This window comes from Providencia sp. Marseille-Q8014, assembly GCF_965112055.1.
The window spans coordinates 4,037,001-4,094,671 of sequence record NZ_CBCOPT010000001.1 but is presented as its reverse complement, the minus strand read 5'-3'; the positions used below and the strand labels follow the sequence as shown (position 1 = coordinate 4,094,671).

Sequence of the window (57,671 nt, the reverse complement as noted above, 5' to 3'; positions counted from 1 at the left end):
GTCGACCTTATCGCGTTCTAATATATGGTCAATGGCAATGCCGATACCCAATATTTTTTCTGTGGTGAGTTGATGCTCAGATAATAACTGTTCAACTTTTATTAATAGGTTATCCAGCATCTTTTCCGCTGTTTCTAATTGCTCATTTTTTATTTTGAGCATGCCTAAAATATCTAATTTTAAGTTGAGTAATAGAATCGTTGAATAGAGATCACTCATCTCAATACCGACAACATAGCCATCATCAGAGTTAATGCTGTACAGTATTGGCTTACGTCCACCCGTTGACTCGCCAAGCTCTGACGTAGAAATCAATTGGCTTTTACTCAACTCATCAAGCAGTCTTGCACAAGTTGCAGGTTTCATACTCGCCAGTGATGATAACTCTTCCGCTCTAATCGGCCCATGATTCAAAATTAATCGATAAAGCATTTTCAGCTTACGAGTTTTGGAATTCTTAGAGGTGCGAAATTCATTCAATAATGTCAGTAACAAGTCATCACCCTTTTCTTATCAAGAGATACCGCGTCAAAGATTAGCAGATTTGCTCAGAAAGTACTGCTCTTTGGTCGATATCATAGCGAGAATCTTTTTCTTAAAATGAGATTAAGATCGCTGTACAGTTTTTAAATTGCTTTATCATCCCCCTTATTCATCCTTTTGGTACTATTTCGGAGATTTCCATGCATAACACCAATGATATTTTAGAAAGCTTACGCTTCATTGAGACTCACACCGACATTAAACCAACCGTTGGTATCATTTTAGGGTCAGGTCTAGGTCCATTCGCAGATACATTAGAAAACGCGGTTCATATCCCTTATAGCGAAATCCCCCATTTTGCAAAATCTGAGGCTGTTGGCCACGCGAATGAATTGGTGATCGGAACTATCGCGGGTAAAAATGTGGTCGCGATGAAAGGCCGTTTCCACTATTACGAAGGTTTTTCTCTCGACCAAGTGACCTTTCCTGTGCGATTGATGAAAGCACTCGGGGTAGAAAAACTGATCATTACTAACGCATGTGGTGCAGTGAATACCGACTTTAACCCTGGCGACCTGATGGTGATTACTGACCATATTAACCTCACCGCAAATAACCCATTGATTGGGCCAAATAACCCTGAATTAGGTGTCCGTTTCTTGGATGTCAGTGAAGTTTATAACAAAGAACTACGTCAAATAATTTTGGATGTTGCTAAAGAACAAGGGGTTTCCGTGCGTCAAGGCGTTTACGCGTGGTGGACTGGCCCAACGTATGAAACACCTGCTGAAATCCGCATGATTAGAACGTTAGGCGCTGATGCTGTTGGTATGTCAACGGTACCTGAAGCGCTGGTGGCCCATCATTCACAAATTAAAACGGTTGGTATTTCCTGCTTAACGAATATGGCTTGCGGTATTTTGGAACAGCCTCTGAGCCATGATGAAGTGATCGAAACGGCTGAAAAAGTGAAAGCCACCTTCTTGCAATTAGTCACTGGCGTGATTGCTCGCTTCTAACTTATTCTCAAAATAATATAAAGAATGTCATAGAAACAAGTAGGTAGGTATTCAATGAAATTAAAGGGGCTAGTTTTAGTTTCGCTTGGCGCTTGTAGCTATGGCATTTTATCAACATTGGTTGTATTGGCTTATCAGGCTGGATTCTCTTTAAATGATGTGATTGGTAGCCAAACTGTTTTAGGTGCGGCATTACTTTGGGTGTTTGTGTTAGCTGGATCAGCGATGAGAAAAAAAACGCTAAACTGGCCAACAGGAAAGCAAGCAACATTAATGTTATTGACGGGAACCACTACTGGGTTAACGGGACTACTCTATTACGCCTCATTACAGTATTTATCACCGGCATTGGGGGTTGTGCTATTTTTGCAGTTCACTTGGATGGGAGTCGCGATTAATTCTATTGTGACTCGCCGAATGCCTACCGTCATGACGATCTTATCAGTACTCTTTATCTTAGTTGGAACCTTACTAGCGACAGGGCTACTGAACAGTTCGAGTGTGCAATTCCACTGGTTAGGTATTGTATTTGGCTTATGTGCAGCGCTATCAAATGCAGTACGTGTTTATGTCAGTGGCGCGCTTGCTGTAAAAACTGAACCAATGATGCGTTCAGCCATTATGGTAACAGGAGGGGCTATTTTGACCTCGATTGTTGTGCCTCCAACCTTTTTATTAGACTTCACCACATTTAACTCCTTGTTTTTCTCTTACGGATTACCATTGGCCTTTTTTGGTTCTTTCTTTGGGATGTGGATGTTTGCTAAAGGCACTCCATTGATTGGAACGAGCTTAGCGACAATAGTCAGTTCAATGCAATTGCCTGTAACCATCATATTGTCTGTAACTGTATTACATCTACCTCTTGAGTTCATTCAGTTTGTCGGTGTCGCCATTATCTTATTTGGTGTCGCAATTGCTGAAGTGAAAATAAAAACAAATAAACAAACACGTTAAACAATTCGGGGTTACAGCTGAGTCGATAATTGCGCTGTGATGAGCGTAACTGAGTGAAATAACTATGCTATCACTTGAAGTATTGACGAATATAACTCCAAACGGAGATTGATATGAATATTAAAACCCGTCTAAAAACCATGTTATTCCTACAATATTTTGTCTGGGGAAGTTGGTTAGTCACGCTAGGTGCCTACATGATGAAAACACTGAATTTCTCTGGCGCTGAAGTTGGAATGGTTTATAGTTCGAAAGGGATTGCTGCTATTTTAATGCCGGGTATTATCGGAATTATTGCAGATAAATATATCCCTGCTAATCGGTTATATATGATTTGTCATATTATCTGTGCTGGTTCGTTATTCTACGCCGCCAGCGTAACAGACTCTACATTGATGTTCTGGGTAATGCTGATTAATGCGATGGCATTTATGCCAACGATTGCATTATCCAACTCAATTAGTTACTCCTCATTAAGCCAATTTCATCTAGATTCAGTGACAAATTTTCCGCCTATTCGAGTATTTGGCACGGTAGGTTTTATTATCGCTATGTGGAGTATTAGTCTATTAAAATTTGAATTAAGTAGCATGCAACTCTATATTGCGGGTAGCTGTTCATTGTTGTTGGCGCTATATTCTTTGACTTTGCCGCATATTGCCGTTAACAAAAAAGCTATTTCTACTAGTTGGGTTAGTAAGTTAGGTCTTGATGCATTAGTGTTATTCAAAAAACCGATAATGGCGGTTTTCTTTTTATTCGCAATGTTACTGGGGGCTGTTTTACAAATCACTAATACATTTGGTAGCCCATTCTTACACGACTTTGCTCGTGACCCATTGTACCAAGATAGTTTAATCGTTCAGTATCCTGCTATCTTATTATCCGTTTCACAAATGGCAGAAGTTGTGTTTATTTTAGCCATTCCATTCTTTTTAAAACGCTATGGCATCAAAACAGTCATGTTATTGAGCATGTTAGCTTGGACATTAAGATTTGGTTTTTTTGCTTTTGGCGATCCATCCGCAATTGGTTTAATGTTCCTGATTTTATCCATGATCGTATATGGATGTGCTTTTGATTTCTTTAATATTTCTGGCTCCATTTTCATTGAAAAAGAAGTTGATCATCGAATGAGAGCAAGCGCTCAGGGATTATTTATGACCATGGTGAATGGCGTTGGCGCTTATTTTGGTGCGATATTAAGTGGACTCGTGGTTGATTACTTTAGTGTGGATGGCGTTAAAGATTGGCAGACGATTTGGCTTGTTTTTTCATCGTATACCGTTGTGCTTGCTATTATTTTCTATTTCACTTTTCACTATCATCATGTGAGGGAAGGTGAAGTCAAAGCTGATTGAGATTAAATTTCATGGGATCTGGTGATGTGAGTATCACCAGATTTTTTGAAAAATTATCTATTAACATACTCATTATTAGCTAACGATTGCTTGAGCTGTAATTATACTCCTCGTATTGAATTGGTTTTGAATGGGTATCAGCTTAAGTGGAGAAGGCTTAAGGTGTAGATGCGATTTCAGTCGATTAAAGTCATCATGATAGCCCTCATACTCTGAGGGCTATTAATTTATTATTGTGCGGCTTGAGACCCCCAAAGTGCATCAGCAATAGGGATTGTTGTAAATGTTTTAATAATTTGATTATACGTTTCTTCAGGCTTAAGTGATGTAAATTGTTCGGGATAGATAAATTTTGCAAGATATTCCATACCGACAATATTATAAGGATGGTTATAGAAGTTATGGTAGACGCCATATAACCGATTATTTTTAACGGCACTAATTTGGCTAAAACCCGTTCTATTTTTTAGTCGTTCAAAACCACGTTGGTTTTCTTCTTTTGTCACGCCATAACCAAAGGGAGCAGCAATATTGTTTTTATTAACCCAACGAGAGCCGGTGACGATATAAACGTCAGGCGTTGTTGTAATGACTTGTTCTAAAGAGACAGTGCCAGAAGCACCCGGTAAAAATTGACTGCCAATATTATCGGCGCCAATTGCTTGCACTAAACCACCCCAACCGGCGTTATTATGGGTAAAACAGCAGCTATCGCTACCATTTGCTCCTGCCTTGGCTTCAATAAAAACACGCGGCTTATTCTGGATTTTTGCCGTTGCTTGTTGGATGTCTGATAAGCGAGCTTGATAAAAGTCAGTATATTCTTTGGCTTCTTTTTCTTTATTTAACACCAATCCAAGCATGTCGATGCTCGTGGTTGTATTTTCGATTGGGTGCAAAAAAGTATCGATATATAGAATAGGAATATTAGCATCTTTCAAACGGCTAACAACACCAGAGCCTTCTAATGCAGGTTTTGCACGTAACTGCGCAATCAGGAGGTCGGGTTTTTGAGCAATTACCACTTCAGTGTTAACTTCACCTTTGTCATTGAATCCCATATCGGGAATTTTCTGTAGATCGGATTGCCATTTTTTTGCCAGTAATTCTACCGTCTGAGGGTCCGTTTTTTGTAGATTATTATTCCATGCGACGAGGCGATTAAACGGATTCTCTCTATCAAGCAAAGCCAGCGTTAAAATATCTCGACCATCTTGCAATACAACTCGTTTCGGTTCTTGTTGTAACGTAATTTTTTGGCCATCGGTATCGGTCACTGTAACGGGATAGGTCGTTGCTAAGGCCGAGGATGAGCATAAGGTTACGAATGTTATTGATAGCAGGTGATTAATTATCTTCATATTTAGACCCTTTTTGATTGAGCCTTGATAATAACAATTATCATTATCAATTTTAAGTATTCTAAGCCAATCGCTGATAGTTTTTATTTACCTATCGGTGAGTTGCTGTTTTTAACAATAAATTCAATGCATTAAAAGTTTAATCATTTGAGTAAATCCTACAGAAAAAGAAAAGAGGGTATTTAATCTGCGAATATAACGGCGGTTAGAAGGGCAAAAATGGAGAGAGACAAAACTTAGGTTAAGTAGGGAAAGAAATCATGTTTAATCTTGATACACTCGAAAAAACTAAGTGTATCAAGTAGTAATCGCGTGTTTACTTATTTCTTGAGATCAAAACATAAGAGACAATTTTTGAAAAGTTAATTTTTAATAAGATTTTTTCACTATCGCTTAATGGATAATCACCTTGATCTCTAGACTTTTTAAATCGACTAATAATAAATTTATTAAGAATTTTTAATTTATCTTTTCTTTTATGTGACGGTAGCCAAGAGCCGCTGAAGTGGTGAATAGAATAGTTAATCTTATTATATTCAGGACTGCAAAAATAATAAGATGGATAAATGACTACCCCTTCTGCTAGATGGGATTCTTGGCTTCCATCGTAGGGGGGATTAAGGCCAAATTCACTAGAGAAATAGCGGCTAATTTTGAATGTATTGGGTTCTAAAACAAGTTCTCCATTGACTTCAAAATTCAGATTGTCATAATCAGAAAGTAGCCCTTTTATGACTGATGAGCCTTTTACAGAACCCATAGCAGCTGTAATAGGTAGATACTTACCATCATATTGTTCATACCCGCTAAAAAAACTAAGGTTCAAAAAACGGTCAAAACTTTGTGTTACTTCTACATCACTATCAAGATAGATCCCTCCGTAATTATAGAGAGCATAAAGCCTTATATAGTCAGAAGCAAAGGCCCATTTTTTATTTTTTATTGCTTCGGTAACATAGGTGTTATTTATTTCGTCTAGGCAGTCATTTCCCCATTCCATAATCTCATAATCAGGAAGGTGTTTTTTCCAAGTATCAATACAATCTAACACAAATTGAGGTTTAGGGTTATTACCAACCCAAACATAGTGTATTATTTTAGGTATCAAAATGAATTCCTATTAGTATTTTAGTGAACGGAAAAATTTTCTTATTTGCAAGAAAAATAAAGATATTTTACTTTCAATGAAACCTTTTTGTCGTCTGGTTTTTTTTTCTGTAATCCTATATTTCTCAATATTACTATTTTCAAGTGTTAGTATTGGATGCTCAATTATTTCAGTCAAAAAGTAACCATCTACAATTTTGAGCTTATAAAATAAATTCCATGAATCAGCAACATAATAAGCTTTGTCAAATAGAGTAATTAATTTTTCACACTCATCTCTATGAATTAAGTAACAACATGTTCTAAATAATTTACTTGGTTTGTAAGTGACTTTTCTAAAAACAACATTACCGATTTTAATTTTATTAAAAAAACTGAGAGAAAGGCGTTTTCTTGAATTTAAGCCTTCTTGACCACCTAGTAAGTAAATATTATTCTTTTTGAGTAAGGATGTTTTTTCATTATTTAACTGTTTAACGAGATCTGATAATTTATCGCTAATAATAGCATCATCTTCTAGAATAATTGCCCACTCATAATTGCTATTAACAATTTTTTTATATATTAATTGATGGCTGAGACTACATGCAACTTCATTAGCACATGAGGGCTTATTATATTGAAAGTTTAGTGAGTTAAGGTAGTCAGATGGCAAATCTTTGCCTTCGACAGCATCGATCATTACCCAAGACAACTTTTGTGCTGATAGCGAATCAGTAATTTTTTTTCGACGTTCAATATCTTTTTTTAATGAAACTATGAAAATAGGGATGTTACTTTCCATAACAGCGGATCCTGTATCGTTATGCAACCTTTTTGTATTATAAATAAAAAATGATAATTAGTCTTCAGATATTATTCCATTATTGTTAAAAATAATGCTCCTAGACTATTATTGAAACCCTATCAATGCATTGATTATATTGGTTTTTTCTTATGGTGAATGCATGGGGTGTTTTGCTCGTTTAGCTGGAAAATGCAATGCGACCATTATTAAAATAGCTATATTTAAAATAAAGCACACTTAAAATATTTTTTAGTTATTAATGAATTAAAGTAATATAAGGTTATACGTCGGTATGCTTTCTAATGATTTTTATTTTTGCTGTCCCTGTATTAAAATTCTTAATAGAAAGACAGATAAAGAGTGGTTGGAATTCATATATAAGATAAATATAAAGCCAGTAAAAATTTAGGTATAGAGAATGAACCGGCTTTATATTTTATAATGCGTTATTCAATATTTTGAATTTGTTCTCTCATTTGTTCTATCAACACTTTGAGCTCAACGGCTGAATTGGTCACTTCACTATTGATAGATTTTGATGCGAGAGTATTTGATTCACGATTAAACTCTTGCATCATAAAGTCTAGGCGTCGACCATTGGCTTCTTTTTTCTTGAGAATATTACGCGTTTCTTTCACGTGTGCTTCCAGCCGATCCAGTTCTTCGGCGACATCGACACGTTGAGCTAATAAAATGAGTTCTTGCTCTAAACGGTTGCTATCTACTTGAATATCAGCTTCTTCTAATTTGGTTTGTAGGCGCTCACGCTGCCATTGCAAAATTTCGGGCATATGCTGACGGACTTTTGCAACTTCAACCAGTACTGCATCCAGACGTTGTTCGATAAGAGCGTGTAACGCAGCGCCTTCAGCTTCTCGGCTTTGAATAAATGCATCTAATGTCTCATCAAGCCCTGCTAACAGCTGCTCGCTGATCGCATCTAAATCCTGCTCGCCCGCTGACATAACACCAGGCCAACGTAGAATTTCTAATGGATTAATTTCGCCTTCATGACTGTAATTTTTTACCCAGTTAGCCGCACTAATAATTTGACGAGCTAAATTTTCGTTAAGGATTAATTCTCCTCGATTTGCTCCATCTAATTCAAAACGTAGATTACATTCAACTTTGCCTCGAGTCAGGCGAGCACGAATTCGTTCACGAACCACTGGCTCAAGACTTCGTAATTGTTCTGGTAAGCGGATATAGGTTTCTAGATAGCGTTGGTTAACGGAACGCAGCTCCCAGGCCGCACTCCCCCATTCACCCTTGATATCACGGCGGGCAAAAGCGGTCATACTACGGATCATAATTCGTTCCTATCAAAATGAATATAAGAGGGATTATAACGCTATGAGTGATGTCATGATAGGCATTATCGTTTTAAGGACGTATAATGCGCGGCAATTTAGTTGAAAATGGAGATAACACCATGCGTCCAGAAGGCAGAATGGCAGACCAAATGCGTCCGATTAAAATATCACGCAACTATACTAAGCATGCGGAAGGCTCTGTTCTTATTGAGTTTGGCGACACTAAGGTGTTATGCAATGCAACTGTCGAAGAGGGAGTGCCTCGTTTTTTAAAAGGTCAAGGCCAAGGCTGGGTGACAGCAGAATATGGCATGCTACCTCGAGCAACAAATTCGCGTAATCAACGTGAAGCGGCAAAAGGTAAGCAGAGTGGGCGTACAATGGAAATCCAACGTCTAATCGCACGATCTTTACGCGCAGCGGTTGATTTGAAAAAGTTAGGCGAATATACCATTACGTTAGATTGTGATGTGATACAAGCAGATGGTGGTACTCGTACAGCAGCTATTTCAGGGGCTTGCGTTGCGTTAGTCGATGCACTTAATAAAATGGTTGAACAAGGTAAATTGACGGCGAGCCCTTTAAAATCGATGGTAGCCGCAGTCTCTGTAGGAATTGTGAATAATGAAGCTGTATGTGACCTTGAATATATTGAGGACTCTGCGGCTGAGACCGATATGAACGTCGTTATGATGGATGATGGTCGTATGATAGAGGTTCAGGGAACTGCCGAAGGCGAACCATTTAGCCATGAAGAGCTATTGTCGTTACTTGCATTAGCAAAAACGGGACTAGAATCTATTTTTGAAGCTCAACGAGAAGCGTTGAAATAAGAATATTTTTAATAGGCGGCTGAAATAGTCGCCTTTTTTATGTCTGGTGATTTTTTCGAGCTCACCTCACCAGTATGTGTATCATCGTATTAAATATATTGACATTAAATATTGAGGAGATTGACCCATGAAAGCCTATCAGCGCGAATTTATAGAGCTTGCCATGAAAAAACAGGTGCTTAAATTTGGTGAGTTTACGCTGAAATCAGGCCGTAAAAGCCCCTATTTCTTTAATGCTGGGCTGTTTAATACGGGGCGTGATCTGGCACTGGTTGGTCGATTCTACGCGCAAGCTCTCAAAGAAAGTGCAATCGAATGTGATGTTTTGTTTGGGCCTGCTTATAAGGGGATCCCAATAGCAACGACGACAGCAGTTGCACTTGCTGAACATCATAATATTGATATGCCATACTGCTTTAACCGTAAAGAAGCCAAGGATCATGGTGAAGGTGGCACATTAGTGGGCTCTCCACTACAGGGGCGTGTGGTGGTTGTCGATGATGTTATTACAGCGGGTACGGCAATTCGTGAATCGATGGAAATTATTAAACAGCAAAATGCGACACTTAATGGCGTCCTTCTCTGTCTTGATCGTCAAGAAAAAGGCAAAGGTGAGATCTCGGCGGTACAGGAAGTTGAACGCGATTATCACTGCAAAGTTTATTCAATTATTACGATGAGCGACTTGATTGCTTACCTCGCTGAACGAGAAGATATGCAACAACATCTCATCGCGATGCAAGCTTATCGTCAGCAGTATGGTATTTGAGGTTAATCAGCTGTTGTCTTCTTATTCAGGGTAATCACTTTTTAGATGAAAGTCAGATAAGAGGGATTTGGGCTAGTCATCCTACAATGATGAGGAGCTGCACAGATGAATGGCATTCATCATGTCCTGGATTTGAGCTTGTTTACCCTAAGGTAATCAAGAAACAGGTAAATAAAGAAAAAAGCCCTCGCCCAAAGAATGTGGGCGGGGTGAGTAGTTGTTTAATCTGTTATTGTAACTGAGCTAAAATTAAAGGCCAGCGTGATTCAAATTCTACTGTGGGTCGATAACGGAATTCTGAACGTACAAAACGCGACAACATTCCTTCACAAAATGCGAGCAGTTGGCTTGCAAGAAGGGATTCATCATGCAGAAAACCATGCCCATCTCGTATTTTTTTCTCTTTTAATACTTGGCGTAATTGTGACTCTATTCGTTCAAATAATTGGTTTATACGACCTTGCAGCCTATCTTGCTCAAACATCAGGGCGTGGCCGGTCATAATACGGGTCAGCCCCGGGTTTTTCTCTGAAAAGCCTAAAATAAGGGCTAAAATCAGTTTAATGCGAGTTAGCGTATCTTTCTCATCGCTTAGGATAAGATTGATGCGCGAAACTAAAGAGTCCTCGATAAACTCAATTAAGCTATCGAACATTTTCGTTTTACTCGGAAAATGACGATAAAGTGCAGCTTCAGATACTCCTACAGTTGCTGCAAGCTTTGCAGTTGTAATTCGTTGACTACCATCACTACTTTCTAACATCAGCGCCAGAGACTGCAAAATCTCTTCACGTCTGTTGCGTTTTTTTGTTATCGCTTTTTCTGCCATGTCTGATAAGACCCCTGCTAAAACAGCAAAACAAACTATCTAAAATTTTGCCCCGAGTAAATAGAAAATAAAGGGCAAAAAGTAGATAAAAGAGCACGATATCGATGAAGTTCGGCTGGCTTAAAAGGGCATATGCTTGTTGTATCGTTAGATGGTATATATTTGTGACCTTGCATGTGGCATGTAAAGTGACCATTTTCAGCCTTCGAGGGACGAGTTTCTTGCCCGCGAACTTTTTATCAATGGAACCTTACTTGCCCCTTGCGCGACTTAGCGTATTAGCTCCTCAGTAAAATCATAAAGAGGAGAGCTAGTAGGCTAAGCCATCAATTTATCTTAAAAAGCTGACAAAATAACAGCCTATATTTCACGAATTGCTATTGTTGTCAGTTTCGAGATATGGTCTGTTAGGACGTATACCTCGTTTAGATAAACATATCGCTACCAACAAAATACCCTTTAAAGCAACTAAACTGTCGTACTAAAATGATACCGTCTATTTTTCGCTAAACTCACTGATAAGTTTATTTGTTATTCCATCATGAAATATGGATTTGGTATTATCAGTAAAGCTAAGAATTAGGAGTAAGCAAATTTATTGACGTCCTGAATGTCCGAAGCCTCCAGCGCCTCGTTCTGTCGCATCAAAGTCATCGACAATATTAAATTCAGCTTGAACGACTGGAACGAAAACCATTTGGGCCATTCGTTCGCCCGGTTCAATGGTAAATGTCTGGTTGCCTCTGTTCCATACAGACACCATCAATTGCCCTTGATAGTCAGAGTCAATCAATCCAACTAAATTACCAAGTACAACACCATGTTTATGGCCAAGACCGGAACGCGGTAGGATGACTGCTGCTAGCTGCTCATCAGCGATATGAATCGCGAGGCCAGTAGGGATTAACTCTGTTTGACCCGGCGCTAAATCGATTGGTGCATCAAGGCAAGCACGCAGATCTAATCCCGCTGAGCCAGTCGTTGCATAAGTTGGTAAAGGAAACTCGTTACCAATACGGGGATCAAGAATTTTCAGATCAATTTTTTTCATAACGTTGAAGTATCTCGTCTAATAAACGGTGGCTTAATTCAAGTTTACTACTGTGTGGTAAACGGGTGTCGCCAAAAGCATCAAAAATATGCAGTGCATTGTTATCACTGTTAAAACCATTATCAGCGAGCGAAACATCATTCGCACAAATTAGGTCTAACTGTTTTTGTTGGCGTTTCTGACGTGCGTATTCTTCCACATTCTGGGTTTCGGCTGCAAATCCAACCACATAAGGGCGATGTTGTGCTAATTGGCCAACACTGGCAACAATATCAGGATTTTTGACTAATGTAATGGCAACTTCATCACCCTGTTTTTTAATTTTATTTTCAGCAATTGTTTTTGCACGGTAGTCAGCGACAGCCGCACAACCGATAAAGATATCTTGCTCAGTGATAGTTTGGTGCACTTTTTCGTACATATCGAGAGCACTGATAACATCAATTCGCGTGACTCCTGCCGGTGTCGCTAAAGTCACTGGGCCTGCAATTAAAGTCACTTGTGCACCACGTTGACTGGCTGCTTCAGCAATAGCGAACCCCATTTTTCCTGAGCTGTGATTACTAATAAAGCGGACTGGGTCTAAATCTTCACGGGTAGGCCCTGCCGTAATCATAATTTTTCGATTTTGTAAGTCAGTTCGAGAACGGAAGTGTTCACAGGTAAAACGTACAATCTCTAATGGATCGAGCATTCTTCCTGGGCCGATGTCACCGCAGGCTTGGCTGCCATCATCTGGCCCCCAAATCATACATTGACGTTGTTTCAGTTTGATTAAATTTTCTTGTGTCGCCGTTGCTCGATACATTTGTTGATTCATGGCAGGAACAACCGCAAGCGGCGCAGCCGAAGCTAAACAAATGGTGGTCAATAAATCATTCGCCATACCAGCACTTATTCGAGCAATTAAATCTGCTGTAGCTGGCGCTAATATGATGATATCGGCCCATTTAGCGAGCTCAATATGGCCCATTGCTGCTTCCGCCGCTGGGTCGAGTAAATCGTCAGAGACGGGATGACCAGAAACCGCCTGCAATGTTAAAGGTGTAATAAAGGCTTTTGCCCCATGAGTCATAACAACGCGGACTATAGCACCCTCATCACGTAAGCGACGAGTGAGCTCAGGAATTTTATATGCGGCAATACCACCACTTATGCCGAGGACTATTTTTTTACCTAATAGCTGTGCCATCGTTTTATCCATCTAATCATCGTGAAGAGCATATTATCATATCAGAAGTGTCAGCGAGAGTACTGTATATATCATCACCCTTTTATTTTTTGCGAAGCGTTACGCAAATCAACAATTGATGTGTTGTTGTCGTTACCGCCTATGTATAGAAAGAGAAGCAGCAAGGGGCATAAGGGGGTGATAATGGAGCATGAAGAGAGCTTAAAGCCAAGGGAGAAAATATTGGCGTATGGTGCCGCAACGCTGACGGATGCAGAGTTATTGGCTATTTTTTTACGAACGGGTAGCCAAGGCGAATCCGTTTTACAACTTGCGGAGCGTTTGTTGAAAGAGTTCGGCTCTTTATACTTACTCTTACAGTCTGACTACACAAAGCTAGCAAAATGCAAAGGTGTCGGTGTTTGTAAATTCTCTCAATTTCAGGCGATTAGTGAGATCGCACGGCGTTTTTTTACTGAACAATTTTTATATGAAGATGTGATCTCTGAACCTAACCATTTAAAAATACGATTACTTGAATTGTTTGCTGGGCAAGAAAGAGAAGTTTTTGTGGTACTCTTTTTAAACAATCAACATCAAATTATTAGTTATGAAGAACTCTTTAAAGGAACTATCAATCGGGTAGAGGTTCATCCCAGAGAAATTATTCGTTATGCCATGAAAATGAATGCAAGTGCGGTCATCTTGGCGCATAATCACCCATCAGGCAATGCAGAGCCTAGCGAAGCGGATAAACAAGTGACTTTTCGTATTAAAGATGCTTGTAGCTTAGTGGGAATTAAATTGCTTGACCATTTTGTTGTTGGACATAAAAATTGTGTTTCATTTCTTGAACGAGGGTGGTTGTAAAAGCATTTTTTTGACTAAAAAATGACAACTTTTGCCGCATTGGGCTTGAGTGAGAACGATTGAAAGCGTATACTACGCCACCTTTGAGGATCTTGGGTTTGGCGAGAAGAGCCTATCTCAGTAAATTTTTTACTAAGATGATAACATTCTTTTCAGTCAATAAAGTTTGCTGAGATGGGCTCCTAAGCCTGACGAGGCGGCCATACCCAGAACAAAAAAGCTCGAGCTGATTAGATTTTTGGAGAATAGACATGTCACGAGTCTGCCAAGTTACTGGCAAGCGTCCAATGAGCGGTAACAACCGTTCACACGCATTAAACGCGACCAAGCGTCGTTTTTTGCCAAACCTGCACTCTCATCGTTTCTGGGTTGAGTCTGAGAAACGTTTCGTAACGCTGCGTGTATCTGCTAAAGGCATGCGCATTATCGATAAAAAGGGTATTGATGCTGTTCTTGCTGAACTGCGTGCCCGCGGTGAGAAGTACTAAGGAGCTAAAAAATGGCTAAAGGTATTCGCGAGAAAATCAAGCTGGTTTCTTCTGAAGGTACTGGTCACTTCTATACCACGACGAAGAACAAGCGCACTATGCCTGAAAAACTGGAAATGAAAAAATTTGATCCAGTTGTTCGTAAGCATGTGATCTACAAAGAAGCGAAAATTAAATAATTTTTGTTTTCTTATTAAAAAACCCAGCTTTGGCTGGGTTTTTTATTTTCAAAATCAAAAAACTATACTTATACGCATTCAAGGCTATATCGATTATTCCTAAAGTAGTAACATGTTCGTTCTTGATTGAATTAATAGTGTTAGTTTTTGTCAAAGAACTATGTCATTTTGCGTATAGATATCATTAAGAGTGTCTGGTGAAAAAACAGTTTAAAAAAATTCTTGTTATCAAGATGCGGTTTCATGGGGATATGCTACTGACTACGCCTGTGATCAGTACATTAAAGCAAAACTATCCTGATGCCGAGATTGACGTGTTACTTTATCAAGATACGATCCCTATTTTGTCTGAAAATAGGGAAATCCATGCCTTGTATGGAATTAAAGGTAAGAAGGCTAATGGGCTCAGTAAAGCCTGTAACTTTGTCAATTTGTTATTAAAATTACGTCGTAATAAGTATGATTTGGTTGTAAATCTTGCAGACCAATGGATGATATCAGTGCTTGTGCGGGCTATCCCTGCTCAGGTAAAAATTTCACATAAATTTGCTCATCGAGAGTCGACGTTTTGGCATAATAGCTTTACTCATTTGACTGCACCTCACGGTGAACACGTTGTTATGAACAATCTTTCTGTTCTTGAACCGTTAAAAATCAATAACCTTAAAACAGATTTAACGATGTCATATGCAGAGCAAGATTGGAAAAAGATCGATCAGCAGCTATTGGAACTTGGTGTTCATAGCAGCTATGTCGTCATTCAGCCAACGGCACGGCAGATATTTAAGTGTTGGGATGATGAAAAATTTGCGGAAGTCATTGATGCGTTGCAATCCCGTGGTTACCAAGTGGTATTGACTTCTGGGCCAAGTCAAGATGACCTTGATTGTGTTGAAAATATTGCATCCCATTGCCACACTAGGCCCATCACTGAGTTGGCGGGTAAAACGACATTTCCTGAACTTGGTGCACTCATTGCCCACTCTGCGTTATTTATCGGTGTAGATTCTGCCCCAATGCACATTGCAGCAGCGGTCAAAACACCCATAGTTTGTTTGTTCGGTGCAACCAACCATGTATTCTGGCGTCCGTGGAGTGAAAACGTAGTGCAATTCTGGGCGGGTGACTATGAAGCTATGCCACCACGCGAGAAACTCGATAGAAATAAAAAATACCTTTCTATCATTCCTGCATCTGACGTTATCAAGGCAACAGAAAAAATGTTGCCGATGAATATTCGTTCAATAATGACAAGGTTCTAATATGATTTTGGCATTTTGTCTGTACAAGTATTTTCCGTTTGGTGGTTTACAACGTGATTTCTTACGTATTGCGTTAGCGTGTCAGGCAAGAGGGCATCATATCCGCGTTTATACTCAATCTTGGCATGGTGAGAAACCTGCTGGTTTTGAAATTATGATTGTACCAGTCACATCGAAAACCAATCATGGACGTAATGCACAATATTGTGAGTGGGTGCACGCTCATATCAAACAATATCCAGTAGACCGTATTATTGGTTTCAATAAAATGCCTGGCCTAGATGTATATTATGCGGCGGACGTTTGTTATGCAGAAAAAGTCGCTAATGAAAAAGGTTTTTTTTATAGGCTAACTCCCCGTTATAAGCATTATGCAACGTTTGAAAAGGCCGTATTTCAAGTAGGAAAACCTACCAAATTATTAATGCTGACTCCTCATCAAATTGCACATTTTAAAAAACATTATGCTACAGAAGCATCGCGTTTTTATATGCTACCGCCGGGTATTGCGCAAGATAGAAAATACGATAAGCAGATCCCCAATGCACGGCAAATTTATCGAGAAAAAAATCAGATACCTCCGTCAGCGTATTTGTTATTGCAGGTTGGTTCCGACTTTAAGCGTAAAGGAGTCGATAGAACCTTAAGAGCAATGGCTGCATTGCCTGAAGAGATTAAGAAAAATACGCGATTAATGGTTGTTGGGCAGGATAAACCTGAAAAATATCAGCGTCTAGCCAATACACTGGGCATAGGTCAACAAGTCTCCTTTTTTAGTGGGCGTAATGACGTTGCTGAGCTAATGGCAGCGGCAGATATTTTAATGCATCCAGCATACCAAGAAGCCGCGGGTATTGTGTTACTGGAGGCTATAACAGCAGGTTTACCTATTATTGTTACGGAAGTTTGTGGTTATGCCTCATTTATTGCTGATGCTCAATGCGGCATGGTGATCCGTGAACCATTTGAGCAAAAAACGTTAGATTCCGCGCTTTCAGAAACTCTGCAAAATAAACAACAATTAAAAAATTGGGCAGAAAAGGCGCGACATTTTGCAGATACAGAGGACTTATATAGTTTACCTGAAAAAGCGGCTGATATTATTTTAGGACATCTAGATGATTGAACTTAAAACACCTTTTAGTGAGCTATGGAAAAATAAAGATCCTTTTGTGGAAACTGAGCAGTTAGAAGGTGAGGTGTTTCGTCAGCTAGAAAGCCGCAAAACATTGCGCTTTGAGCTTGGTGGAGAGAGCTATTTTATCAAAATCCATTATGGTACAAGTTTAAAAGAGGTGTTAAAAAACCTGTTTTCATTAAGGTTACCAGTATTGGGTGCTGATAGGGAATGGAACGCGATACATCGGCTAACAAAAGCGGGTGTGGATACGATGGATGGTCGTGCATTTGGGCAAAAGGGGATGAACCCGCTACGTCGACATTCCTTTATTATTACGAAAGATTTAACGCCAACGATCAGTTTGGAAGATTACTGTGCCAATTGGTCAAGCCTAGCGCCTGATTTTACAGTCAAACAATTGATTATTCGCCGTGTTGCTCAAATGGTACGTAAAATGCACGCCGTTGGTATAAATCACCGCGACTGTTATATTTGCCATTTTTTACTACACTTGCCTTTTTCAGGTGAAGAGCAGGACTTGAAAATCTCGGTGATAGATTTACATCGAGCACAACTCAGAAAAAAGGTTCCAATACGTTGGCGTGATAAAGACCTTATTGGGTTATACTTTTCTTCATTAAATATCGGCCTAACAAGCAGAGATATTTTCCGTTTTATGAAGGTTTACTTTGATTTGCCTTTACGAGATATTTTAAAAGAAGAACAGGCTTTGATACTCAAAGCGGGAAGCAAAGCAAAAAAAATCCAAGAGCGTACAAAGCGCCGTGGTTTATAGATAAACAATTTGTTGGGGTCTTATATGGTCGTTGAATTTGATAAAATGATACAACAAGTTATCCCGCTCGGTGTGTCAGACTTAGATATTTCATCTTATTTTCATGTCGCCTATGGCATTGATCATCATTTTTTATATGGCTGTGGCGTATCTATTGCCTCGTTGTTGATGCACAATGAGCATACCAATTTTTCTTTTCATGTATTTATAGACGATTCAATTAGTGATGCGGATTTAGCTCTGTTTAGGGAGCTCAGTGACGACTATAATGTACAAATCACCCTCTATATAATTAATTCTAGTAGTATAAAAACACTTCCGACGACTAAGAATTGGACGCATGCCATCTATTTTCGATTTATTGTTGCCGAATACTTTATCAATAAAATAGATTATCTATTGTATTTAGATGCCGATGTTGTTTGTAATAATTCGATTGAAGGGCTGACTCAGTTAGACTTACAAAATAAAGTGGCTGCGGTTGTCACTGAAAGGGATGAAAATTGGTGGAAAAAACGGGCTCAAACGTTAGGTTTCCCCGAAGTATCCGCTGGCTATTTTAATAGTGGTGTGATGTATGTAAATTTAGCCGCTTGGAAAGAAAATCAGGTTACAAAAAAATCAATGTCATTGCTTATGGATACGAATATTAATCATAAGATTAGTTATCCTGACCAAGATGTATTAAATATATTATTAGCAGATAAAGTCATTTATTTGGATGCTGTTTATAATACACAATTTAGCTTAAATTATGAGTTAAAAGATCAATTTCACTATCCTGTTACTCAAAACACTATTTTTATTCACTATGTTGGACCAACGAAACCTTGGCACGAATGGGCTACTTATGAAACAGCCAAGCCTTTCTCTGATGCTCGATCAGCGTCACCTTGGAATAAAGTACCATTATTAAAGGCTAAAAGTAGCAACCATTTACGTTATTGTGCGAAGCATAATATCAATCAAGGCCACTATCTATTTGGATTTCTTCTCCATTTTAGGTACTTATTATCTAAGCTTAGTAAATAATTAACATTTACGTTTTAGTGAAAAGTAGCATAAAACAATATTTTATTATTGGAGATAAATGATGAATTTTAATATCCATGACATAGTGACTGAGAGATATGTTTTAAACGATAGTGATGAAGACTTAAATGAAAAATACCTTAATATCGTTTATGGCTCAGATGAAAACTACCAGTTTGGAGCAGGAGTTTCAGCAGTATCTTTGTTAATTAATAATCCTAGTACATCTTTTAGATTCCACTTTTTTTTGGATACGATAAATCCTAATTTTGTTGATAAATTAAAATGGATTGCTGAACAATTTTCAACACAAATAATTGTGTATAAACTGAATCACGATTTTTTAGAGAAATTACCTGCCTGTGACGTTTGGTCATCAGCAATGTATTTTAGGCTGATCGCGCTTGATTATTTAGCTTTTCATTATGATTATGCACTATATCTCGATGCAGATGTAGTATGTCATAGTGAACTAAATTTAGATGCCAATATTCTTAGCCAAGTTATTTGTGGTGTTGTTCTTGATAGTGAAATGGTGAGAAGCAAAAGTGGGTCAAGGTTGGGTGTACCTGAATTAAGTACACGGTACTTTAATTCAGGCGTGATGTTTATTAATTTAAAAAAATGGCAAGAATATGAAGTGACTAAACGTTGTTTAGCACTATTATCTGCACCGGATGCAAAGCAACGTTATAAATACCCTGACCAGGATGTGTTAAATTTGATTCTGGTGGATAACCAAGTTCAGCTTAATCAGCGTTTTAATACTATTTATACCTTAAAGAATGAGCTATATGATCGAAGCCATAAAAAATATCAACAGGTGATCACGGATAATACCACGTTGATACATTATACAGGGATCACTAAGCCATGGCATACTTGGGCAAACTACCCGTCTGCTAAGCCTTTTTATATCGCTCTTGAGCAGTCGCCATGGTGTAAAAATGATTTAAAATCAGCAAGTAAATTTGTTGAAAGAAAAAAAGAATATAAGCACTTATTGAAACAAAAAAAGATTGTTGCTGGCTGTCTGTGTGGAATCCAATACTTGTTGATGAAAGTTTTTCGAAATAAAAAATAGTAATATGCTAAATAAATGGTTTTTACTGTGAAGTTTATTAATCCTTCCTTAGTCACTGTCTGTCGTGAGAATGAAGGGTACCCTTATTACTCAAAAGTGAATGATAGGCATTGTTTATGCATAGTGTTCACAAATTTTGCCTCTGTGAAAGGGATAATAATTGATATGCTGGATAGGGAAGCATATTGAATGCGTTCGATTGAGTTAAGGTAGCATCATAATGTCTTGATTTTTATCGTATATCAATATTATTGTAGATGTTAACATTTCGATTTATATATTTTCAGAATATTATGAATAGATACTAGGTTATGATAGAATTTTTGTATGTTCTGTAGTTGTTTGATTTGGACTGAAAATAAAAACAGTCTTCCGGTTACAAAACAGGTATCGAATAATAATATTCAGTAAGGTCAACAAAATGTTAAGCCATGAAATGATCAAATCTCTAGTTGAAATAAGTGGTAGCAAAGCTAGTGATGGTGATAAAGCGTATTTTCATATTGCTTATGGGGTTGATGAAAAGTTCCTCTACGGTGTTGGTACATCAATCTCTTCGATACTCCTTAACAATAAAGAGACGCATTTTCATTTCCATATTTTAGTTGATAGCTTAGTTGACGAGAATCTTTTTCAGCAGTTAATTGCAAATAGTTACCATAAAATCACGGTTTATCTGATCGACATCCAAGAATTTAAACGCTTACCATTGCCATCACCAGCTTGGAGCCACGCCATCTACTTTAGATTAGTGATTATTGATTATCTGTCTCAATCAATCGATAAATTATTGTATTTAGATGCGGATATTATTTGTAAAGGTAATCTCGAATATCTAAAAACATTAGAATTTAATGAGCATGTTTACCTTTATGCAGTAAAAGATAAATTTTGCAGTGAAAAGAAACAGTTGCCTATGGATATGAGCAAATACTTTAACTCTGGGTTTTTATATATGTCGATTCAGGAAATGGTGAAAGCAGACATACCCAACAGAGTTATTGAATTAGTAAAAAATAATAATTTTACTCATCCAGATCAGGATGCATTGAATATTTTATTAAATGATAAACTGGTTAATATAAGTGAAAATTTCAACTTTATGTTTTCTTTAGATTGGTATATTACTAGCAAAAGAAGCACTAATAATATACCAAATGATGTTGTTTTTATTCACTTTGTTGGTTTAACTAAGCCATTTCATGAATGGGCTATTTTCTATAAAGAGTATCAGTTTTTTGATATTGCACGACAGAATTCGCCTTGGAAGAATATTCCCTTACTCAAAGCCGAAAATTACAAGCAATTATCTCGCAAAAAATCACATCTAAGAAAAAATAGAAAGTTTTTTCAATTTTTATTAGCAACAGTTGAATATATAAACAAGAAAATATTTCATTGATATCATGCTGACATTGTCAGCATGAATATGACTAATGGATGCGCTTTTGGTTAATTAAGATAGCAACGAAAATATTGTATAGGAAGAAAATATCTAAAAATATAAATTCAAAGAGGCAGTAGATTAAAAAATAGCCAATAGAGGAGGCAAAGATACCCACATTTAAAATATTTTTTTGCGATTTTATATTTCTCATTAAATCTTTTAAGTTAATAACATAAGCAATAATAAATAACAGCAACCCACCTAAACCTACATTATATAAGATGTTTAAGAAAAATGGGTCATCATTATTATGTACATATTCATTTTTGCGTTGTGAAAATTTTCCGCCACCACGAAATCTTTCTGCATTATTATCATTCAGATACTGGTTGTAAGAGACAGAACCATACCCAACACCAAATAGAATATTTTTAGTTTGATTCATAAAAATAGGGAAACGTGTCATCACAATTTTGTCTCTACCTGATGAAATGTTTTTTGCGTCTAGAGTTTGGTTTATCTTATTTTTTACTTGAGGAATGGTGGTATAAGCGATGGTTGTAACACTTAAAGAGGCAATGGCAAAAATAACAATGTATAAAGTAAATTTTTTAATACTTTGAGAAAACAAAAATAAAATAATTAATGTTTCAATAACTACAGCAAGTACGCCTCCACGACTACCAGTATAAAGTAAAAAACAAAATGCAAAAATGGATAAAATAAACATTGCTACTTTTAATAGATTATTTTTAAAAATAAATAAGGCAGCGAAGGTAAATGGAAAAAGCAATGTTGTATAGTGAGCAAAACCATACCTAAGCTGTAAAAATAGAGGTAAGTCACTATCTTTAAATTGTTTTAATATTGGAGATATAAAAAGAGTAAATGCCAAAGTAGCAATCAAGGCATAACTTATTGTTTTTATTGATTTTGATTCGTTATTTCTGAATGCGATTAAAAATAACGTAATGATAATGACATAGCGCCAGTCATTGAAAAATTCTTTCAGCGCTTCTAGTGTAAATTGAGAGTAAGTAAAAAATATCGCGCATAAAATACACCATAAGCTAAATAAAAAGAATACTTTTCGTCCTCTAACTAACTGAATAAGGTCATCTTTGATATTTATTTTATTTTTAATAATGGTATAGACAGTATAGAGAAAGAGTAAGACAGCAGAAATATTTAACACGCCTTGAGTATCATTTGTAAACATACCCAATATGACAAGGGAAACTAATAAAAAAGGAAATTGACTAATAATATAGTTTTTTATATTCACAAGTTTGCCTATCGATTGCTGTCAGATTTTTGTCGGTGATCAAAAGTGACGATATTGTGTTAGATAACGGATCTTTGATTGCTAATAGGCGAATTGTATTTATCATATACTTGAATGTCCAGTTGATCAGTGGGTTAACATGGTCAGTTCGTTTAAGGTATTTTGATTTTTATATTAATCATATCGCTGTTTAAGGATCTATTCATGCCAGAGCTACCCGAGGTTGAAACCAGCCGCAGAGGCATAGAGCCTCATCTCGTCGGTAATATTATCCAATATGCCGTAGTGCGTAATGGCCGTTTACGTTGGCCTGTTTCAGAACAGATCAAAAGTTTATCTGATGAGGTTATTTTAAGTGTTCAAAGGCGTGCGAAATATCTATTAATTGAACTACAACAAGGTTGGATAATCATTCATCTCGGTATGTCGGGCAGCTTACGCATTTTGTTAGAAGAGTTGCCTGAAGAAAAGCATGACCATATTGATTTAGTATTAAAGGATGGCAAGGTTTTGCGTTATACCGACCCGAGACGCTTCGGGGCTTGGTTATGGTGTGACGACCTTGCGACGAGCTCTGTCTTGGCACATTTAGGGCCTGAACCTCTTTCGGATGAGTTTAATGCTCAATATTTATTTGAGCAGGCAGCAAAACGAAAAATTGCTATCAAGCCTTGGCTGATGGATAACAAGGTGGTCGTCGGGGTGGGGAATATTTATGCGAATGAAGCGCTATTTGCGGCAGGTATTTCGCCAGAAAAAATCACGAATACATTAACGCTTGAGCAATCAGAGGGTTTGGTTACACAAATTAAGAAAGTATTGCGGCGTTCCATTGAACAAGGTGGAACAACGTTGAAAGACTTTTTACAGTCTGATGGTAAGCCTGGTTACTTTGCCCAAGAATTATTTGTTTATGGTAAAAAAGGGGAACCTTGTTTGATGTGCGGGACGCCGATTATGAGTATCAAACAAGGTCAACGCAGTACTTTTTATTGCCCTCAATGCCAAAAATAATTTAAATTTTATTGAGTTTTTTTAGCATCGCTTCTGCAACGAGTGGTGGTAGGAAAGAAGAGATATCACCATCATGAAGAGCAACATCTTTGATCAGTGATGATGAAACGAATGACAAGCTTTGTGAAGGAAGTAGAAATACCGTTTCTAATTCAGGCACAAAATGGCGGTTCATATTGGCGAGTTGCCATTCATATTCGAAATCAGCGACTGAGCGAACGCCACGGATCAAGATGTTGGCACCATGCTTTTGTGCGAAGTTAGCCATGAGCTCTGAGAAGCCAACGACTTCTACGTTATCTAAATGTGCGGTAACGTTTTGCGCAAGTTCCACGCGTTCTTCAAGGGTAAACATAGGGCTTTTGCGTTGGCTATTGGCGATGGCGAGTAACACATGGTCAAACATTGCTGCTGCACGAGAAACAATATCAATATGGCCTGATGTTATGGGGTCAAAGGTGCCAGGGTAAATCGCTTTGTGTTTCATAAATTGTTATCTCGTTGTTTATTAATACTTATTTATGTAAATTTAAATTAAGTAATATGTGCATATCATCAACATTATCGACTATTAAGGGGAGTTGCAACTCACGAATAGCCGCTTAAGTTAATTTCAAGTCTATTTTTAGGTGCATATTCTGCACACTTTCATAAAAGGTTTATGTTAAGATAGCGCCAATTTTAGTAAGTGAATCAGATCGAATGTTATTGCGTTTATATCAGGTACTGCTTTATCTTATCCAACCACTCATTTGGATTCGTCTATTAGTGCGAGGTCGCAAGGCTCCCGCGTATCGTAAACGCTGGGGAGAACGCTATGGCTTTTGCGCCGGTAAAGTTGCGCCAGGTGGTATTCTGTTACATTCCGTCTCTGTTGGTGAAACACTTGCTGCTGTGCCTTTAGTAAGAGCACTACGACATCACTACCCATCATTACCAATAACAGTGACAACGATGACCCCAACGGGTTCTGAACGTGTGGTATCCGCATTTGGTGATGATGTTTATCATGTTTATCTCCCTTATGACCTTCCTGGCTCGATGCTCCGTTTCCTCAACCACGTTGATCCTAAGCTGGTCATCATTATGGAAACGGAATTATGGCCTAATATGATTAATCAGCTTAATCGCCGACAAATTCCATTAGTGATTGCTAATGCACGGTTATCAGAACGTTCTGCCGCGGGTTACCAAAAACTGGGTAGTTTCGTGAAGCGTATGTTGCGGAATGTCACGATGGTAGCAGCACAACATCAAGAAGATGGGGAACGCTTCATTAAGCTTGGTTTAAGACGGGTGCAATTGAATGTGACGGGTAGCTTGAAGTTTGATATTTCGGTGACACCGGAACTTGCTGTTCGTGCAGTCACATTACGTCGGCAATGGGCAGCACATCGGCCCGTTTGGATCGCAACGAGTACTCACGAAGGTGAGGAAGCCATTGTTTTAGATGCCCACCAACAGTTACTTACCCAGTTCCCTGATTTATTATTAATTTTAGTGCCTCGTCATCCTGAACGTTTTAGCAAAGCGGAAGAGTTGACACGTAAAGCAGGACTAAAATTCATCCGGCGTAGTGAGGGGATTGTTCCTACCGCAGAGACACAAGTCGTGATCGGCGATACGATGGGCGAATTGATGTTGCTGTATGGAATTGCGGATTTGGCGTTTGTCGGTGGCAGCCTTGTGGAAACCGGTGGACATAATCCCCTTGAGGCAGCCGCTCATGCATTACCTGTATTAATGGGGCCACATACATTTAACTTTAAAGATATTTGTGGAAAGTTAAAGCAAGCGGATGGCCTAATCACGGTGACTGACAGTGATTCGATGACACAAGCCGTGACAAGTCTTTTATCAGACGAAGATTATCGTTTGTATTATGGGCGTCATGCAGCAGAAGTATTGCATGAAAATCAAGGCGCATTACAACGGTTGCTCAAGCTGTTACAGCCTTATTTACCTCCTAGAGAACAATAATTTTAGTCATTATCTTTAATTCAGAATTTTTTAACTTGAATAAAACGACAATAGATAATGACTATTTGTCTACTCTTCTTATTATTCACTATAAACTATAGTAGAATCTGCCGTTTAATTTCCATTACGACTATTCGCCTTATGTTTCTGTAAGTTATAAAAGGGCTGAATAGATGGTGGGTACCTTTACTTGATTATTTAAGACAGTATGCCAACAATCAATCAATCAACATCAAACAAATATGTTTATTTATGGGTCATTGGCTATGCGGTTGCATGGATTTTAGCCAGTTTCTATTTAGACCCCACTGTACCTTATGATACGGTAGAGGCCGTTAACTGGGGGATGAATGGGGAGTGGGGATCACCTAAAAATCCTTGGTTTGTTGGTGCACTTATGTGGCCAGCTATCCACTTAGGTATATCCTACAGCTTTTATTGGTACTTTATTCATTTTGTCGGTATTGCCTTCGGTTTATTAGGCGTTTGGAAATTAGCCTATTATTTAACAGAACGTCGTGATTTAGCGTGGTTCGCGATGCTCATGTTGAATTTATCGGGTGTCATTAATTTTGATATCATCCCTTATAATGATAACTATATTTTAGTCACTTTCTGGGCTTGGATAATCTATTTCTTCCTACGTGCTGTTTATGAAAACCCAACATGGTGGCTGTTATTCGCGCTATGTGCTGGGTTAGCGACAATGGGTAAATACTCCACGTTATCCCTTGTAGGCTCAGTATTTCTCTTGACGTTATTCGTTAAGCAAGTTCGTCAAAGTTATCGCTATCCTGTTTTCTATTTAGCGATAGCCCTTTGGTTCGCCATTGTACTACCTAACTTCTTTTGGCTAATGGCCAGTGATTTTTCTGCCTTTAAGTGGGTAGATTCACAGATCGACCCAGGTTTTAATTTACATACGACCCAAGCCGCGTTAAGCGTATTTTATCCTTTAATTATTGCGGCAATTATTTTGTATTGTTGCGGTGGGAAATTAGGTTGGCCAAAAACTCTGGCGAATCGAATGGCAAATTTTTTAGTCCTTTTCCCTCTTATCGTTATTTATGGTTGGTTTTCCTTCCATGATGGTGGTCGTATTACTGAGTGGCTACAACCCTTTATGGCGGCCTGTGCTCCGTTATTTATTGGTTCGATAACGGTTATGCCAACGAAGTCGTTAAGAAAACCACTCATTGGCTTAGCCATTTTTGGTGTCGTTGTTTTGTTAGGCTACTGCATTGTGCAGGCCGCAAATATCCGAGGGGCAGGCCAAAAGTTTATTGGTGTAAAAACGCTGATTGCAGAAGGTGAAGAGCGTTGGTATCAACGTTATGGGGTTCCCTTAAAATATGTTGGAGGGGAAGATAACTTACACCAATGGTTTATTATTTATGCTAAAGATAGACCACATGTGATCCAGCCTTGGACTCTTGAGCATCATATGCCGCCAAATGTGTATAACCGTGGCATTACAGAAGAAGAAATTCGCCAGCATGGCGCTATCTTATTGGGGCGTAAGTATGATGACTGTGCTCATGAAAACTTTGATAAAGTTCGTAAATATTGGCCACAGTTCAGGATAGAAAAAGAAGATGTTATTTACCGCTCTGAGCCGGATGCCGAACCTGAAACCATGTGTTTTGGCTTTATTGCTCCTGAGAAATCCAAATAAACGACAATAAGCGGCGATATTGCCGCTTATTTTTTTACACTAAGCGATGATGGCTCATAATAAGCAGTAAACGGATTAAAGAGAGTCTTTTAATTGAGCAAAGACAGTAGCCGCTTCGATAGTGTCCATCGTGTGTTTATCCGACTTAATTTCATGTTGCTCTAAACCATAACCACCAATTAACCCAGGGTCTGTTGGGCCGAATAGGGTGAAATTTGGTTTATCTAAGGCCGCGGTTAAATGGCTAAGACCTGTATCAACAGAGACGACCGCCTTCGCATTAGCAATCTGTAGAGCCACTTCCGCTAAGGTTAATTTAGGCAAAACGTCGACAAAATTAAATCCATCCGCGAGGCGTAATGCTCTTTGGCGTTCATGTTCAGCACCCCATGGCAGCTTTATTCTTAAACCACTTTCCGCCATTAATGCAATAAGTTCCCGCCAGTGGCTTTCAGGCCAGTGTTTATCATCACGGGTCGTTGAATGCAAAAATACGACGTAATCATCTGTTGTGACCGTCGGTGCATGTAAAAAATGTTGAGCGATTGCGTAGTCACCTTGTGTGTTGGGGCAATCATAGCCAAGGCTTGCGGCAAATAGTTGGCGAATACGCTCTACTGCGTGTTGTTGCTTACTGATTTGATATTTATAGTCGTAAAAAAAACTGGCAATTGGTTCCCGAATACTATGGCGATCATAGCCATGTTTCGGACCATCTGCGAGGCGAGTGACCAGAAATGCGCTTTTTAATAAGCCTTGTGCATCAATAATGGCATCATAATGCGTCGCGGTAAGCTGCTGGCGAAATTGAGCACGTTCGGCTCGGATTGGCGCAGAGAACCAATTCTTACGCCAACGACGAATGGCGACAGGGATCACTTGATGAACGGCGCTGTGCCATGTTGGGATCTGGGCAAAGCCTTCTTCTACTACCCAGTCAAATTGAATCTCTGGGAAGGCCAGTTGTGCATCCGTTAATGCCGGTAGGGAGTGTAAAACATCGCCCATCGATGAGGTTTTAACTAACAGTACACGCATTAATCGACACCTATGTGTAATCGCGCTAATGCCTCAATCACTAATTGCGGTTGAATATCAATTAAGCTTTGGTGATAGCCACTTTCCCCATCACCTTTACGGACTTTATGGTAGCCACTGATTAAACGAATCACTTCTGCTTGATGGGATAGTGGAGGTGTAAAATCGGGACTACTCGGGCCATAGAGTGCGACAAGCGGTTTACCTAATGCAGCGGCGATATGCATTAATCCGGAATCATTACTAATAACCGCTTGGCAACTGGCAATAAGGCTGACAGCTTGCTCTAAAGATGTTTTTCCCGCAAGGTTACTGCAATGTTCGTTGGCACTGTCTGTTAGGCTTGCGCGAATTTCTTCGCCTACATCATGATCTTTTTGTGAGCCAAATAAGAGAACTTGATAGCCTTTTTCACTGATCAGTTGTTCAGCGAGGGCGGCATAATGATAATGGGGCCAGCGTTTTGCCGGGCCAAATTCGGCGCCGGGGCAAAAGCCAATGATGGGGCGCGTTGTATCGATGCTAAAAACATTCATCGCATCGGTAACTTCTTGTTCGTTAACGACAAGTTTGGGCCATAAAATAGGCTCAGGAATATCTGCTGCACTATGAATAGTGTGCTTATCATAAGCCAATGCTACATAGCGCTGTACCATTAATGGAAATGCGCTCTTATCTAATATACGTAGGTCATTGAGTAATCCATAACGCATCTCACCACGCCAGCCGGTCCGTTTAGCAATTTTAGCAAAGAAAGGCACGAGCGCAGATTTAAAGGAATTAGGGAGAACAATCGCTTGGTCATAACCATTATGGCGTAAGCTAAGACCAAGCTGGCGACGCTCACCGATAGCGAGCGCACCATGACCTAATGGCATTGGGATGGCTGCATTGACCTCGGGCATTTTGGCTAATAGTGGACGGCACCATTGCGGAGCCATCACATCAATTTGTGCTTGAGGATATTGAGCCTTGATTGTGCGATATAGGCTCTGTGACATCATCATATCCCCTACCCAAGAGGGGCCGATCACCAATATTTTCATAAAGTATGTATTAGTCTTCTTTATTCAGCCATTGCATATATTCGGCAACACCTTCAGCAACCGTTTTGAAGGGGGCTTTGTAGCCAGCCGCACGTAATTTAGTCATATCCGCTTGTGTGAAGCTCTGATAGCGGCCTTTGAGTTTTTCTGGGAATTCAATGTATTCAATAGCAACATTTTTGTCATTATGGAAGTGTGTTACGGCATCAGCCACCGCTTGGAATGATTCCGCACGGCCTGTTCCACAGTTAAAGATCCCAGAAACATTATTCTGCCAGAACCATAAATTAACGGCTGCCACATCACCAACATAAATAAAGTCACGGCGAAAACCATCGCTACCTTCAAAGAGTTTTGGTTGCTGCCCTTCATTAATCTGTTTATTTAGATGGAAGGCAACACTTGCCATGCTGCCTTTATGGTTTTCACGGGGGCCATATACGTTGAAATAGCGAAAGCCACAGACCTGTGATTGTGCTTCAGGTAAAATTTCACGTACATATTGGTCAAACAGGAACTTAGAGTAACCATAAACATTAAGTGGTTTCTCAAATTCACGTTCTTCGATGAAGTTATCACTGCGGCCGCCATAAGTGGCTGCGGAGGAAGCATAAAGGAAAGGAATTTCACGCTCTAGACAAAAGTGCAGTAACTCTTTTGAATATTGGTAATTGTTATCCATCATATACTTACCATCCCACTCTGTCGTGGATGAGCAAGCACCTTCATGGAAGACCACATCGATATCACCAAAGTCATCACCAGCCATAATACCGGCAATAAAATCTTCTTTATCAATATAATCAGCAATATCGAGGTCAACAAGATTGGCGAATTTAGTTCCATCTTTCAGGTTATCTACGACTAGGATGTCTGTACGACCTGCATCGTTTAATGCTTTTACAATATTGCTACCAATAAAACCAGCTCCGCCAGTGACAATGATCATCGGGTGTACCTCAAGTGGTTAATGACATATGGAACATGAATCTATCCATAATTTACTCTAAATGTTTCGAGGTGCAGCTAGGCGATAAGTGAATGGGTCGCTAGGCGCATATATAAGTATGCGACTCGTGTGAATGAATGAAGTCAACAACGCTGCAACTTGAAGTATGACGAGTATAGCATTTCTCTGCGCTGACGACACCATAACGAATAGACAAACATTCTAGAAGTGACATTTTTTATAGGCTAATGAGCGTGATCTTGGCTACAAACTTGATTTATTTATGCTGTAGCTGTCGCGAGTTCTAGTATCTATGATTAAACTCTAAAAATTGAATTATAACAGGAATAAGTTATGTCAGAGTTATTTTATCAGCAGATTAAAGAACAATTAGTGCAAACGGAATCCGAAGGTTTATTCAAGCATGAACGGATAATAACGTCATCACAAGGTTCTGACATTGAAATCGTTGGTGGTCAACACGTTATCAATTTTTGTGCGAATAATTACCTTGGCTTAGCTAATCATCCTGAACTTATCGAAGCGGCAAAGCAGGGGATGGATAGCCACGGTTTCGGTATGGCATCCGTCCGCTTTATTTGTGGAACACAAGATAGTCATAAACAACTTGAGAAAAAATTAGCCGATTTCTTAGGTATGGAGGATGCCATTCTCTATTCCTCTTGTTTCGATGCGAATGGGGGATTGTTTGAAACCTTATTATGCCCTGAAGACGCTGTCATTTCCGATGCGTTAAACCATGCATCCATCATCGATGGAATACGCCTGTGTAAGGCAAAACGCTATCGTTATTCTAATAATAACATGGCGGAACTACGACGTTGTCTAGAGGAAGCTAAAGCATCGGGGGCACGCCATATCTTGATTGCGACAGATGGTGTGTTCTCAATGGATGGCGTGATTGCTGATCTGAAAGCCATCTGTGACCTCGCTGATGAATTCCAAGCACTTGTCATGGTAGATGACTCCCATGCTGTTGGTTTTGTTGGTAAAAATGGTCGAGGCACCCATGAATATTGTGATGTGATGGGGCGAGTAGACATTATTACAGGGACGCTGGGGAAAGCACTTGGCGGGGCTTCTGGCGGCTATACCGCGGCAAAAAAAGAAGTCGTTGAGTGGTTACGCCAACGCTCTCGTCCCTACTTATTTTCCAACTCATTAGCACCCGCTATCGTTGCAGCCTCGATTAAAGTCATCGATATGATGAGTGAGGGGGATGAGCTACGTGAGCGGTTATGGCACAACGCGACACTATTTCGTGAAAAAATGACTGAAGCGGGTTTCACCCTTGCTGGCGCGGATCATGCCATTATCCCTGTGATGTTAGGGGATGCGGCGCTGGCGCAAGTTTTTGCGAATGAGCTACTGGAAGAAGGGATTTATGTTACGGGATTCTTCTATCCTGTTGTTCCTCAAGGGCAAGCACGTATCCGTACACAAATGTCTGCGGCGCATACAGAGGACGATATTTTACGAGTTGTTGATGCATTTACACGTATTGGTAAAAAACTGAATGTCATTTCTTAATGGTAACTAAATAAGGCCGTTCTATGAAAGCACTGTCCAAATTAAAAGCAGAACCAGGTATATGGATGACAGATGTTCCAAAACCGGAACTCGGGCACAATGATGTGATGATTAAAATCCGTAAAACTGCAATCTGTGGTACGGATGTGCATATCTATAATTGGGATGAGTGGTCACAAAAGACCATTCCTGTACCTATGGTTGTCGGTCATGAATATGTTGGGGAAATTGTTGAAATAGGACAGGAGGTTAAGGGCTTTAAAATTGGTGACCGCGTTTCAGGTGAAGGGCATATCACTTGTGGACATTGCCGTAATTGTCGGGGAGGGCGTACCCATTTATGCCGTAACACGATAGGTGTCGGCGTGAATCGCCCTGGCTGTTTTGCTGAATACCTTGTACTGCCGGCATTCAATGCCTTTAAAATCCCCGATAATATTCCGGATGAAATTGCCGCGATATTTGATCCTTTTGGCAACGCAGTGCATACAGCATTATCGTTTGATTTAGTCGGGGAAGATGTGCTGGTTTCAGGGGCGGGGCCAATAGGTATTATGGCCGCAGCCGTCTGCCGACATGTTGGAGCGCGACATGTCGTGATCACTGACATCAATGACTATCGACTGGATTTAGCGAAAAAAATGGGCGTTACTCGAGCCGTGAATGTCGGGCGAGAAAATCTACAAGATGTGATGAAAGAGTTGGGTATGCAAGAAGGCTTTGATGTTGCTTTAGAGGTTTCTGGTTCTCCCGCGGCATTTCATACGATGTTAGATACGATGAATCATGGTGGTCGTATTGCATTATTAGGTATTCCCTCTTCTGAAATGGCCATTGACTGGGGAAAAGTGATCTTTAAGGGACTCTTTATCAAAGGCATCTACGGTCGAGAGATGTTTGAAACTTGGTATAAGATGGCAACGTTAGTACAGTCTGGTCTAGATCTCACTCCAATGATTACTCATCAATTTGCTATCGATGATTTCCAGAAAGGCTTTGATATCATGTGTTCGGGGCAATCAGGTAAAGTGATATTGAATTGGGATAAATGATAAAAATGCCAGTGGCTAGCGTGTGTAAGCAACTGGCAGGATGATTAAGGTTTTTGTTGGGTAAACAGTGACGGCTTTTTATTTGATAATAGAGGCCGTAACGTTTTATCTTGATAAATGGATTCAACAACAAACATCAAAAAATGAATGCCTTCAAGTTGAGTTGCCGAGGTGTTGTTCGGTAGCTCAAATTCACAAATGCCAATTTCAACAGGGGCTGGTGGCGTGGTTTGCGTGCCGTTAGGTGAGTCTGTTGACAACTGCTTAGGCTCTTCAGGTTGCATTTTAAGTGGTTGTTGCTCTTGAGGCTGCTGAGCACGATTTAATAGGGTGCTGACGTTAACTAACTCAATATCGCTGGGTAGTTGGGGTAAAAATTTCTGCAATGCCCGTACGGTGGATGGGTGTGGATGGCCAATTGCAATGGCATTACCGTGTTTACGCGCGTAGGCAACCGCTTTATTCAGCTGCGTCCGTGTCTCTTCTTCAGATTGATGGTTATCAAGAAAGAGATGACGTCGGACGGTGGGAACGCCAAATTCTTTAGCGGCTTTCGCAACTTGGGTATTGCCAATTGTCACGCTGTCTAAAAAGAAAAAATTTGAGCGGGAAAGTGAACGCATGACATTACGCATACCTGGCAGGCTGGAAGTCATCTCACTGCCCATATGATTATTCATGCCTGTGGCATGAGGAACTTTACTTATCGCCCGTTGAATAATACGGTCAACCTCTTCCGCGCTCATTGAGGGGGCAAGCGTATTTTTTTCTAAAGGTTGCTGACTAAGTGGCTTCATCGGCATGTGGATCAAAATTTCTCGCCCTTGTTGATGCGCTTTGTTCGCAACGAGCTGCCCATGAGGTGAATCAGGTAGGATGGCAATGGTGATTGGCGTTGGCAGTGCCAATATTTGGTTATCTTCTTTGGTGCGATAGCCAAAATCATCAATGACTATCGCCAATTGTGCTGCACTAGCCTGAAGACTCATTATCAATAGAGATAACCCAATGAGTCGCTTAAAAGGCCGGTGTTTTAACATAATTATCTTCCTAACTGTTTGCTTGGTTATTTACCTAACCAAGGGCGAGGGTTAACAGTTTTACCCTGCCGGCGAATTTCGAAGTACAGCGCGGGGCGTTCCTGCCCGCCACTACTTCCCACAAGTGCGATAGGTTGCCCAGCCCGAACTTCTTGTCCAACATTCACGAGTGCGCTTTGGTTATAGCCATATAAACTCATGTCGCCTTTACCATGCTCCACGACAACAACAAGGCCGTAGCCTTGTAACCAGTCAGCAAGTAGTACGCGGCCATCTGCAATGGCTTTGACTTGAGTCCCTTCATTGGCTCCGATCACCATACCTTTCCAGCGCAGCTCACCTGAAATGGCATCGCCATAATTATGTAGCGTCTGTCCACGTACTGGCCATAAAGCTTGCCCCGCAGGACGACCTAAGCCACCGGTTCGAGACATTAGTGAACGCTCACTCTCTGATGGCTTATAAGTTGAACCTGTTTGTTTCGCTTTACGTTCTTTTTCGGCAACCTCCGCACGGATACGAGCCGCCTCACGCGCTTCTCGCTCTGCTCTCGCTTTGGCTTCACGTTCTGCACGCGCTATCTTATCTCTTAGCCTTGACTCGTTTTGTTTCATCACAGCCAGATTTTTTTGATCTTCTTTCAACGTACTTTCAAGCGCTGAGAGTGTTTGCTTACGTGCGGCTTGCGCATTATCTAATTTACGTTTTTCTTGTTGCTGACGTGCTAAGGCTGTTTTTTGTTCAGCTTGTTTTTTCTGTTCAAGTTGCTTTTGCTGATTAAGTTCCAGAGTCGTGGCTTCAAGCTGTTTAATATTTTTTTCGCGTGCTTGGTTGAGATAGCTGTAGTAAGCCAAAATGCGCTCTTCACGCTGGCCTTCTTCACCCTTTAAAAATAATGATAAACCTTGGTGTTTACCTAATCGAAATGCGGCATCGAGTTGTTCCGCCAGTAATTTTTCATGCTCACTTTTTTGTTTTTGTAATCGATTAATGTTGCTATTTAACTCAGCAATGTCTTTGTCTAATTGTTTAAGCTGAGCTTGTGTGTTATGCAGTTCGCGTCCTGCTGCTGAAATACTTTTTTCTTGTTGTTGGAGCTGATTGAGTAGTGCGGATCGCTTGGCCTGCTGGTCTTTTACGCTTTTTTCTTTTTCAGCGATATTTTGCAGCAAATTTTGCAGTTGATCTTTGTTTTCTGTGATCTGATTGGCCGCTATTGCTTGCATCGGCAAGAGTGCGATGAAACCACAAGCGAACAGCGTTGAGGTAATAGCTTGACGAATAACGGCTATTTTCATCCGGTTATGTTTATTGGCCATTCTGATAGAAAACCTCGAATAAATGCGATAGCTGATTATTTCATCTGATAGCGATAGTTACCAGCACCCTATTCTGAATATCGTAACAAATAACATTCAACCAAGCGGTTTCAATTATCTTATGAAAGATAAACGATTTGGTAGTGATGCAATCATAATCATTTGTCATTCCACTGATTGTATCGTGTCTTACATCATTTTGTAGCATTAAATCAAATATTATCAGGATCTGTTAGTACTTAGGGTGCTTTTTAATCTTGCGAATACGGATTGTACATAGGCTATTTTTGGTGACGACTAGGGCTTATGGTAAAATAGCAAAAGTGTCTATCTTGATAGACAAATGATATTTTGTTGGGAAAAGAGATTATTTCTGCGTACTGTTTCGCAAAAAAATCCATCTAGTTTGCGCTAACTGGCTGTAATTAGCTCAACACAAAGGTATACTCTGAACCCTTTGATATTCGTTTTTAACTAACGGGAGTGATTGCCCCCCATGATGCAAGAAATCATGCAATTCGTCAGCCGGAACATGTTGTTGAGTCTGGTTTGGATCGCGCTATTTGTCGCGGTGGTCGTAATGACCTTTAAAGGTCTGTTCTCTAAATCAAAAGTGATCACGCGCGCACAGGCGATTGCTCTGATTAATAAAGAAGAAGCCGTCATTGTGGATTTGCGTACACGTGACGACTTCCGCAAAGGGCATATTATTGATTCTATCAATTTAACGCCATCTGAAATTAAAGAGAATAATTTAGGTGAGCTAGAAAAACACAAGCAAAAACCAATAATTGTGGTTTCGGCAAGTGGCATGGAATCGGGTAAACCGGCTGAGCATTTAGTGCAACACGGTTTTGAAAAAGTCTTTGTCCTGAAAGAAGGGATTGCTGGCTGGTCAGGTGAGAATCTGCCGTTAGCTCGTGGTAAGAAGTAATTTATCCGACATGTAAATTGTAATAAACCTAACGATAACATTTGTGTGGTAACACATTATTTGAACGTCTGCCGGTCTATACAGTCAAATTCATATGGAAGTTAAAAGGTATTAAAATTATGTCAGAACAAAACAACTCTGAAATGGTATTCCAGATCCAACGTATCTATACAAAGGATGTTTCATTCGAAGCACCTAATGCACCACATATTTTCCAACACGAGTGGCAGCCAGAAATTAAATTGGATTTGGATACTTCATCTACCCAATTGACTGAAGGTGTTTATGAAGTTGTTTTGCGTGTTACCACAACAGCAAAACTGGGCGAAGAAACCGCATTCCTGTGTGAAGTTCAACAAGCTGGCGTATTCTCTATCGAAGGTATTGATGGGACTCAAATGGCACATTGTTTAGGTGCATACTGCCCAAATATTCTGTTCCCATATGCACGTGAAGCAATCACTAGCATGGTGAGCCGCGGTACATTCCCTCAACTGAACCTAGCGCCAGTTAACTTTGATGCTCTGTTCATGAATTATTTGCAACAGCAGCAAGGCGAGCCAGCGCAGAATAGCGAAGTTCAATAGGACGCTTAATGAAAACTGCTTCAATGACAGTCATCGGTGCCGGTTCTTACGGCACCGCTTTAGCGATTACGTTAGCACGTAATGGCCATCAGGTTATGCTGTGGGGACATGACCCTCAGCATGTGCGTAAATTACAACAAGAACGTAGTAATCAGGCATTTTTGCCTGGCGTTTCTTTCCCTGATAGTTTATCTCTCGAAACGGACCTTAAACGTGCCGTGGAAGCGAGTCCAAATATCTTGATTGTAGTACCAAGCCATGTTTTTGGTGATGTGCTCAAACAAATTCAACCTTATCTCCGAGCTGACTCACGTATTATCTGGGCAACGAAAGGCTTAGAAAGAGATACAGGGCGTTTATTACAAGATGTGGCGCGTGAAGTATTAGGCAATGAAATTCCACTTGCTGTGTTATCCGGCCCCACGTTTGCCAAAGAATTAGCTGCGGGTATGCCAACGGCAATTTCAGTTGCCGCAACTGACAGCCAATTTGGTGATGAACTGCAACAGCTTTTCCATTGTGGCAAAAGTTTCCGTGTGTACAAAAACCCTGATATGGTTGGTGTACAGCTGGGTGGGGCAGTAAAAAATGTGATTGCAATTGGTGCGGGCATCTCGGATGGTATGGGCTTTGGCGCTAACGCACGGACAGCCTTGATCACGCGTGGTCTAGCAGAAATGAGTCGATTAGGTGCTGCATTAGGTGCTGACCCCTCCACCTTTATGGGCATGGCGGGACTGGGTGATTTAGTGTTAACCTGTACCGATAATCAATCACGTAACCGTCGCTTTGGCATGATGCTTGGCGATGGTATTAGTGTGAGTGAAGCTGAAAAAGAAATTGGCCAAGTGGTGGAAGGTTATCGCAATACCAAAGAAGTGAAGGCACTTGCTGAGCGTGCAGGGGTTGAGATGCCAATCACGGAGCAAATTTATCAAATCCTTTATCGCCAAAAAAATGTCCTAGAAGCAGCACAAGCGCTATTAGGGCGAGCGACTAAAGATGAAATTGCTGACATGCCAACATCGAAGGACTAAAAAATCAAATTTTAAGTGAGTCATTATGTCGCGAGAAGAATTGGATAGAATCTGGGGATTCATTAAAGATGAAGCAAAGTCACTTGCCGATTGTGAGCCTCTGTTAGCCAGTTTCTTTAATGCAACCTTGCTTAAGCACGATAACTTAGGTAGTGCACTCAGTTATATGCTAGCCAACAAACTCAGTTCACCTATCATGCCAGCCATGGAAGTGAGAGAAATTGTTGAACAAGCCTATCGTAATGACGAACAAATGATTTTTTCTGCTGCGATGGATTTATCCGCCGTGCGTCTGCGTGACCCGGCGGTTGATAAATATTCTACTCCTCTGTTATACCTGAAAGGTTTCCATGCGTTACAAGCCTATCGTATCGGGCATTGGCTATGGAAAGAAGGTCGTCAAGCACTTGCCATTTATTTGCAAAATCAGATTTCAGTCACCTTTGCTGTCGATATTCACCCAGCCGCTCGCATTGGTTGTGGCATCATGTTAGACCATGCAACAGGAATTGTGATTGGTGAAACGGCGGTTGTTGAGAACGATGTTTCTATTCTGCAATCCGTGACTTTAGGCGGTACGGGTAAGACTTGCGGTGACCGTCACCCTAAAGTTCGTGAAGGCGTGATGATCGGTGCGGGAGCGAAGATCCTTGGTAATATTGAGATTGGGCGTGGTGCAAAAATAGGCGCGGGTTCAGTTGTCCTTCACCCCGTTCCTCCTCATACTACGGTAGCGGGTGTACCTGCTCGTGTCGTCGGTAAACCAAATAGTGATAAGCCATCGTTAGAGATGGACCAAAACTTTAATGGCTCGATTTATGGTTTTGAAGACGGTGATGGGATTTGAGAAGAGTCATTATTGTATCTGAGCTGAAACGGCTAAAAGATATGGATGAATACACTAGCCATACAGATGAGTTATTTCATGTTACTGTATCACAATTTGTTGAACCTTTTAATAATAACGACAAGCAATAATAGTTAAACCCTCATCGTCTATTGAATAAATGAGCCTATTTGTTTCATCTATTCGTCTAGACCAGAAGCCAGCTAAGTTTTCTTTTAGTGGTTCTGGTTTTCCTATCCCATAAAAAGGTGTTCTTTTAGTCTCGTCAATGAGTATTATTAATACGTTTGAGCGTTTTTTTTGTCTTGGGTTTGCCAGTATAGATAGTCTTCCCATCCTTGGTCAGTCCATATTAAAAATCTACTTATTTATAAGCTCTCTTTTCTTTACTTTTCCGGCTTTAAATTGAGCAATTGATTTATTTAAATGTTCGGCATTTGCTGGTGAGCGTAATAAATAAACCGTTTCCATTAGGCTATTGTAATACTCTAAAGACATAACTCCAGCATCCTCTGAGTCACGAGGAGTGATGATAGTTGTATCTGCATCATCAACAACTCTATCTAATACCGATTTTAGATTATTTCTAGCCTCACTAAATGAAATTGTTTTCATTTACCCCACTATACTTGTACTTTATTCTGTACAAGTATAGTGGCGTTATAAGGAAAGTTCAGTATGCATGCTGCTAAATTAGTCGCGTAATAATGCTCCTGCGTAACCCAATTGTCGCCATGCCTCGAACACTACCACGGCGACTGAGTTTGATAGATTCATACTACGGCTATCTGCCAACATCGGGATACGAATTTTTTGTTCCATTGGCATATTATCGAGGACGTAAGGCGGTAGTCCTCGCGTCTCAGGACCAAACATTAAATAATCATCTTGTTGATAACTCACATTACTGTGGCTTGGTTTACCTTTAGTGGTTAACGCAAAGACACGGGCACCACGAGCAGATTGATTATTATCTGGATTTAATCCTTCGCTTGCTAAGAAAGCAAAATAATCATGATGGTGTTTGATGTCAGCAAATTCACTATAGTCTAAACCCGCACGGCGTAGCCGCTTGTCATCCCAAGTAAAACCTAACGGATGGATCAGGTGTAAGCTAAAGCCTGTGTTAGCACAAAGGCGAATGATATTGCCCGTATTTGGCGGAATTTCAGGTTCGAATAAAACAATATGTGGCATAACGAATGACTGTGTTAAACAGTAAATTTAAATGAAACAGTGGTAAAGGATTTTACGCGCAAATGATGCAAGTTGCATGTCATTGTGAATACTAAAATGAGCGCAATAAAAAAGCGGGTTCGATATGGAACCCGCTTTATGTGAATCGACGCTAGCTAACGACTATTGCTTATAGCCATTAGGGTTTTGAGATTGCCAGCGCCAAACGTCGTTAGCCATATCTTGAATAGAGTATTTGGCAGTCCAATTAAGATCATGTTGTGCTTTAGCGGGGGTTGACCAATACTCAGCAATATCACCAGGGCGGCGTTCTGCGACTTTATAAGGAATGGGTCTGCCTACAGCCTTTTCAAAAGCAGCAATAACTTCAAATACGCTAGTGCCTGTACCTGTGCCTAAGTTATAAATATGCAAACCTGCTTTTTGACTAACACAATTTAAGGCTGCAATATGTCCATCGGCTAAATCCATGACATGAATATAATCACGCACACCTGTACCATCTTTGGTTGGATAGTCTCCCCCAAATACAGTGAGCTCTGGTCGGCGGCCTACCGCAACCTGAGCAATAAACGGTGTTAGATTATTTGGAATGCCATTAGGATCTTCTCCCATCAAACCAGAGCTATGTGCACCGACTGGATTGAAATAACGAAGCAACACAGCTGACCATGTCGGATCGGAAACGACTAAGTCAGATAAAATACGTTCAACCATATACTTACTGGTGCCATAGGGGCTATTAGTATTACCAACAGACGCTTCTTCCGTTAATGGAATATGTTCTGGTTCGCCATACACAGTGGCTGATGAGCTAAAAATAAGACTCTTCACACCGGCTTTTTGCATACAAGAGACTAACACTAAGGTGCCATTGACGTTGTTATCATAATACTCAATTGGCTTTTGAACTGACTCACCAACGGCTTTTAGCCCAGCAAAGTGGATCACCGATGTGATCTGGTGCTCAGCAAAAATCGTATCCAGAATCGCGGCATCACGAACATCACCGACATAAAACACGGGTTTTGTACCTGTGATAGTTTCAATACGTTTTAAAACCTCAGGGTTAGCATTGCAGAGATTATCCAAAATAACGGGTTGCATGCCTTGTTCAATCATCTGTACACAGGTATGGCTACCAATGTAGCCAAGGCCGCCTGTGACTAACACTTTTGTTTGCTTCATCTACATTTAAATGCGATTAATATTCATAAACATAGTTATAGTCGTCTGATTTCGCATCGATACCATTGAGGATCACGCCAGTAATTTCGATATCGTTTTGTTTAAAGCGTTTTAGTGATAGCTCAACATCTTTTACGGTATTGACACCATAGTAGGCAATAAGCAGTGAGGTACCGACATATTTACCGATAATTGCAGCGTCAGTGATCGCTAAGATTGGGGCAGTATCGATAACCACAATATCGTATTGACCTTTCATCGTGTCGAGTAAATGCTTAAAGCGTTCCCCCATTAAAAGCTCAGAGGAGTGAGTGACATTTTTACCTCGGCAAATCACATCCAAGTTTTCAATGACATGACGATGAATATTTGGCTGGTTGGCATCTTGCTGAGCTAAGTAATCAGATAAGCCCATTTTATTACTTAAGCCAAATGCTTTATGGATACGGCCTTTACGTAAGTCGGTATCAATTAACAGGACTTTTTTGCCAGCATTAGCCAATACAACCGCCATATTGGAGGTGACAAAGCTCTTACCGACACCTGGTGAAGCACTGGTAATCATCACAAGGTTATTCCCTTGGTTCATCACCGAGAAGTAAACGCTAGTTCGTAAAGAACGAATGGCTTCTACAGCCGTATCGGCAGGGTTTTCTAACGCCAAAGGATGTTTATTGCCCTCGGCAATCAGTTTTTTCTCATAGGTAGAGAATGGGATGGTGGCATAGACGTTAACGCCTAGCGCATCGATATCCTCAGTACCTTTAATTTTATTATTGAAGAACTCACGGGCAATCACATACGCACAGCCCACAATAAAGCCAAGGATAGTGGCAAGAACAAGTATTAACGCCTTTTTAGGGGCGACTGCATTGGGTTGAGATTCCGCGGAGTCAATAATACGCACATCAGCTGTAATACCTGAGTTGAGTACACTGAGTTCTTGTTGTTTGGCCACCAATTGATTGTAGATAGCTTGTTCGGACTCGACATCACGGGTTAAACGTACAATCTGCTGTTGGGTGTTAGGGAGTTTTTGAATATTTTTGCTGATTTTCTCTTTTTCACGTAACAGTTGCTGACGCTTATCGAGCAATGATTGGTAAGCGGGGTGGTTGCGGGTATAGAGCTGCTGGATTTCAACTTCTTTAAAGGTTAACTCATTGAGTTTCTCTTCAACTTGTAAGGCGCTGTCAAGAGCCGATTTAGCCTCTAAGGACAGATCAATAGATTCATTCTTTTTACGGAAAGTATTCAATTGGTTTTCATAGTTATCCAATTTAGCTTTTACTTTTGGTAAATATTCATCTAAGAATAATAAGGTATTATTGGTAACCTCTTTTTTGCGCTCGGTATTTTGATCCACATAATTTTGAATTATGTTATTCAAAATTTGCACATTTTCCACTTTATCGGTACCTTTAATTTCCATGCTGATAATGCCAGTTCCTTTACCGACTTCAGCTATAGCTAAGGTTTTACGTAGGTTTTCAATGGTTGAATAACGGGCATCTTTAGATAAGGTAAATTCTTGTCCAACTTCTGCGTTGATTGAAGAGATTAATAGGCTGATGTCATCTTGCTTAAGTAGTTCTCCTACTTTACCTTCAACGGTTTGGTTATCAATGTGAAGCGCATAACGATTTTCACCTAAATAAGTGAGGATTGCAGGCTCACCAATAAGAGATTCTGGTACAAAATAGAGGGAAATAGCAACAGAGGATTTATCTCCCCAAAGTTTATCGAAAAAACCAGCCGGTGCAATTTGGGTATCTAAATTAAGGTCCGTAACCGTTTTGCCGAGCACCATCCGAGACTTAATTACTTCGATCTCGGAATCTACTTGGCTATTACTATTAGCAAATGGCATCACGTCGCTCATTTGATCTAACAATGAAACTTGGCTCATTTTATCGTATTGCAGTGTCGCATTGGCTTGATAAATAGGCGTGGCTAAAAAGCTATAAGCGGCGCCAATGACAATAAAAAAGAGGGTAAAAAAGCCGATTTTAAGATAACTGGATTTGAGTACCTTAAACAGCGCCAGCAGATCGATTTCGTCCGAGGCAGCGGAACTGGTTTTTGTCGTGTTCATAATCAATTAACGTTAAGCCTTCAAATAGTAAAATTAAATTTTCCCTTGCCACTGTATAACGGCTTTTTCCATCAGTTGATAAACATGCTCAAACATTTCATCACTGCGTTTATGCGGATCTGGGATCTCGGTTTTATTTAGCCATTGGCCGAACAACATGACTTTGCCACGTGTTTCGGGGAACTGTTGATGGATTCTATCAATATGATCGTTTTCCATCACTAGGATTAAGTCTGCTTCTTTACATAACTCACTGGTTAAACGACGTGATTGGTGATTATCTAAAGAGAGATTGTGGTTCTGTGCAATACGGACAGCGCTATCATACGCGGGGCGATCCTCTTTGGCGATAATGCCTGCGGAATGGATCTTTTTATTGGGAAAATGAGCTTGTAATAAACGCTCCCCAGTGGGGGAGCGGCATATATTTCCCATACAAACAACAAGAATATTGTTAAACATACGGATTACCAGTCGTGAATACGTTTAGTCCCTTCGGTTAATTGATTATAAGTTGCGATGGTTGGTAACAATTGAGTGATTAGACGGTTCCAACGTACCACTGGGGCAGCAGTGACATAAACCAGGTCATAAGGTTGTAACTTAAATTCTGTTCCCATCACCATGGAGGTGGCATCAGAGAGATCTAACTGATAAACCGCTGCCATTTTCTTCGGCAGTAGGGCGTCTAATTCTTTATCACCGGAGGTTTGGTTTTTAATTGGACGGATAACAAATACACCCGTTGCATTAGCGGTAGTTTGATCTGTACCGCCTGCTTTACTGAGAGCTTCGGTGATACTCATACCGGCACGGTCAATGGTTAGGGTATTTGGCTGACCGACTTCCCCCATCACAAACACTTTTTGCCCATCGTTACGTGGTACGTATAACACATCACCCGGTAGCATCAGATGGTTCTGGGTTAGGTCGCCATACTGAACTAATGCTTGCAGTGAGATTTTAATTTCTTTGCCATTACGGGTTAGTACGACATTGTCCCAATCGGCCTTTTCAGTTAGACCACCGGCATTATTAAAGGCTTCTAAAACCGTTAATGGTACGTTGGTAATTGGTAATGTGCCTGGTTTAGAAACTTCGCCAGATACATACATTTTTTGTGAGCGGAAGGCGGCGATACTGACATCCACTTGCGGAGATTCAATATAAGTTGCAAGGCGGTTACTCACTAAATTACGGATTTCAGTGACGGTTTTACCAATGACTTTCACTTTACCAATATACGGATAGTAGATAGTGCCGTCTGAATGTACCCAGTTACCGGAGTCCGCAGCGCTACGGTAAGAACCGGCGGGGATGGTGAGCTCAGGGTGATCCCAGACAGTAATGGTTAATACATCACCTACACCAACACGGTATTCATAGGTGGCAAGCTGCTTCTCTAAGGTTGGGTTAGGTTTTGCAATAACCTGTGGGGTATACATCTCATCTAATAGTTTTGGTGAGATCGGGTAGATATCCACAAATTTAGAAATATCACGATCGCCAGTATCGACGACGTTTTTACCTGATGTGGACATATAGACACCGGGAGTAACGGTACAGCCAGTGAGTAATATACTGAAGGCTAAGAATGAAATAGATAAGCGTTTACTGGTCACATAATTATCCTATATATGTTTATAATTATAAAAGTATAAACTAAATACTATACGATTTTATTCTAATTAGAAATTATCTTTAGACCAAGGTTTACATTCCAAAGGTAGTGTGAGAATAGTTAAACCTGTAGTAGTCAAAATATAATTAGGCTTATAGACTAACGAAATGCAATGTCAGCTAGTTTCTTAGATAGTTGAGAATACTCATATAATTCTAAGGCTGCTTTTCGACCATTAGCTCCCATAATATTCCTTTCTTGTGAAGTCATATTATAAAGTTTTAATATAGCTTCAACAAGTTGCTGTGGATTATTGGCAGGTACTTGAATACCTGCTTTAGCTTCTTTTATTGGATCATCGGAGCCGGAGTATGCATGTATAATTGGTTTACCTGAGTAGAGGTATTCCGGAATTTTATTTGCGCCAATCCCAAACTTATAGAGGGGGTCATCTAACCAGCCAATAAAGCATACATCAAATAAGTTTAACATAGATTGAATTTCAATCTTTGGTATTGGGTCTATGAAAAATACATTATTTAGATTCATTTCTTGGGCTTTTCTTTGTAAAGTTTGTTTTTCTTTACCATCACCAACTAAAACGAAAGATATTTCAGCATTGTCTCGTAATCTATATGCAGCTTCTAAGAGGTTATCTAAAGCATTAGCTATACCAATAGTGCCTGTATAGCCAACAATAAATTTATTTTTAGGTAATTGATTACAGGCTATTAAATTCAAAGGAGTTTTTTTATTCACTTCATCTAAAGAAAATCCATTAGGAATCCAAGAGAATTTTTTTCTGTCCATACCATGTTGAGCCATGTGTTCAATTGAATTAGGAAGATTTGAAACCACAGAAGAAGAATAATAATAAGCCTTATCTTCAGTCCATTGCATCAGTCGAATAAAGGGGTTCCTAGTAGAATATCCACCTATTTCGGTGAGTGTTAATGGCCAGATATCTCTAACTTCAAATATTAAACGAGCAGTATATTTATTTGCTAGTCTACGAGCTCCCCAAAATGCAAAAGGAGAGGGAGATGATGATAGAATGGCATCAGGTTTTTGAGTGATAGCTTTAGCTAATTTTTGTATACGCAATGGGAATAAAAACCAATTTATAGCTCGTTGCTTACTATGAGCATTATCATATAAAGGCATTTTAACCCAAACAAAATGAAAGTTATTAGAAATAGTCTGAATTTGATATGATGTATTTATCTCAGGGGGATGTCTTAATAAATGATTTGAGGCTGATGCTATAAGATAAACAGTATAGCCTTGTTTAGCTAATTCACTTCCCAGATAGTAATGTCTACCTCCCATACCTGTTTCCGGCGTAGATGCATACTGATGAACTATCCAAATAGTCTTACTCATTAACTTACCTTTAATAGAAAATTTATTAATTTTTTATGTTTTATAAATTAAGCCTTTTAAGTAAAATATAAAATATTTTTAATTTTACTGACTAGAATAATATTGTAACTTTCATTCTTTACGCTGAACTATTAATTCAAACGTTTAATTTAGGCTTCGTTAAGAAAAATAATAAAATATTTGAATTTGGAAAATGTTTTATCATTATACATTATTTATAATTTTGTATTGTTTTTTTATAAGTATCAAGCATCGTACTAATACACTGATCCCAAGAATAATATTTAGATACGTGTAAGCGCCCATTGATTCCCATACTATGACGTAGCTCTGGATTTAATATTAATTTCTCAAGAGCATCCGCCGCCGCTTCAGGATCGTCCCGAGGTACTATGATACCAGTTTCACCATTAACAGTAACTTCAGGTAGACCTCCTGCATCAGAAACTATCACTGGGCGTGCTGATGCGCTTGCTTCTACAATAGCAACACCAAAACTTTCACTATCTAATCGACTCAACGCTACGTATATATCTAGTTTCGCTAATTCTTGAGGAACACAAGAGTGAGGCACTTGCCCAATAAATTTAACGCTATCTGAGATACCTAGGTTAGCTGCTAATAATTGTAATTGTTTTGTTTGCTCACCACCACCAACTAATCTTAATTCTAGCCGAGGAAGAATCAGTTCAGGATTATTTTGAAAGCGTTTCGTTAAAATACTATAAGCCTCTATAAGAGTATCAATACCATATTTAGGTTTCATGGTTTTGACTGTTCCTATAACTAATTTCCCTTCTTGTTTTGATGATAAAGGCGGTAAATTAGAGTAATCATTTAAATTAACACCAAAGGGTGTGATAGATATATCATTTAGTTCAGGTACTAGTTTACGGGTTTCATCAGCCATACAATAACTAGTTGAAGCAACATGATCAGCCGCACGCAAGTTTTTTTGGACTAGCCATTTATGAATATAAGTTTTATTAGGGAAATCATATATATCACTTCCCCAAACAGATAGTAACCAAGGATGGTAGCCAGCTAATCTTGCTGTAGTCGCATAGCCACTTGCATAATGAGCGTTGACAATATGAGGATTAATTTTGTTTAGTAACGCTCTAACAGAAAGAACTGATGTAAAATAGCCAAGCGCTCCACGATAAGGTAAAAGGTGTACTTTAACGGTAGGATTAAAAGAATCTATAGCCGGGTGCTGGCTAATTACATGAACCTCATGGCCGATTGAATCTAAGCCATTTGCCCATCGAACCGTATGTATAGATGAAGCTGCAGAAAGAAGAACAATTTTCACTGGGTTAGATCCTTACATACTTGTTTAGCTCTTGATTGCCAAGAGTGATTAGGTGCTAGTTTTTTTAAATTTTCATGTATGCTATCTAATTGGCTAGGATCATTAATAATATTAGTTAATAAATTAATTAATATATTTGTATCATATGGAATGACCCAACCTATATTATTATTTTTAATAAAGCTTCCAGCTAAAGTTCCTTTACTGGATATAATAGGCTTTTGATATCCTAAGTATTCATATAATTTCACTGGAGATGCAAAAGTCCAATACTCATGTGGTTCTACAAATAACATTGTTATATCACTTGCACTGAGTTTTTTTTCCATTTCCTCTCCAGATAAGTGAACAATTTTTATATTTTCTGGAATATAGGGATATTCTCGTTTTGCTGAAAGCCATTCTATCTCACGTGTACAAATTGTTAATTCAACCTTGGGTAGTTGTTGGATAGCATCAAACAATTTATGCATTTTGTAATGATCAGAGAAACCACCAACATAAAATAATCTTAAATTTCCGTTTGTAAGTGTAGTCTTTGAAGAGTAATTAATATTGGAGGTAGAATGACCTGGTGGAAGTGTTTTGAAAATTTCAGTTGGAACTGTAGGAATATATTTCCCCATCTCAGTAGATGGAAGATAAAGTGTTTTTAATGTTTTTTTGTAAACCCAGAGATCAAATTTGTAGGAAGTTTTAGCAATAAATCGCTTAAGAGGGCTAAGATTTTTACCATAACTATCAAACAACCAATAAATATCGCGATAGAATAAGCCTATAGGAATATTATTTTTATTACAAAATTTGAAGAAAAAATAATCTGTTAAAGGATGTAGCGGTAAATGATGAGTATCAGTTAATATAGTTGGCATTGTTGATGATTCGGAATAAACAAAATCATATTTCTTGCCATTTCTAATGTTTTTCTTTATTTGTTTAATGCACTTTCTTCGCTCATTTGAATAGCCTGTTATTAGGTCAACATGGTAACCAAGTTCTTGAAAGGCTGATAACATTTTTAATGGACGAATGCCACTTGCTGATGTTGCTTTTGTATTTAAAGGCAAAGGTGTGTGAAAAATTATATTCATATAGATTATTATCTGGTCGATGTAAAACGAGAGTATTTTTTAAAAACAGCAGCTAAGCTTATTATCAGAAGAAACAGAATAATCATCATCAAAAGCCCAGGATTATAGATATAATCATTAAAACCGCCAGTTATAGAACCTCCAAATGAAAAACTAACAAAAAATGCCAAGTATAGGGGATTCTTAGGGCGTTTTAAAAAAAATATATAAAGAGTTTGTATAATAAAACCAACCCAGAGAGGAGATAATAAAACACCTAGAATACCAAAATTAGCCCATGCTTCAGCTATAAATATAGAATTCATCACCCCAGCGGTGCCATCTTCAACTCCTCTTGGATTAAATGAGGTCATAGCTATACGTGCTGCTCGATCAACATATTCATAATCAAATAAATCAGATAAAAACTGTGATATAGATGAGAAACCAATAAAATCATGTGGGTTGGGGAATATGTCAAACATGATATAAAGACCTGCTGCTTGACTTAGAATTACTCGCCCAATAGGACCTGTATTATAATTTAAAATATGATCTGAAGATACGCCACCAATAGAATACATTATTATTATACTAATTATAACTATTGTAATTAGTATAATTAAATGCAAAATTTTAAATTTACCTAATCCATAATAATAAACAAAAATAAAACTCAATATATACCAAAGTAATGGACTTTTTGAAAAATTATAATATAAAATTGAGACTGAAAGAAAGACAGTAAAAAGGGTCATTAAAAGATCTAATGTTTTTTTGTTCGCGATATAATAAAAAAGCCAAACATAAGAAAGTATAGGCATCATTATTAATGCAAAGAAATTTCGGATATATACATCTCCAGAAAAATTTCGTGATACAGATATACGAATAGAAGCTAATTCAGATGAGCTACTAGTGATAGCTTTTAAAAAAGGATAATATCCAATTTGTAAGAATGTATAAAGACAAGATAAAGTTGAAATAATAGTAAAACACCATATTGAATACTTTAAGGCATTACCTGATGATCCTGTAATAAGAATAGGAGAAGATACATATTGCTCTAAAAAGGATTTCATCGATTTTTTCTTTAAAAAAATCGATTTAGAGAGCAACATTCCTATTGGAAATGCTATCATCATGTACATGACTGATAGCCAAGCATTAAATCGTACATCAGCACCCACTCTATTTATAATGTAGTGATTATCAAAATATAAAATTACGAGTATAGATGCTAAGAAAACCTCTATAATTATATTATAATAGAAAATATAACTTATTAAATTAGGCTTAAATATGCTGAGGGTTCCAGCAGCACGTTTAAACAAAAAACTAGAAATTATAAGTACAAATATTGAAATTATTATATACATGATTTATGTTTTTAATTTTTTAATTAAAAAGATTATTTTTTGTTAATTATAGATAGAATAGTGAACTGATATATTAAATAGAAAATAAAACCAGATAACGCATAATATTCTCCTATATATGAACTATGAAATTTTAAAGCAAATGATACTAAACCAACTCTAATTGCTAAACCAAAAACTTGTAAAAATAAAGCTATTTTCTGGTTTCCTGTTATATGTAATGACATAGATATTGGAGATGTAATAAATTGCATGAAAAACCAGGGAACCATCCAGCTAATTAAAATTCCTGTACGTTGCCATTCATCTCCTAGGATATAGGGTATTGCAAACGGAGAAATTATTGCGGTGAGTAGTAATGGAAAAAATGCTAGCTTGGATAAATTAATTATGGTACGTCGTGTAAATTGTTTTAGTTTTCCTTGGTGAAAATATTGAGATGCATCAGCAAGATATACTTGTGAGACCGCACTTCCAATCAGTGTCATGGGTATGGCAAGTATTTGCATTGCAATCATTAAATAACCAGTTTCGGAGGTTATGTAATAAGATGCTATTATTAGTATAGGAATTTGTATACTTCCTATATTAGCAAAAGCCTCTAAAATTGAATATTTAGGGAATTTATCATAACGCTTTAATGCTATTTTTAAGTGATTAAATTTAAGTTTTTTAAATATATTCCAGTCATTTTTTATTAAGGATAAGCCTAAACTAATAAAACCAACGCTTTGTGATAAAAACTGACCTAGAATTAGTCCTGTGATAGAACCATTAAATAAAAAACCGGACCCTAATTTGATACTATTTCCACCTATTGATTGTGTGATCCTTGTTTTTGAAATTAAGTTGAATTTTTTATTTCTAGTACTCCAGTATTGTAGTGCATTATATATACCAACCGCTAATACACCCAAAGGAATTAACCAAATAAAATTTTTAATTTTATTATCAGTTAATATAATAAATAAATCTGGTAAATATAGGATTACTAGAGTTATTAATATACTAAATGAAATTGTACTTATAATAGAAAGAGTGCAAAGAGCAGCTGCTATTTTATTTGATTTAGGTAGTGGAATTGCAATTTCTAACCTCATACAGGAGATTGCCGTAAGTAATGACAATATAGATACATATATAGCGAGATTAGAAAAAGCTTCTGGGGAATATAGTCGAGTTAATATAGGTAAAGATATTACGCTAATAAATTGTCCAATAGCCGTGCCTCCTACTAATAGGCTGACACGGCGTAAAAATGGATTCTTAAGAAGTTTTGCTTTATTGAATAATGCCATTTTAAATTTAATTTTTCAGTGACGATACTACTTTTTTTATATTTTCCTCAGTCATATAAGGATGCATTGGTAAGCTCATCACTTCTTTTGCTATTTCATCCCCTATTGGTAATAATACATTTTGATCAGCAACAGCTGGTTGTTTATTTAATGGAGTAGGATAGTGTACAGCAGTAGGGATTCCTAGAGATTTTAATTTTTCTTGAATCAAATTTCGATCTTTGACCCGAATAGTATATTGTGCCCATGCACTGATATTATGCTCTTCAATATAAGGAGTCGTTATTATTCCTATATCATTCAGCAATAAAGTATACATTTGTGCAACTTTATTTCGTAATTCAATTTCTTCCGTAAAAATTTCTAGTTTAGATAGTAAAATAGCGGCTTGCAATGTATCTAAACGGCTATTGATACCAACTCTGATATGATGATAACGTTTATCTTGACCATGACGGGCAATTTGTCTCATGATTAATGCTAGTTGGTCATCGTTTGTAAAAATAGCTCCACCATCACCATAACAACCTAAGGGCTTACTTGGAAAAAAACTAGTACAAGCAATTGTACTTAAGTTGCAGGATTTTTTGCCTTTATATGAAGCTCCAAAGCTTTGGGCTGCATCTTCAATGACAGGAATTTTATACTTGGCAGCAATTGCGTTTATTGTATCAAAGTCAGCACATTGCCCATATAATGATACAGGTATGATGGCTTTTGTTCTCGGTGTTATTGCAGCTTCAAGTTTTGTCGGATCCAAATTATAAGTTTTTGGGTTTATGTCTACATAAACAGGTTTTGCACCTAATAGCGCAACAGTTTCAGCTGTAGCAATATAAGTAAAGCCAGGGGTAATCACCTCATCTCCTGGTTTAATATTGAAGGCCATTAAAGCTATTTGTAATGCGTCTGTACCATTTGCAACACTAATACAGTATTTAGAACCTGTATAGATAGCTAATTTTTCTTCTAACTCATTAACTTCAGGGCCTAAGATGTATTGCCCATGAGTTAAAACATTTTGAATACCTTTATTAATTTTATCTTTTATACGTGCTTGTTGTGTAATTAGGTCGATAAATTGCATAATTTTTCTCGTTATTAATTTTTAAGCTTTTATTTTTTGAAGGCGATTACCTGTTAGCACATACTTATCACCAGTATGTGGACAAATAGATTCGGCATTACCATTTAATGGTATATCTAGCTGTTCACCAAATTCGCTCATCCAACCTATTTGCTTAGCAGGTACGCCTACCATTAAAGCATAATTAGGAACATCTTTATTAACTACTGCTCCTGCGCCAATAAAAGCAAATTCCCCAATAGTCACGCCACAAACTATTGTACAGTTAGCACCTAAAGTTGCCCCTTTTTTTACGAGCGTATTTTTATATTGGTCTTTACGTTCAATTAATGAGCGAGGGTTGTAGACATTAGTAAACACCATGCTTGGACCACAAAACACGCCTTCTTCAAGAATAACATTATCGTATACTGAGACATTATTTTGAATTTTGCATTTGTTGCCAATAATAACTTTATTACCAACAAAAACATTTTGACCTAATGAGACATTTTCTCCAATTTTTGCTCCACTACATATATGGACAAAATGCCATACCCGAGAGCCAGATCCTATTTGTGCTCCCTCATCAATGATTGCACTAGTATGTTGATAATAACTCATGGTGTCTACCGTCATCTCTATTTAATTAGTTGGCTTAAGAAAGGGTGAGCTTCATTAGCTGCTGCTGTAGTTGGTTGAGAATCTCTTATTGTATTGACTGTTTCAATACAATGTCTTGCATCTTCTAAGCCATACCCACGACCAGCTAAAATTTCTTTATAACTTATAGTATGTAAATCTGTGAACCCTTTTGAAAATTCTATTTCATCATTATCAACTGTTATCGAACGATAAGTTGTTTGTTTTCCTTTAACTGATTCAGGTAAGTCGTTTGCATCAATTGATAAAAACCAACGTACACGTGCATTTTCATATTCAAGATAGCCTGCGGCTTTCTGTTCATCAGCATAATGCAGATGATTTTTTTCTAGTTTACCAAAAATAAAATGCAGCATATCGAAGAAATGCACACCTATATTTGTTGCAACACCAAATGATTTTCGAGGATCACCTTTCCAACTTTCCATATACCATTTACCGCGAGATGTTATATATGTCAACTCAACGTCATATTTTTCTGCTTTATTTGCATTATTAACTTTTTCTTTTAAGTCGAGTATTGCTTGATGGTGACGTAACTGAAGAATGTTATATACTTTTTTTCCAGTTTCTTTTTCTACTAAAGCTAATTCATCAAGTTGTTCTGAAGTTGGTACTAAAGGCTTCTCACAAATAACATCACAACCTAATCGTAGGCCTGCAGTAATATGAGATAAATGGAGATAGTTTGGAGTACAGATTGAAACGTAATCTAACCGTGTTTCAGCATTACGTTGTAAGCGATATGAGTAATCAGAAAAACGTTCAAACTCTGTAAAAAATTCACTTTGGGGGGAAATACTATCAATTATTCCAACAGAGTCATTAATATCATAAGCTACAGATAGTTCATTATTGGTCTCTATAATAGCTTTCATATGGCGGGGGGCAATATAACCAGCCGCACCAATTAAGGCAAATTTTTTCATTTTATAATCCTTTAATTTAACATTAAATATAAATTTTACGCTTTAATTATATTTTCTGCCGGTTCGCGATAAATACCTCGCGTATCGATCAGTAATTTAGAATGTTTTTTAATTAGTGGATAGTCAAATTTATCATGATTAGTGGCAAGGATGATGGCATCAAATTTTGATAGAGTATCAATTGAGATTTCCTCACTTGATAGATTGAAATGATGTTCTCGCATTTTTGGGAAAACTGGAACATGGGGATCGCTATAAGCGATAGTCGCACCTTTTTCTTGGATAATCTCCATCAACTCAACAGATGGTGACTCTCGCATATCATCAACATTTTTCTTATATGCAATTTCTAAAATAAGTACTTTGCTGCGGCTTAGTGCCTTCCCTTGCTGATTAAGACCATCAATCAATTTATTTAAAACATATTCTGGCATAGCACGATTAATTTCTCCGGACAGCTCTATAAAGCGAGTATTTACACCGTATTCGCGCGCTTTCCATGTCAGATAGAAAGGATCAATTGGTATGCAATGGCCTCCTAATCCCGGACCTGGATAATATGCTGTAAATCCGAATGGTTTTGTTGCAGCAGCATCAATAACTTCAAAGATATCAATTCCCATTTTGTCGGCAACTATTTTCATTTCATTAACTAATCCAATATTAACCGCTCGGTGAATATTCTCTAATAATTTAGTCATTTCAGCTGCTTTAGTTGAACTAACAGGGACTATTTGCTCAATCGCTTTACTATATATTGCTTTACCTGCTCTCAAGCATGAATCGGTGTGTCCACCGATAACTTTAGGTATTGTTCGCGTTTCAAAATTTGGATTACCGGGATCTTCTCGCTCAGGGGAATAAACAAGAAAAATATCCTCACCAACGATAAAGCCTTTCTCTTCAATACGCGGCAATAACTCTTCGTTAGTTGTTCCAGGATATGTGGTACTTTCTAGAGATAATAATTGCCCTTTTCGTAAAAAAGGTTTAAGCATGTCTGTTGTATCAATAATGAAACTGATATCGGGTTCTCTATATTTGTTTAGAGGAGTAGGAACACATAAAATGATAATATCGCATTCGCTAATATGAGAAAAATCTGTTGTAGCTTTAAAGCCTGTTTTTATGGCAGATGTAATTCTATTTGATGATATATGCTCTATATAGCTTTGACCGTTATTCAATTGAGTAACTTTATTTTCATCAATATCAAAACCAACTACTTTATAACCAATTTCATTATATCTAAGCATTAAGGGTAACCCTACGTACCCAAGACCTACAATAGCAACAACTGCAGAGTTATTGTTTATCTTTGCTTCTAAGCTATCAATTATTGACATATCTAACCTTACAAATTTTAATAATGAGATTATTTAATAGAATAAAGATGAACTATAAACTAATTTAAAATCTTAATTTTTATAGTTATAGTCATTCATGTTGATTGAGTTTCATACAAATTTATAGTGGCTAAGCCATGTTGTATATTATGAGATATAGCCATAGCTACCGCACTGGGTTGTCGGGTCCCAGAGCACCATTGAATTCTATATCTATGCTTATTAATTGATAACATTACATTTTTATGCAACTGCTCAATTGATAAGCATTTCTTATCGTTTTTACCCCCCGAGAGGGTATGCCTCTACGCTGACTCGGTCAAGCGAAAGCCACTAATAATAACACTAAATATAGGTTATGACTATTAATGTGATAGTCTTAAAGAATAGTCTTATTGGTTTTGTAAATCATATAAATTCTTTTAAATTATAAGGTTATATTTTTCCTAAATAACGTTTGATAATTGGCAACATTTTATTTTAAGAGAGATAAAATAACCCTATTTTTTGTCAAGGTATTATCTTAATTAAACTAATAACTCTCTCGTTACAAGAGTATCGCGTTAAGATAACTTGAATAATTGAGATATACATCATTTTTATTTTTTGGTTGCCAATGAATATTCGTAAAAGGCGTTTAATTGATAAATTAAGATAATTAATTTTTGATGTAATAACTCAAGAACACTCAATAAGCGATTTCTCGTGTTAATTATAGTGTGGCCTTAACTAATTGCGAATGAGAAGGTGTCAAAAAATGAATAATACCCTAGCTGCATGGAAAGGCTGCTAGGGTATGTCTTTTAGATAAGGGGGAGTATTACCACTTGAATGGCAGTGTCACCATCACGGAAGCACCGATATCATCACGGGTATCGTAATCGGTTTTCGAAACCCAGACTTTAGCGTCTGTACTAACTCGGTCGTCAAAATTATGCCACCAGCCTAAATCAAGACCTTTAATCGTTTCTGACTCAGGGAATGCTTTATTTTGCCATTGGTTTTTGGGATTTACTTTTGCATACATTAATCGAGTACTGATACGGTTACTATCATCTAAAGTATATTCTATTTTCGTTGACAGCATCCTTCCATCTCCCCCCATAGCATGCCCTAAAGGGTATCCTTGCTGGTAATAGCCTGCTTTATATACTGAATGCATATACATAACATTGTAGTTATTCCATTCGGTTCGTGTATTAGCTGCCTCTATGTACCAACTAAGAGGGTTACCAGCCAACGAATGGTATCCTTCAAGTCCCATCATATAAGCATTATGAGATGGGAGATAGCCAGCTTCATCTTCTCCTGTATATTGCCCATATACGCTAAGTGGTAAGTTAATTAATGGGTATAATTTAAGTTTGAAATCAAATCCTGCTAATTGGTTGCCTGGATCTTTGGATTTATCGGTTGTATTGGAATGGCCTGTCATTGCATCCCAAAATGAGCTTGCTGAACTAGGGCGACCATCACCAGCCCACATAATTGTTCTAGCCCCACCTAATTCAAAAAAGTCAGTTGGATTCATTGTTACACGTAGGCCAATTAGTTTCACTCCTGATTGGACAGGATATTGCTTAATTTGCCCAGCAGTCAGCTGATATTGCCATGAACCAATCCATGACAGCCAAGGGGTCTCAAATGGACTTTGGTCTGCACGCTGCATAAGGAAACCAGTAACTGGACGTGCTGCATCAGTACGAATCAAACTACCATCATGACCAGGTCCCCACCATTGAGGGATTTCACCGAAACTTACCCATTGGTTCCAAATTTTTACGCCACCATAAGAACCATTAAGGTTGTAATCAGAGCCATTTTCAACACGTAGCGCTCGTTCAGCGTTGGCTTTTAGATTTAAGTCAACATCGTCGGTACTATAGTTGCCTTCAACGGTGTAACGGAAATCACTGTATTCGCTTTGGGCGAATCCTTGTGGCATGGAAGGCTTACCAGTGGATAAATAGGTTTGTAATTGAACACTATTTTTCGTGCGGTTTAGTTGCTGCTTAATACGTTGTACTATCGCTTCTTGTTCACTATTGGTGATATTGGCATTATTTAGTGAGCGGGTTATTTCTTCTGCCGATAAAGGCCATGTTGAAAGACTAATTTGGATAACATTACGCTCTGATAACCAGGCGAGGTCGTTACGTAGATTGTTATCGGGTAATACGAGTCCTCCAGCAAGAGCGTTACCACTCATTGCACTCAATAACGTTAGGATGGCCAACTTGGTAAGCTTAATTTTTTTCATTGATGAATCCGTTGAGTTGAGTCGTCTAATTTTTTGTGTCTTGATGCAAACAATTGCCTATAAAATAATTCAAATTGAACGCAAATTAAGAGTGATAATTGCCACGCTGAGATTACAGGGATATTTGTCGTATTGATTAGACATGCGTGCTGCGTTCTATATCAATATAATAGGTAATCTTTGAGTAAATAAAAAGCAGATTATCAATATATCCGGTATTTTGTCTGTTTATGATTATAGATCACGAG

General features: G+C 38.5%; 55 protein-coding genes and 1 pseudogene (1 of these 56 only partly in view). 24 read left to right on the top strand and 32 right to left on the bottom strand.

Translation table 11 applies throughout. From position 1 onward, the window contains the following. Positions 1–495 carry the 5' portion of an ROK family protein gene (locus ACWPW6_RS18375; protein ID WP_249999538.1) on the bottom strand. Its footprint begins 708 nt before the window's first position, so the window shows 495 of its 1,203 coding nt (coding positions 1–495); the start codon lies at positions 493–495; the stop codon falls past the left edge of the window. Positions 496–683: 188 nt separating this feature from the next. On the opposite strand from ACWPW6_RS18375, the gene ACWPW6_RS18370 reads away from it, so the two are divergent. From ACWPW6_RS18370 to ACWPW6_RS18360, 3 genes are all read left to right on the top strand, one after another. After that, positions 684–1,502: a purine-nucleoside phosphorylase gene (locus ACWPW6_RS18370; RefSeq protein ID WP_154625024.1), complete on the top strand. Its 819-nt coding sequence runs from the start codon at positions 684–686 to the stop codon at positions 1,500–1,502. 54 nt (positions 1,503–1,556) lie between these two features. After that, positions 1,557–2,459, top strand: coding sequence for an EamA family transporter (locus ACWPW6_RS18365; RefSeq protein ID WP_249999536.1), 903 nt, complete (start codon positions 1,557–1,559; stop codon positions 2,457–2,459). A 113-nt stretch (positions 2,460–2,572) separates the two neighbouring features. Further along, positions 2,573–3,820 (top strand): nucleoside permease, encoded by a 1,248-nt coding sequence (locus tag ACWPW6_RS18360; protein WP_154625022.1) that lies wholly within the window; start codon positions 2,573–2,575, stop codon positions 3,818–3,820. Positions 3,821–4,050: 230 nt separating this feature from the next. Here ACWPW6_RS18360 and ACWPW6_RS18355 read toward each other — a convergent pair whose 3' ends face one another. From ACWPW6_RS18355 to ACWPW6_RS18340, 4 genes are all read right to left on the bottom strand, one after another. Then, positions 4,051–5,181 carry an ABC transporter substrate-binding protein gene (locus ACWPW6_RS18355; RefSeq protein WP_154625021.1) on the bottom strand — a complete coding sequence of 377 codons (1,131 nt, stop codon included), beginning with the start codon at positions 5,179–5,181 and terminating at the stop codon, positions 4,051–4,053. A 316-nt stretch (positions 5,182–5,497) separates the two neighbouring features. Then, positions 5,498–6,289 (bottom strand): glycosyltransferase family 32 protein, encoded by a 792-nt coding sequence (locus ACWPW6_RS18350; protein ID WP_249999534.1) that lies wholly within the window; start codon positions 6,287–6,289, stop codon positions 5,498–5,500. A gap of 12 nt (positions 6,290–6,301) precedes the next feature. Beyond that, a complete protein-coding gene (locus ACWPW6_RS18345; RefSeq protein ID WP_154635713.1) occupies positions 6,302–7,072 on the bottom strand; it encodes a glycosyltransferase family 25 protein in 771 nt (256 codons plus the stop codon). A 449-nt stretch (positions 7,073–7,521) separates the two neighbouring features. Then, a complete protein-coding gene (locus tag ACWPW6_RS18340; RefSeq protein ID WP_154622530.1) occupies positions 7,522–8,385 on the bottom strand; it encodes a YicC/YloC family endoribonuclease in 864 nt (287 codons plus the stop codon). A 122-nt stretch (positions 8,386–8,507) separates the two neighbouring features. On the opposite strand from ACWPW6_RS18340, the gene rph reads away from it, so the two are divergent. Then, positions 8,508–9,221, top strand: a complete 714-nt coding sequence (gene rph / locus ACWPW6_RS18335; RefSeq protein ID WP_250000534.1) for a ribonuclease PH — start codon at positions 8,508–8,510, stop codon at positions 9,219–9,221. Positions 9,222–9,348: 127 nt separating this feature from the next. Beyond that, complete coding sequence (pyrE, locus tag ACWPW6_RS18330) at positions 9,349–9,990, top strand: orotate phosphoribosyltransferase (protein WP_154622531.1); 642 nt, start codon at positions 9,349–9,351, stop codon at positions 9,988–9,990. A gap of 229 nt (positions 9,991–10,219) precedes the next feature. Here the strand turns inward: pyrE and slmA are convergent, their stop codons facing one another. The 3 genes from slmA to coaBC form a co-directional block, all read right to left on the bottom strand. Next, entirely contained in the window at positions 10,220–10,819 is a 600-nt protein-coding gene (gene slmA / locus ACWPW6_RS18325) for a nucleoid occlusion factor SlmA (RefSeq protein ID WP_154622532.1), read from the bottom strand. A gap of 595 nt (positions 10,820–11,414) precedes the next feature. Then, on the bottom strand, positions 11,415–11,870 hold the full coding sequence (gene dut / locus ACWPW6_RS18320; RefSeq protein WP_154622533.1) for a dUTP diphosphatase: 456 nt from the start codon (positions 11,868–11,870) through the stop codon (positions 11,415–11,417). Next, the gene (coaBC, locus tag ACWPW6_RS18315; protein WP_154622534.1) at positions 11,857–13,062 is read right to left on the bottom strand and encodes a bifunctional phosphopantothenoylcysteine decarboxylase/phosphopantothenate--cysteine ligase CoaBC; all 1,206 of its coding nucleotides are present in this window, start codon (positions 13,060–13,062) and stop codon (positions 11,857–11,859) included. The genes dut and coaBC overlap by 14 nt, the downstream gene beginning before the upstream one ends. Positions 13,063–13,242: 180 nt before the next feature. Between coaBC and radC the strand changes: the two genes are divergently transcribed. The 9 genes from radC to ACWPW6_RS18270 all read left to right on the top strand — a co-directional run bounded on the left by radC (position 13,243) and on the right by ACWPW6_RS18270 (position 21,274). After that, positions 13,243–13,911 carry a RadC family protein gene (gene radC / locus ACWPW6_RS18310; RefSeq protein WP_163863676.1) on the top strand — a complete coding sequence of 223 codons (669 nt, stop codon included), beginning with the start codon at positions 13,243–13,245 and terminating at the stop codon, positions 13,909–13,911. A 251-nt stretch (positions 13,912–14,162) separates the two neighbouring features. Further along, on the top strand, positions 14,163–14,399 hold the full coding sequence (rpmB, locus tag ACWPW6_RS18305; RefSeq protein WP_004924239.1) for a 50S ribosomal protein L28: 237 nt from the start codon (positions 14,163–14,165) through the stop codon (positions 14,397–14,399). 11 nt (positions 14,400–14,410) lie between these two features. Beyond that, entirely contained in the window at positions 14,411–14,578 is a 168-nt protein-coding gene (gene rpmG / locus ACWPW6_RS18300; RefSeq protein WP_004924244.1) for a 50S ribosomal protein L33, read from the top strand. 197 nt (positions 14,579–14,775) lie between these two features. Continuing rightward, complete coding sequence (gene rfaQ, locus ACWPW6_RS18295) at positions 14,776–15,840, top strand: lipopolysaccharide core heptosyltransferase RfaQ (RefSeq protein ID WP_247047557.1); 1,065 nt, start codon at positions 14,776–14,778, stop codon at positions 15,838–15,840. A gap of 1 nt (position 15,841) precedes the next feature. Next, the gene (locus ACWPW6_RS18290; RefSeq protein WP_249999532.1) at positions 15,842–16,966 is read left to right on the top strand and encodes a glycosyltransferase family 4 protein; all 1,125 of its coding nucleotides are present in this window, start codon (positions 15,842–15,844) and stop codon (positions 16,964–16,966) included. Next, positions 16,959–17,756 carry a lipopolysaccharide core heptose(I) kinase RfaP gene (gene rfaP, locus ACWPW6_RS18285; protein ID WP_154622537.1) on the top strand — a complete coding sequence of 266 codons (798 nt, stop codon included), beginning with the start codon at positions 16,959–16,961 and terminating at the stop codon, positions 17,754–17,756. Before ACWPW6_RS18290 ends, rfaP begins: the two co-directional genes overlap by 8 nt. A gap of 24 nt (positions 17,757–17,780) precedes the next feature. Continuing rightward, positions 17,781–18,788 carry a glycosyltransferase gene (locus tag ACWPW6_RS18280; protein WP_249999529.1) on the top strand — a complete coding sequence of 336 codons (1,008 nt, stop codon included), beginning with the start codon at positions 17,781–17,783 and terminating at the stop codon, positions 18,786–18,788. A gap of 58 nt (positions 18,789–18,846) precedes the next feature. Then, entirely contained in the window at positions 18,847–19,872 is a 1,026-nt protein-coding gene (locus ACWPW6_RS18275) for a glycosyltransferase family 8 protein (protein WP_272578499.1), read from the top strand. Positions 19,873–20,293: 421 nt separating this feature from the next. Next, entirely contained in the window at positions 20,294–21,274 is a 981-nt protein-coding gene (locus ACWPW6_RS18270) for a glycosyltransferase (RefSeq protein WP_163863405.1), read from the top strand. A gap of 31 nt (positions 21,275–21,305) precedes the next feature. On the opposite strand, the gene ACWPW6_RS18265 is transcribed toward ACWPW6_RS18270, so the two are convergent. After that, on the bottom strand, positions 21,306–22,544 hold the full coding sequence (locus ACWPW6_RS18265; protein WP_249999526.1) for an O-antigen ligase family protein: 1,239 nt from the start codon (positions 22,542–22,544) through the stop codon (positions 21,306–21,308). Positions 22,545–22,748: 204 nt separating this feature from the next. On the opposite strand from ACWPW6_RS18265, the gene mutM reads away from it, so the two are divergent. Further along, the gene (gene mutM, locus ACWPW6_RS18260; protein WP_196714187.1) at positions 22,749–23,558 is read left to right on the top strand and encodes a bifunctional DNA-formamidopyrimidine glycosylase/DNA-(apurinic or apyrimidinic site) lyase; all 810 of its coding nucleotides are present in this window, start codon (positions 22,749–22,751) and stop codon (positions 23,556–23,558) included. Position 23,559: 1 nt separating this feature from the next. Here the strand turns inward: mutM and coaD are convergent, their stop codons facing one another. Further along, positions 23,560–24,045, bottom strand: coding sequence for a pantetheine-phosphate adenylyltransferase (gene coaD / locus ACWPW6_RS18255; protein ID WP_247047210.1), 486 nt, complete (start codon positions 24,043–24,045; stop codon positions 23,560–23,562). Between the two features lie 215 nt (positions 24,046–24,260). Between coaD and waaA the strand changes: the two genes are divergently transcribed. Then, positions 24,261–25,538, top strand: a complete 1,278-nt coding sequence (gene waaA / locus ACWPW6_RS18250; RefSeq protein WP_249999524.1) for a lipid IV(A) 3-deoxy-D-manno-octulosonic acid transferase — start codon at positions 24,261–24,263, stop codon at positions 25,536–25,538. A 208-nt stretch (positions 25,539–25,746) separates the two neighbouring features. Continuing rightward, on the top strand, positions 25,747–27,213 hold the full coding sequence (locus ACWPW6_RS18245) for an ArnT family glycosyltransferase (protein ID WP_154624182.1): 1,467 nt from the start codon (positions 25,747–25,749) through the stop codon (positions 27,211–27,213). A gap of 75 nt (positions 27,214–27,288) precedes the next feature. Here the strand turns inward: ACWPW6_RS18245 and rfaC are convergent, their stop codons facing one another. From rfaC to rfaD, 3 genes are read right to left on the bottom strand one after another with little or no spacing between them, the layout of a single operon-like run. Next, a complete protein-coding gene (gene rfaC, locus ACWPW6_RS18240) occupies positions 27,289–28,251 on the bottom strand; it encodes a lipopolysaccharide heptosyltransferase RfaC (protein ID WP_196714185.1) in 963 nt (320 codons plus the stop codon). Next, positions 28,251–29,297: an ADP-heptose--LPS heptosyltransferase RfaF gene (rfaF, locus tag ACWPW6_RS18235; protein ID WP_154624180.1), complete on the bottom strand. Its 1,047-nt coding sequence runs from the start codon at positions 29,295–29,297 to the stop codon at positions 28,251–28,253. Before rfaF ends, rfaC begins: the two co-directional genes overlap by 1 nt. Before the next feature lie 10 nt (positions 29,298–29,307). Beyond that, positions 29,308–30,246, bottom strand: coding sequence for an ADP-glyceromanno-heptose 6-epimerase (rfaD, locus tag ACWPW6_RS18230; RefSeq protein WP_154624179.1), 939 nt, complete (start codon positions 30,244–30,246; stop codon positions 29,308–29,310). 354 nt (positions 30,247–30,600) lie between these two features. Here rfaD and ACWPW6_RS18225 point away from each other — a divergent pair, with 354 nt between their 5' ends. After that, positions 30,601–31,797, top strand: coding sequence for a glycine C-acetyltransferase (locus ACWPW6_RS18225; protein ID WP_454210091.1), 1,197 nt, complete (start codon positions 30,601–30,603; stop codon positions 31,795–31,797). A gap of 23 nt (positions 31,798–31,820) precedes the next feature. Next, on the top strand, positions 31,821–32,849 hold the full coding sequence (gene tdh, locus ACWPW6_RS18220; protein WP_249999522.1) for an L-threonine 3-dehydrogenase: 1,029 nt from the start codon (positions 31,821–31,823) through the stop codon (positions 32,847–32,849). Positions 32,850–32,893: 44 nt separating this feature from the next. Here the strand turns inward: tdh and ACWPW6_RS18215 are convergent, their stop codons facing one another. Then, positions 32,894–33,889, bottom strand: coding sequence for a divergent polysaccharide deacetylase family protein (locus ACWPW6_RS18215; RefSeq protein WP_249999520.1), 996 nt, complete (start codon positions 33,887–33,889; stop codon positions 32,894–32,896). A 26-nt stretch (positions 33,890–33,915) separates the two neighbouring features. After that, entirely contained in the window at positions 33,916–35,208 is a 1,293-nt protein-coding gene (gene envC, locus ACWPW6_RS18210; protein ID WP_154624175.1) for a murein hydrolase activator EnvC, read from the bottom strand. A gap of 496 nt (positions 35,209–35,704) precedes the next feature. On the opposite strand from envC, the gene ACWPW6_RS18205 reads away from it, so the two are divergent. The 5 genes from ACWPW6_RS18205 (at position 35,705) to ACWPW6_RS18185 (ending at position 38,744) form a co-directional block, all read left to right on the top strand. After that, positions 35,705–36,142 (top strand): rhodanese-like domain-containing protein, encoded by a 438-nt coding sequence (locus ACWPW6_RS18205; protein WP_154624174.1) that lies wholly within the window; start codon positions 35,705–35,707, stop codon positions 36,140–36,142. Positions 36,143–36,261: 119 nt separating this feature from the next. Then, on the top strand, positions 36,262–36,729 hold the full coding sequence (gene secB, locus ACWPW6_RS18200; RefSeq protein ID WP_154624173.1) for a protein-export chaperone SecB: 468 nt from the start codon (positions 36,262–36,264) through the stop codon (positions 36,727–36,729). A gap of 8 nt (positions 36,730–36,737) precedes the next feature. Continuing rightward, entirely contained in the window at positions 36,738–37,766 is a 1,029-nt protein-coding gene (gene gpsA / locus ACWPW6_RS18195) for an NAD(P)H-dependent glycerol-3-phosphate dehydrogenase (RefSeq protein WP_154624172.1), read from the top strand. 25 nt (positions 37,767–37,791) lie between these two features. Then, positions 37,792–38,613 carry a serine O-acetyltransferase gene (gene cysE / locus ACWPW6_RS18190; RefSeq protein WP_154624171.1) on the top strand — a complete coding sequence of 274 codons (822 nt, stop codon included), beginning with the start codon at positions 37,792–37,794 and terminating at the stop codon, positions 38,611–38,613. Then, complete coding sequence (locus ACWPW6_RS18185) at positions 38,610–38,744, top strand: hypothetical protein (protein ID WP_257759941.1); 135 nt, start codon at positions 38,610–38,612, stop codon at positions 38,742–38,744. The genes cysE and ACWPW6_RS18185 overlap by 4 nt, the downstream gene beginning before the upstream one ends. Here the strand turns inward: ACWPW6_RS18185 and ACWPW6_RS18180 are convergent. From ACWPW6_RS18180 to ACWPW6_RS18100, 17 genes and pseudogenes are all read right to left on the bottom strand, one after another. Further along, positions 38,722–38,981 (bottom strand): annotated as a pseudogene (locus ACWPW6_RS18180) (Txe/YoeB family addiction module toxin). The gene ACWPW6_RS18185 and the pseudogene ACWPW6_RS18180 sit on opposite strands and share 23 nt — an antisense overlap. Beyond that, positions 38,974–39,228, bottom strand: a complete 255-nt coding sequence (locus ACWPW6_RS18175) for a type II toxin-antitoxin system Phd/YefM family antitoxin (protein ID WP_154624170.1) — start codon at positions 39,226–39,228, stop codon at positions 38,974–38,976. Before ACWPW6_RS18175 ends, ACWPW6_RS18180 begins: the two are co-directional and overlap by 8 nt. A 78-nt stretch (positions 39,229–39,306) precedes the next feature. After that, positions 39,307–39,810, bottom strand: a complete 504-nt coding sequence (gene trmL, locus ACWPW6_RS18170; RefSeq protein ID WP_154624169.1) for a tRNA (uridine(34)/cytosine(34)/5-carboxymethylaminomethyluridine(34)-2'-O)-methyltransferase TrmL — start codon at positions 39,808–39,810, stop codon at positions 39,307–39,309. Between the two features lie 162 nt (positions 39,811–39,972). Next, positions 39,973–40,998 carry a UDP-glucose 4-epimerase GalE gene (gene galE, locus ACWPW6_RS18165; protein ID WP_163863385.1) on the bottom strand — a complete coding sequence of 342 codons (1,026 nt, stop codon included), beginning with the start codon at positions 40,996–40,998 and terminating at the stop codon, positions 39,973–39,975. Positions 40,999–41,014: 16 nt separating this feature from the next. Continuing rightward, positions 41,015–43,093, bottom strand: coding sequence for a polysaccharide biosynthesis tyrosine autokinase (locus ACWPW6_RS18160; RefSeq protein ID WP_249999517.1), 2,079 nt, complete (start codon positions 43,091–43,093; stop codon positions 41,015–41,017). 33 nt (positions 43,094–43,126) lie between these two features. Then, positions 43,127–43,555: an arsenate reductase/protein-tyrosine-phosphatase family protein gene (locus ACWPW6_RS18155; protein ID WP_163863379.1), complete on the bottom strand. Its 429-nt coding sequence runs from the start codon at positions 43,553–43,555 to the stop codon at positions 43,127–43,129. Between the two features lie 5 nt (positions 43,556–43,560). Then, positions 43,561–44,715, bottom strand: coding sequence for a polysaccharide export protein (locus tag ACWPW6_RS18150; RefSeq protein ID WP_163863371.1), 1,155 nt, complete (start codon positions 44,713–44,715; stop codon positions 43,561–43,563). A 158-nt stretch (positions 44,716–44,873) separates the two neighbouring features. After that, entirely contained in the window at positions 44,874–46,097 is a 1,224-nt protein-coding gene (locus ACWPW6_RS18145; RefSeq protein WP_163863369.1) for a glycosyltransferase family 4 protein, read from the bottom strand. Positions 46,098–46,308: 211 nt separating this feature from the next. Next, positions 46,309–47,412, bottom strand: a complete 1,104-nt coding sequence (locus ACWPW6_RS18140) for a glycosyltransferase (RefSeq protein WP_163863367.1) — start codon at positions 47,410–47,412, stop codon at positions 46,309–46,311. Continuing rightward, entirely contained in the window at positions 47,409–48,503 is a 1,095-nt protein-coding gene (locus ACWPW6_RS18135) for a glycosyltransferase family protein (RefSeq protein ID WP_208852754.1), read from the bottom strand. The genes ACWPW6_RS18140 and ACWPW6_RS18135 overlap by 4 nt, the downstream gene beginning before the upstream one ends. Positions 48,504–48,511: 8 nt before the next feature. Next, positions 48,512–49,861 (bottom strand): hypothetical protein, encoded by a 1,350-nt coding sequence (locus tag ACWPW6_RS18130; RefSeq protein WP_163863364.1) that lies wholly within the window; start codon positions 49,859–49,861, stop codon positions 48,512–48,514. Positions 49,862–49,893: 32 nt separating this feature from the next. Next, positions 49,894–51,159 (bottom strand): lipopolysaccharide biosynthesis protein, encoded by a 1,266-nt coding sequence (locus ACWPW6_RS18125; protein ID WP_163863362.1) that lies wholly within the window; start codon positions 51,157–51,159, stop codon positions 49,894–49,896. Between the two features lie 7 nt (positions 51,160–51,166). Next, positions 51,167–52,246 carry a DegT/DnrJ/EryC1/StrS family aminotransferase gene (locus ACWPW6_RS18120; RefSeq protein WP_272683016.1) on the bottom strand — a complete coding sequence of 360 codons (1,080 nt, stop codon included), beginning with the start codon at positions 52,244–52,246 and terminating at the stop codon, positions 51,167–51,169. A gap of 21 nt (positions 52,247–52,267) precedes the next feature. Beyond that, positions 52,268–52,849 carry a UDP-2-acetamido-3-amino-2,3-dideoxy-D-glucuronate N-acetyltransferase gene (gene wbpD, locus ACWPW6_RS18115; RefSeq protein ID WP_163762217.1) on the bottom strand — a complete coding sequence of 194 codons (582 nt, stop codon included), beginning with the start codon at positions 52,847–52,849 and terminating at the stop codon, positions 52,268–52,270. 17 nt (positions 52,850–52,866) lie between these two features. Next, entirely contained in the window at positions 52,867–53,817 is a 951-nt protein-coding gene (locus ACWPW6_RS18110; RefSeq protein WP_163863360.1) for a Gfo/Idh/MocA family protein, read from the bottom strand. Between the two features lie 35 nt (positions 53,818–53,852). Next, on the bottom strand, positions 53,853–55,163 hold the full coding sequence (locus ACWPW6_RS18105) for a nucleotide sugar dehydrogenase (protein ID WP_249999515.1): 1,311 nt from the start codon (positions 55,161–55,163) through the stop codon (positions 53,853–53,855). An 820-nt stretch (positions 55,164–55,983) separates the two neighbouring features. After that, complete coding sequence (locus ACWPW6_RS18100; protein WP_163863356.1) at positions 55,984–57,423, bottom strand: capsule assembly Wzi family protein; 1,440 nt, start codon at positions 57,421–57,423, stop codon at positions 55,984–55,986. Positions 57,424–57,671 lie beyond the last annotated feature (248 nt).

Excerpts from the sequence above, each read along its gene's own strand:
- ACWPW6_RS18370 (WP_154625024.1), top strand. The coding sequence starts at position 684 with ATGCATAACACCAATGATATTTTAGAAAGCTTACGCTTCATTGAGACT.
- rfaD (WP_154624179.1), bottom strand. The coding sequence starts at position 30,246 with ATGATCATTGTCACTGGCGGAGCTGGTTTTATTGGTAGCAATATTGTA.
- waaA (WP_249999524.1), top strand. The coding sequence starts at position 24,261 with ATGTTATTGCGTTTATATCAGGTACTGCTTTATCTTATCCAACCACTC.
- ACWPW6_RS18280 (WP_249999529.1), top strand. The coding sequence starts at position 17,781 with ATGGTCGTTGAATTTGATAAAATGATACAACAAGTTATCCCGCTCGGT.
- galE (WP_163863385.1), bottom strand. The coding sequence starts at position 40,998 with ATGAAGCAAACAAAAGTGTTAGTCACAGGCGGCCTTGGCTACATTGGT.
- rfaC (WP_196714185.1), bottom strand. The coding sequence starts at position 28,251 with ATGCGTGTACTGTTAGTTAAAACCTCATCGATGGGCGATGTTTTACAC.
- ACWPW6_RS18130 (WP_163863364.1), bottom strand. The coding sequence starts at position 49,861 with ATGTATATAATAATTTCAATATTTGTACTTATAATTTCTAGTTTTTTG.
- envC (WP_154624175.1), bottom strand. The coding sequence starts at position 35,208 with ATGGCCAATAAACATAACCGGATGAAAATAGCCGTTATTCGTCAAGCT.
- ACWPW6_RS18355 (WP_154625021.1), bottom strand. The coding sequence starts at position 5,181 with ATGAAGATAATTAATCACCTGCTATCAATAACATTCGTAACCTTATGC.
- ACWPW6_RS18365 (WP_249999536.1), top strand. The coding sequence starts at position 1,557 with ATGAAATTAAAGGGGCTAGTTTTAGTTTCGCTTGGCGCTTGTAGCTAT.
- ACWPW6_RS18340 (WP_154622530.1), bottom strand. The coding sequence starts at position 8,385 with ATGATCCGTAGTATGACCGCTTTTGCCCGCCGTGATATCAAGGGTGAA.
- cysE (WP_154624171.1), top strand. The coding sequence starts at position 37,792 with ATGTCGCGAGAAGAATTGGATAGAATCTGGGGATTCATTAAAGATGAA.
- ACWPW6_RS18135 (WP_208852754.1), bottom strand. The coding sequence starts at position 48,503 with ATGAATATAATTTTTCACACACCTTTGCCTTTAAATACAAAAGCAACA.
- ACWPW6_RS18155 (WP_163863379.1), bottom strand. The coding sequence starts at position 43,555 with ATGTTTAACAATATTCTTGTTGTTTGTATGGGAAATATATGCCGCTCC.
- ACWPW6_RS18105 (WP_249999515.1), bottom strand. The coding sequence starts at position 55,163 with ATGTCAATAATTGATAGCTTAGAAGCAAAGATAAACAATAACTCTGCA.
- dut (WP_154622533.1), bottom strand. The coding sequence starts at position 11,870 with ATGAAAAAAATTGATCTGAAAATTCTTGATCCCCGTATTGGTAACGAG.
- slmA (WP_154622532.1), bottom strand. The coding sequence starts at position 10,819 with ATGGCAGAAAAAGCGATAACAAAAAAACGCAACAGACGTGAAGAGATT.
- tdh (WP_249999522.1), top strand. The coding sequence starts at position 31,821 with ATGAAAGCACTGTCCAAATTAAAAGCAGAACCAGGTATATGGATGACA.
- secB (WP_154624173.1), top strand. The coding sequence starts at position 36,262 with ATGTCAGAACAAAACAACTCTGAAATGGTATTCCAGATCCAACGTATC.
- ACWPW6_RS18215 (WP_249999520.1), bottom strand. The coding sequence starts at position 33,889 with ATGTTAAAACACCGGCCTTTTAAGCGACTCATTGGGTTATCTCTATTG.
- mutM (WP_196714187.1), top strand. The coding sequence starts at position 22,749 with ATGCCAGAGCTACCCGAGGTTGAAACCAGCCGCAGAGGCATAGAGCCT.
- ACWPW6_RS18345 (WP_154635713.1), bottom strand. The coding sequence starts at position 7,072 with ATGGAAAGTAACATCCCTATTTTCATAGTTTCATTAAAAAAAGATATT.
- pyrE (WP_154622531.1), top strand. The coding sequence starts at position 9,349 with ATGAAAGCCTATCAGCGCGAATTTATAGAGCTTGCCATGAAAAAACAG.
- ACWPW6_RS18245 (WP_154624182.1), top strand. The coding sequence starts at position 25,747 with ATGCCAACAATCAATCAATCAACATCAAACAAATATGTTTATTTATGG.
- coaD (WP_247047210.1), bottom strand. The coding sequence starts at position 24,045 with ATGAAACACAAAGCGATTTACCCTGGCACCTTTGACCCCATAACATCA.
- rph (WP_250000534.1), top strand. The coding sequence starts at position 8,508 with ATGCGTCCAGAAGGCAGAATGGCAGACCAAATGCGTCCGATTAAAATA.
- ACWPW6_RS18160 (WP_249999517.1), bottom strand. The coding sequence starts at position 43,093 with ATGAACACGACAAAAACCAGTTCCGCTGCCTCGGACGAAATCGATCTG.
- ACWPW6_RS18125 (WP_163863362.1), bottom strand. The coding sequence starts at position 51,159 with ATGGCATTATTCAATAAAGCAAAACTTCTTAAGAATCCATTTTTACGC.
- trmL (WP_154624169.1), bottom strand. The coding sequence starts at position 39,810 with ATGCCACATATTGTTTTATTCGAACCTGAAATTCCGCCAAATACGGGC.
- ACWPW6_RS18270 (WP_163863405.1), top strand. The coding sequence starts at position 20,294 with ATGTTAAGCCATGAAATGATCAAATCTCTAGTTGAAATAAGTGGTAGC.
- ACWPW6_RS18225 (WP_454210091.1), top strand. The coding sequence starts at position 30,601 with ATGTCAGAGTTATTTTATCAGCAGATTAAAGAACAATTAGTGCAAACG.
- rpmB (WP_004924239.1), top strand. The coding sequence starts at position 14,163 with ATGTCACGAGTCTGCCAAGTTACTGGCAAGCGTCCAATGAGCGGTAAC.
- rfaF (WP_154624180.1), bottom strand. The coding sequence starts at position 29,297 with ATGAAAATATTGGTGATCGGCCCCTCTTGGGTAGGGGATATGATGATG.
- ACWPW6_RS18275 (WP_272578499.1), top strand. The coding sequence starts at position 18,847 with ATGATGAATTTTAATATCCATGACATAGTGACTGAGAGATATGTTTTA.
- coaBC (WP_154622534.1), bottom strand. The coding sequence starts at position 13,062 with ATGGCACAGCTATTAGGTAAAAAAATAGTCCTCGGCATAAGTGGTGGT.
- wbpD (WP_163762217.1), bottom strand. The coding sequence starts at position 52,849 with ATGAGTTATTATCAACATACTAGTGCAATCATTGATGAGGGAGCACAA.
- rpmG (WP_004924244.1), top strand. The coding sequence starts at position 14,411 with ATGGCTAAAGGTATTCGCGAGAAAATCAAGCTGGTTTCTTCTGAAGGT.
- ACWPW6_RS18110 (WP_163863360.1), bottom strand. The coding sequence starts at position 53,817 with ATGAAAAAATTTGCCTTAATTGGTGCGGCTGGTTATATTGCCCCCCGC.
- ACWPW6_RS18100 (WP_163863356.1), bottom strand. The coding sequence starts at position 57,423 with ATGAAAAAAATTAAGCTTACCAAGTTGGCCATCCTAACGTTATTGAGT.
- ACWPW6_RS18175 (WP_154624170.1), bottom strand. The coding sequence starts at position 39,228 with ATGAAAACAATTTCATTTAGTGAGGCTAGAAATAATCTAAAATCGGTA.
- ACWPW6_RS18290 (WP_249999532.1), top strand. The coding sequence starts at position 15,842 with ATGATTTTGGCATTTTGTCTGTACAAGTATTTTCCGTTTGGTGGTTTA.
- ACWPW6_RS18145 (WP_163863369.1), bottom strand. The coding sequence starts at position 46,097 with ATGAGTAAGACTATTTGGATAGTTCATCAGTATGCATCTACGCCGGAA.
- rfaP (WP_154622537.1), top strand. The coding sequence starts at position 16,959 with ATGATTGAACTTAAAACACCTTTTAGTGAGCTATGGAAAAATAAAGAT.
- ACWPW6_RS18360 (WP_154625022.1), top strand. The coding sequence starts at position 2,573 with ATGAATATTAAAACCCGTCTAAAAACCATGTTATTCCTACAATATTTT.
- ACWPW6_RS18205 (WP_154624174.1), top strand. The coding sequence starts at position 35,705 with ATGATGCAAGAAATCATGCAATTCGTCAGCCGGAACATGTTGTTGAGT.
- ACWPW6_RS18120 (WP_272683016.1), bottom strand. The coding sequence starts at position 52,246 with ATGCAATTTATCGACCTAATTACACAACAAGCACGTATAAAAGATAAA.
- gpsA (WP_154624172.1), top strand. The coding sequence starts at position 36,738 with ATGAAAACTGCTTCAATGACAGTCATCGGTGCCGGTTCTTACGGCACC.